At 42.3% G+C, this 57671-nt stretch carries 56 protein-coding genes; 33 read left to right on the forward strand and 23 right to left on the reverse strand.

Annotation, left to right across the window (positions count from 1 at the left end):
• The first annotated feature begins 142 nt into the window (after window positions 1–142).
• Both KEM09_RS14955 and KEM09_RS14960 read left to right on the forward strand, forming a co-directional pair.
• The gene (locus KEM09_RS14955; protein WP_212229510.1) at window positions 143–970 is read left to right on the forward strand and encodes a CPBP family intramembrane glutamic endopeptidase; all 828 of its coding nucleotides are present in this window, start codon (window positions 143–145) and stop codon (window positions 968–970) included.
• Window positions 971–1118: 148 nt separating this feature from the next.
• Entirely contained in the window at window positions 1119–1709 is a 591-nt protein-coding gene (locus tag KEM09_RS14960; protein WP_212229512.1) for a hypothetical protein, read from the forward strand.
• 95 nt (window positions 1710–1804) lie between these two features.
• Here KEM09_RS14960 and KEM09_RS14965 read toward each other — a convergent pair whose 3' ends face one another.
• A complete protein-coding gene (locus KEM09_RS14965) occupies window positions 1805–2413 on the reverse strand; it encodes a group II intron maturase-specific domain-containing protein (RefSeq protein ID WP_212229514.1) in 609 nt (202 codons plus the stop codon).
• On the opposite strand from KEM09_RS14965, the gene KEM09_RS14970 reads away from it, so the two are divergent.
• The 4 genes from KEM09_RS14970 to KEM09_RS14985 all read left to right on the forward strand — a co-directional run bounded on the left by KEM09_RS14970 (window position 2388) and on the right by KEM09_RS14985 (window position 4435).
• Entirely contained in the window at window positions 2388–2882 is a 495-nt protein-coding gene (locus KEM09_RS14970; protein WP_212229516.1) for a transposase, read from the forward strand. The two genes, KEM09_RS14965 and KEM09_RS14970, sit on opposite strands and share 26 nt — an antisense overlap.
• 130 nt (window positions 2883–3012) lie before the next feature.
• On the forward strand, window positions 3013–3261 hold the full coding sequence (locus KEM09_RS14975; protein ID WP_212229518.1) for a type II toxin-antitoxin system ParD family antitoxin: 249 nt from the start codon (window positions 3013–3015) through the stop codon (window positions 3259–3261).
• The gene (locus KEM09_RS14980) at window positions 3254–3553 is read left to right on the forward strand and encodes a type II toxin-antitoxin system RelE/ParE family toxin (RefSeq protein ID WP_212229519.1); all 300 of its coding nucleotides are present in this window, start codon (window positions 3254–3256) and stop codon (window positions 3551–3553) included. Before KEM09_RS14975 ends, KEM09_RS14980 begins: the two co-directional genes overlap by 8 nt.
• A 99-nt stretch (window positions 3554–3652) precedes the next feature.
• A complete protein-coding gene (locus KEM09_RS14985) occupies window positions 3653–4435 on the forward strand; it encodes a collagenase (protein ID WP_212229520.1) in 783 nt (260 codons plus the stop codon).
• 262 nt (window positions 4436–4697) lie between these two features.
• Here the strand turns inward: KEM09_RS14985 and KEM09_RS14990 are convergent, their stop codons facing one another.
• The 4 genes from KEM09_RS14990 to KEM09_RS15005 all read right to left on the reverse strand — a co-directional run bounded on the left by KEM09_RS14990 (window position 4698) and on the right by KEM09_RS15005 (window position 10777).
• Complete coding sequence (locus tag KEM09_RS14990; protein WP_212229521.1) at window positions 4698–6665, reverse strand: DUF3857 domain-containing protein; 1968 nt, start codon at window positions 6663–6665, stop codon at window positions 4698–4700.
• 19 nt (window positions 6666–6684) lie between these two features.
• The gene (locus tag KEM09_RS14995; protein ID WP_212229522.1) at window positions 6685–8529 is read right to left on the reverse strand and encodes a DUF3857 domain-containing transglutaminase family protein; all 1845 of its coding nucleotides are present in this window, start codon (window positions 8527–8529) and stop codon (window positions 6685–6687) included.
• Window positions 8530–8654: 125 nt separating this feature from the next.
• Window positions 8655–9344 (reverse strand): head GIN domain-containing protein, encoded by a 690-nt coding sequence (locus tag KEM09_RS15000; protein ID WP_212229523.1) that lies wholly within the window; start codon window positions 9342–9344, stop codon window positions 8655–8657.
• Window positions 9345–9406: 62 nt separating this feature from the next.
• A complete protein-coding gene (locus KEM09_RS15005) occupies window positions 9407–10777 on the reverse strand; it encodes an alanine/glycine:cation symporter family protein (protein WP_244825044.1) in 1371 nt (456 codons plus the stop codon).
• A 246-nt stretch (window positions 10778–11023) separates the two neighbouring features.
• Here KEM09_RS15005 and KEM09_RS15010 point away from each other — a divergent pair, with 246 nt between their 5' ends.
• The 6 genes from KEM09_RS15010 (at window position 11024) to KEM09_RS15035 (ending at window position 16979) form a co-directional block, all read left to right on the forward strand.
• Window positions 11024–12628 carry a fumarate hydratase gene (locus KEM09_RS15010; RefSeq protein WP_212229524.1) on the forward strand — a complete coding sequence of 535 codons (1605 nt, stop codon included), beginning with the start codon at window positions 11024–11026 and terminating at the stop codon, window positions 12626–12628.
• A 34-nt stretch (window positions 12629–12662) separates the two neighbouring features.
• Window positions 12663–13304, forward strand: a complete 642-nt coding sequence (locus tag KEM09_RS15015; protein ID WP_342344010.1) for a methylated-DNA--[protein]-cysteine S-methyltransferase — start codon at window positions 12663–12665, stop codon at window positions 13302–13304.
• Between the two features lie 439 nt (window positions 13305–13743).
• On the forward strand, window positions 13744–15369 hold the full coding sequence (gene pckA, locus KEM09_RS15020) for a phosphoenolpyruvate carboxykinase (ATP) (protein ID WP_212229525.1): 1626 nt from the start codon (window positions 13744–13746) through the stop codon (window positions 15367–15369).
• A gap of 248 nt (window positions 15370–15617) precedes the next feature.
• Window positions 15618–15845, forward strand: a complete 228-nt coding sequence (locus tag KEM09_RS15025) for a hypothetical protein (protein ID WP_212229526.1) — start codon at window positions 15618–15620, stop codon at window positions 15843–15845.
• Window positions 15846–15970: 125 nt separating this feature from the next.
• A complete protein-coding gene (locus KEM09_RS15030) occupies window positions 15971–16600 on the forward strand; it encodes a DEAD/DEAH box helicase (RefSeq protein ID WP_212229527.1) in 630 nt (209 codons plus the stop codon).
• Window positions 16590–16979, forward strand: coding sequence for a YchJ family protein (locus KEM09_RS15035; RefSeq protein ID WP_212229528.1), 390 nt, complete (start codon window positions 16590–16592; stop codon window positions 16977–16979). Before KEM09_RS15030 ends, KEM09_RS15035 begins: the two co-directional genes overlap by 11 nt.
• Here the strand turns inward: KEM09_RS15035 and KEM09_RS15040 are convergent.
• The gene (locus KEM09_RS15040; RefSeq protein ID WP_212229529.1) at window positions 16976–17431 is read right to left on the reverse strand and encodes a nuclear transport factor 2 family protein; all 456 of its coding nucleotides are present in this window, start codon (window positions 17429–17431) and stop codon (window positions 16976–16978) included. The genes KEM09_RS15035 and KEM09_RS15040 overlap by 4 nt on opposite strands.
• A gap of 107 nt (window positions 17432–17538) precedes the next feature.
• On the opposite strand from KEM09_RS15040, the gene KEM09_RS15045 reads away from it, so the two are divergent.
• The 7 genes from KEM09_RS15045 to KEM09_RS15075 all read left to right on the forward strand — a co-directional run bounded on the left by KEM09_RS15045 (window position 17539) and on the right by KEM09_RS15075 (window position 23077).
• Window positions 17539–17811 carry a DUF493 family protein gene (locus tag KEM09_RS15045; protein WP_212193061.1) on the forward strand — a complete coding sequence of 91 codons (273 nt, stop codon included), beginning with the start codon at window positions 17539–17541 and terminating at the stop codon, window positions 17809–17811.
• Window positions 17812–17975: 164 nt separating this feature from the next.
• The gene (locus tag KEM09_RS15050) at window positions 17976–18743 is read left to right on the forward strand and encodes an SCO family protein (protein ID WP_212229530.1); all 768 of its coding nucleotides are present in this window, start codon (window positions 17976–17978) and stop codon (window positions 18741–18743) included.
• Window positions 18744–18754: 11 nt separating this feature from the next.
• Window positions 18755–20365, forward strand: coding sequence for a cytochrome c oxidase subunit I (locus tag KEM09_RS15055; protein WP_212229532.1), 1611 nt, complete (start codon window positions 18755–18757; stop codon window positions 20363–20365).
• Window positions 20365–20970: a cytochrome c oxidase subunit 3 gene (locus KEM09_RS15060; RefSeq protein WP_212229533.1), complete on the forward strand. Its 606-nt coding sequence runs from the start codon at window positions 20365–20367 to the stop codon at window positions 20968–20970. The genes KEM09_RS15055 and KEM09_RS15060 overlap by 1 nt, the downstream gene beginning before the upstream one ends.
• A gap of 3 nt (window positions 20971–20973) precedes the next feature.
• Window positions 20974–21261, forward strand: coding sequence for a cytochrome C oxidase subunit IV family protein (locus KEM09_RS15065; RefSeq protein ID WP_212229534.1), 288 nt, complete (start codon window positions 20974–20976; stop codon window positions 21259–21261).
• A gap of 2 nt (window positions 21262–21263) precedes the next feature.
• Complete coding sequence (coxB, locus tag KEM09_RS15070; protein ID WP_212229535.1) at window positions 21264–22217, forward strand: cytochrome c oxidase subunit II; 954 nt, start codon at window positions 21264–21266, stop codon at window positions 22215–22217.
• Window positions 22214–23077 carry a protoheme IX farnesyltransferase gene (locus KEM09_RS15075; RefSeq protein WP_212229536.1) on the forward strand — a complete coding sequence of 288 codons (864 nt, stop codon included), beginning with the start codon at window positions 22214–22216 and terminating at the stop codon, window positions 23075–23077. Before coxB ends, KEM09_RS15075 begins: the two co-directional genes overlap by 4 nt.
• Before the next feature lie 75 nt (window positions 23078–23152).
• Here the strand turns inward: KEM09_RS15075 and KEM09_RS15080 are convergent, their stop codons facing one another.
• From KEM09_RS15080 to KEM09_RS15160, 17 genes are all read right to left on the reverse strand, one after another.
• Window positions 23153–23602, reverse strand: coding sequence for a GatB/YqeY domain-containing protein (locus KEM09_RS15080; protein WP_212229537.1), 450 nt, complete (start codon window positions 23600–23602; stop codon window positions 23153–23155).
• Window positions 23603–23637: 35 nt separating this feature from the next.
• Window positions 23638–25131, reverse strand: coding sequence for a cell division protein FtsZ (gene ftsZ / locus KEM09_RS15085; protein ID WP_212229538.1), 1494 nt, complete (start codon window positions 25129–25131; stop codon window positions 23638–23640).
• Between the two features lie 19 nt (window positions 25132–25150).
• A complete protein-coding gene (ftsA, locus tag KEM09_RS15090; protein ID WP_212229540.1) occupies window positions 25151–26488 on the reverse strand; it encodes a cell division protein FtsA in 1338 nt (445 codons plus the stop codon).
• A gap of 5 nt (window positions 26489–26493) precedes the next feature.
• Entirely contained in the window at window positions 26494–27222 is a 729-nt protein-coding gene (locus KEM09_RS15095; RefSeq protein ID WP_212229541.1) for a cell division protein FtsQ/DivIB, read from the reverse strand.
• Between the two features lie 96 nt (window positions 27223–27318).
• Window positions 27319–28707, reverse strand: a complete 1389-nt coding sequence (murC, locus tag KEM09_RS15100) for a UDP-N-acetylmuramate--L-alanine ligase (protein WP_212229543.1) — start codon at window positions 28705–28707, stop codon at window positions 27319–27321.
• Window position 28708: 1 nt separating this feature from the next.
• The gene (gene murG, locus KEM09_RS15105; RefSeq protein ID WP_212229545.1) at window positions 28709–29806 is read right to left on the reverse strand and encodes an undecaprenyldiphospho-muramoylpentapeptide beta-N-acetylglucosaminyltransferase; all 1098 of its coding nucleotides are present in this window, start codon (window positions 29804–29806) and stop codon (window positions 28709–28711) included.
• A gap of 3 nt (window positions 29807–29809) precedes the next feature.
• Window positions 29810–30997, reverse strand: a complete 1188-nt coding sequence (locus KEM09_RS15110; RefSeq protein WP_212229546.1) for an FtsW/RodA/SpoVE family cell cycle protein — start codon at window positions 30995–30997, stop codon at window positions 29810–29812.
• A 9-nt stretch (window positions 30998–31006) separates the two neighbouring features.
• Complete coding sequence (gene murD / locus KEM09_RS15115) at window positions 31007–32344, reverse strand: UDP-N-acetylmuramoyl-L-alanine--D-glutamate ligase (protein WP_212229547.1); 1338 nt, start codon at window positions 32342–32344, stop codon at window positions 31007–31009.
• A gap of 5 nt (window positions 32345–32349) precedes the next feature.
• Window positions 32350–33582, reverse strand: a complete 1233-nt coding sequence (mraY, locus tag KEM09_RS15120) for a phospho-N-acetylmuramoyl-pentapeptide-transferase (protein WP_212229548.1) — start codon at window positions 33580–33582, stop codon at window positions 32350–32352.
• Window positions 33583–33592: 10 nt separating this feature from the next.
• Window positions 33593–35053, reverse strand: a complete 1461-nt coding sequence (locus tag KEM09_RS15125; protein ID WP_212229549.1) for a UDP-N-acetylmuramoyl-L-alanyl-D-glutamate--2,6-diaminopimelate ligase — start codon at window positions 35051–35053, stop codon at window positions 33593–33595.
• Complete coding sequence (locus KEM09_RS15130) at window positions 35054–37156, reverse strand: penicillin-binding protein (protein ID WP_212229550.1); 2103 nt, start codon at window positions 37154–37156, stop codon at window positions 35054–35056. It lies immediately after the preceding gene.
• Window positions 37157–37525 carry an FtsL-like putative cell division protein gene (locus tag KEM09_RS15135; RefSeq protein ID WP_244825045.1) on the reverse strand — a complete coding sequence of 123 codons (369 nt, stop codon included), beginning with the start codon at window positions 37523–37525 and terminating at the stop codon, window positions 37157–37159.
• An 8-nt stretch (window positions 37526–37533) separates the two neighbouring features.
• A complete protein-coding gene (gene rsmH, locus KEM09_RS15140) occupies window positions 37534–38442 on the reverse strand; it encodes a 16S rRNA (cytosine(1402)-N(4))-methyltransferase RsmH (RefSeq protein WP_212229551.1) in 909 nt (302 codons plus the stop codon).
• 5 nt (window positions 38443–38447) lie between these two features.
• On the reverse strand, window positions 38448–38918 hold the full coding sequence (locus KEM09_RS15145) for a division/cell wall cluster transcriptional repressor MraZ (RefSeq protein WP_212229553.1): 471 nt from the start codon (window positions 38916–38918) through the stop codon (window positions 38448–38450).
• A 482-nt stretch (window positions 38919–39400) separates the two neighbouring features.
• Entirely contained in the window at window positions 39401–39802 is a 402-nt protein-coding gene (locus KEM09_RS15150) for a hypothetical protein (protein ID WP_212229555.1), read from the reverse strand.
• Between the two features lie 1009 nt (window positions 39803–40811).
• Window positions 40812–41138: a DUF3592 domain-containing protein gene (locus tag KEM09_RS15155; RefSeq protein WP_212229557.1), complete on the reverse strand. Its 327-nt coding sequence runs from the start codon at window positions 41136–41138 to the stop codon at window positions 40812–40814.
• A 160-nt stretch (window positions 41139–41298) separates the two neighbouring features.
• Window positions 41299–41667, reverse strand: a complete 369-nt coding sequence (locus KEM09_RS15160) for a FeoB-associated Cys-rich membrane protein (protein ID WP_212229559.1) — start codon at window positions 41665–41667, stop codon at window positions 41299–41301.
• Between the two features lie 245 nt (window positions 41668–41912).
• Between KEM09_RS15160 and KEM09_RS15165 the strand changes: the two genes are divergently transcribed.
• The 14 genes from KEM09_RS15165 (at window position 41913) to kamE (ending at window position 57510) form a co-directional block, all read left to right on the forward strand.
• Window positions 41913–42110 carry a hypothetical protein gene (locus KEM09_RS15165; RefSeq protein WP_212229560.1) on the forward strand — a complete coding sequence of 66 codons (198 nt, stop codon included), beginning with the start codon at window positions 41913–41915 and terminating at the stop codon, window positions 42108–42110.
• Window positions 42111–42477: 367 nt separating this feature from the next.
• Window positions 42478–43314 (forward strand): lyso-glycine lipid O-acyltransferase GlsA, encoded by an 837-nt coding sequence (glsA, locus tag KEM09_RS15170; protein WP_212229561.1) that lies wholly within the window; start codon window positions 42478–42480, stop codon window positions 43312–43314.
• A gap of 29 nt (window positions 43315–43343) precedes the next feature.
• Window positions 43344–44291: a glycine N(alpha)-acyltransferase GlsB gene (gene glsB, locus KEM09_RS15175; protein WP_212229562.1), complete on the forward strand. Its 948-nt coding sequence runs from the start codon at window positions 43344–43346 to the stop codon at window positions 44289–44291.
• Between the two features lie 88 nt (window positions 44292–44379).
• The gene (locus KEM09_RS15180; RefSeq protein WP_212229563.1) at window positions 44380–45870 is read left to right on the forward strand and encodes a dihydrolipoyl dehydrogenase family protein; all 1491 of its coding nucleotides are present in this window, start codon (window positions 44380–44382) and stop codon (window positions 45868–45870) included.
• 317 nt (window positions 45871–46187) lie between these two features.
• Window positions 46188–47435: an aspartate aminotransferase family protein gene (locus KEM09_RS15185; RefSeq protein ID WP_212229564.1), complete on the forward strand. Its 1248-nt coding sequence runs from the start codon at window positions 46188–46190 to the stop codon at window positions 47433–47435.
• A 122-nt stretch (window positions 47436–47557) separates the two neighbouring features.
• The gene (locus KEM09_RS15190) at window positions 47558–48541 is read left to right on the forward strand and encodes a CoA transferase subunit A (protein WP_212191966.1); all 984 of its coding nucleotides are present in this window, start codon (window positions 47558–47560) and stop codon (window positions 48539–48541) included.
• Window positions 48542–48561: 20 nt separating this feature from the next.
• Entirely contained in the window at window positions 48562–49338 is a 777-nt protein-coding gene (locus KEM09_RS15195) for a CoA-transferase subunit beta (protein WP_212229565.1), read from the forward strand.
• Between the two features lie 56 nt (window positions 49339–49394).
• Window positions 49395–50219 carry a 3-keto-5-aminohexanoate cleavage enzyme gene (gene kce / locus KEM09_RS15200; protein ID WP_212229566.1) on the forward strand — a complete coding sequence of 275 codons (825 nt, stop codon included), beginning with the start codon at window positions 49395–49397 and terminating at the stop codon, window positions 50217–50219.
• A gap of 91 nt (window positions 50220–50310) precedes the next feature.
• Complete coding sequence (gene kdd, locus KEM09_RS15205) at window positions 50311–51351, forward strand: L-erythro-3,5-diaminohexanoate dehydrogenase (protein ID WP_212229567.1); 1041 nt, start codon at window positions 50311–50313, stop codon at window positions 51349–51351.
• Between the two features lie 59 nt (window positions 51352–51410).
• The gene (gene kamA, locus KEM09_RS15210) at window positions 51411–52688 is read left to right on the forward strand and encodes a lysine 2,3-aminomutase (protein WP_212229568.1); all 1278 of its coding nucleotides are present in this window, start codon (window positions 51411–51413) and stop codon (window positions 52686–52688) included.
• A 97-nt stretch (window positions 52689–52785) separates the two neighbouring features.
• Window positions 52786–53649 (forward strand): hypothetical protein, encoded by an 864-nt coding sequence (locus KEM09_RS15215; protein WP_212229569.1) that lies wholly within the window; start codon window positions 52786–52788, stop codon window positions 53647–53649.
• The gene (gene kamC / locus KEM09_RS15220; RefSeq protein ID WP_212229570.1) at window positions 53636–55213 is read left to right on the forward strand and encodes a lysine 5,6-aminomutase reactivase ATPase KamC; all 1578 of its coding nucleotides are present in this window, start codon (window positions 53636–53638) and stop codon (window positions 55211–55213) included. The genes KEM09_RS15215 and kamC overlap by 14 nt, the downstream gene beginning before the upstream one ends.
• A 1-nt stretch (window position 55214) precedes the next feature.
• Window positions 55215–56777 (forward strand): lysine 5,6-aminomutase subunit alpha, encoded by a 1563-nt coding sequence (kamD, locus tag KEM09_RS15225; RefSeq protein WP_212229571.1) that lies wholly within the window; start codon window positions 55215–55217, stop codon window positions 56775–56777.
• A gap of 4 nt (window positions 56778–56781) precedes the next feature.
• Window positions 56782–57510 carry a lysine 5,6-aminomutase subunit beta gene (gene kamE, locus KEM09_RS15230; RefSeq protein WP_212229572.1) on the forward strand — a complete coding sequence of 243 codons (729 nt, stop codon included), beginning with the start codon at window positions 56782–56784 and terminating at the stop codon, window positions 57508–57510.
• Window positions 57511–57671: the final 161 nt, after the last annotated feature.

Raw genomic sequence — 57671 nt, forward strand, 5'->3', positions numbered from 1 at the left:
TTGGTCGTGCAGATTCCCGCATCGATAGTCTCGTCCTCTCGGACGGACAATCTCAACGCAGAATCTGCTACAGCGCCATGCGGCCAACCGTTGGCATTCATTAAAACATCGAACCAAGTAAATAAGAATTATATTAACCTATATGAGTAACGAATTAAGGATTAAACTACAAAACAAGTCAGATAAAGAAATCCAACAGTTATCCAATGAACTTAATTATTACTTTGGCGACGAAAAGCAGTTAATTATAGAAGAAATAAACCGGCGGAATTCATTAAAAATAAGCGAAGCGAAGAAAGAAAAATCTGTCTATACTTCTAAAATAGAACTATTGATAGTGCTAATAGTTGGTTTTGGTTTTTTTGCATTTAGTTCGACTTATAAACTGATTTTCGGACAAACAGCAAATGATATACAAGTATCAAATTATGGCACATATTTTAATACTCTTTATCAAATTATAGTATTGACTATAATTGGAACCTTCTTGAAATTCCGTGGTTGGAAATTATTGGACTTTAATTTGAGGTTTAAATTTAGAATGATATTCATTGCAATATTGCTTCTTTTAACTACAGCTCTCTTTATCAATATTATATTGGTAATCATAGATGTAATAGGTTTGGATATTATTAATACAGAAAATAAGCCAAACTTTACAATTGAGGCCAATTGGCTGAGTTTGGTAATGATTATTGTTATAAACTCAATTTACGAGGAATCACTTCTTATTGGTTATTTATTTAAACGCTTTGAGAAAATGAGCCCTATCATAGTAATTGTATTTAGTATGTTGATTAGGTTATCTTTTCATACTTATCAAGGCTGGTTTTCACTTATTAGCATTCCTATAATCTCTCTAGTATTTGGAATTTATTACATAAAGTATAGAAAGCTATGGCCGTTAATTATTGCTCATGGATTAAACAATTCACTGTTGTTTTTAAGTATATTTTTACGACCCAGCTGATTTGTTTAAATTTTCTCTGAATAAATAACGAAATGCCAACAATGGCTCATAAAGCATAGGCTTGCCGCAGGCGCAACACAAGCCAACGCTTCATAGCCTGACCGTTGGCACCCATTTATATACAGCTTAAAATTTAAATCAATAAATAATGATAACCTGGACTGAAATTTTTAAACTATTTACTGCAATGTTGGGCTCAATTGGAGGAGCAGCTGCATTGATTTTTGGTCTCTCTAAATATTTTGGGGGAATATTAACCAAGCGGTTGGAGCAAAAATTTCGAGCTGAATTTCAGAATGAAATCAATGAATATCAATCTAAATTGGATGTATTAAAGCAGACTACATTAAGATATTCAGATAGGCAATTTGAGCTTTATTCAGTACTATGGACTAGTCTTCATGATTTAAAAATTTCAGCAGACAATCTTTGGAGTCGTGCAAACTCAATGAACCTAAATAATTTCGCAAAACAAATTAAAAAGACGAAAATTGAAATCGAAAGAGCATCTCTATTTATTGAAGATGACCACTACAGACAACTTATGGAAATAATCAAATCTTTTAGTGAGTTCGAAATTGGAAAGGAAAGACTTATTGACCTAAGGCAAACAAGTAATTTGGAAGGACACCTCATTGAAAGGCAGATGATAGCAGGAAATCAACGAGTAAAACAGTGGTATGACGAACTTATTGTATTAATAAAGGCAGATTTAAAAAGACAATTAAAAGGAAAATAAAACGGGTGCCAATCGAGTAGGCTGCCGATAGGCCAATAGCCTATCGGAGAACCTCTCTCACCACCGTACGTACGGGTCTCGTATACGGCGGTTCGTTAAGTCATCAGGAAGAGCGAATCACGCTTATTGGGCGTGATTTGTTGATAGATTTCATTTAGAGGGACATAGCCCCTTTGCTTCAAGCGTTTTAGTGCAATGGTAGTTCCAAGTATCGGGCTCTGAGCTACTGCCCAACCACCCATACGTGTGCGGCTCCATGCATAGGCCATACCGGGCTCAATACCCAAGCGAATCAGGCTGCGCCTTTTCTTCTCAGGTTTCTTCCAATGATGCCAAATGCAATAGCGGAGACGGTTACGCAGCCAGCCATCGAGTTCTTCGAGCTTAATTTGTATGCTTGCCATGCGGTAAGCGTTCACCCATCCCCAGCTGACTTCATGCAGCTTTTGGAGGCGCTCATCGAAACTCATGGGTGTGGTTTTACGGGTAATCCTCTTGAGCTTTTGCTTCAGATTTTGCCAACTCTTGTCGCTTGCAACTAACTGGTATTTGCCCTTTTCGCCTTTACGGTAGGTAGGCACAAAACCAAAACCCAGACACGTAAAGTGAACAGGGCGACGAATCCCGCTTTTGGCTCGGTTGATGGGTAACTTGAGCTTGTCCTTTAAGAACCTATAAATGCGATTACCTACCCGACGAGCCATCCACTTTGATTTCAGATATATACTGAAATCATCAGCCTGTAAAGGATGTGCAAGCAGAGCCCGGTGCACCAGCGCCAAAGTCAATGGGCGTATTATTCGCCACCATGCTGAAAATATATATGTGACCGCCAATAAAGAACGAATTGAGGCTAACCCAAAGCTCTACAAATGCCAGCAGGCCATTGTGGAGCATCCCTATGGCACCATCAAACGCCAATGGGGTTTTGACCATATCATCACAAAACAGTCGCTAAATAGAGCCAGTGCCGATGTAGGACTAATGATGACTGCTTATAACCTCCGGCGCATTATCAATCCTCTGGGTATCGATGGCTTATTGAGCACATTAATGCTCTTTATTTCGTTTTTTAAAGGTAAAAATGATCTTGCATTCACCATCATTCCCTTGAATACACTGTGTGCTTATTTGACCAGAAACCTGAACTATTTTTCTGTTCACGGAAAATAAACCTAGCTTTAATAATGAACATGGTAGTCGTCTAGGTTTTTAGACAGACTGCCGTTGGGTGTACTTTGAGCAAAACCATTAGATTTGGCATTTTTACCAATTATTGGTAAATTTGATTAAAACTTTGAAAATGAAGAATACATCAATATCACTTGGTCATTATTTTGACCAGTTTGTTCAGACACAAGTTTCTGCCGGTCGATATAAAAATGTTAGCGAAGTTATTCGAGCAGGTTTAAGACTTCTGGAAAATGAAGAAAGTAAAGCGACTGCCCTAAGAAATGCAATACAAGAAGGGATTGATAGTGGAATTGCTCACGACTTTAACCCCAAAAGGAATCTTGAGGAATTGAAAGCCAAAAGAAAGCAGAATGGCTAGTTATGAGTTGACTAACAAAGCTGTTGAAGATTTAAATAGAATTTGGGAGTATACATATGATACTTGGTCTGAATACCAAGCTGATAAGTATTATGATTTGCTACTAAATAGCTGCCAGGACATTGCAAATAATCCAGATTTAGGAAAAAACTATGTTGGAATAAACATCAAGTTGTTCGGACTAAAAGTTAATAGACACATTATATTCTATCGCAAGTCAAATAATAATCCTATTGAGATAACAAGAATTCTTCATGAGCAGATGGACTTAAAAAATAGAATAGCAGAATAAAAACTACACCCAACAATCTGAAAATGACGCATGGCTCGGTCGGCTCGTCCAGCAAACGTTGGACGCAAGCGATAAGAGATTTGATAATTCAATAACTTAATGAAAAGAATACTTATTAAATTCATAGTTACTCTGATTTCCTTATTGGTAGTATTCTTTGCCACCTATGCCATACTGTTTTTTAATCCCAGTCTTTCCTATTCCAATAAAACCCAATTAGGTCAGGTGACTATATATCACAATCTCGAATTAGAGGAAAAAACAAGTGACATTATTAACGCTGCCATAGAATTAACAAAAAGCTCAGAATTATATGATGAGAGTATGCCTATTAAGTTGTGTTTTAATGACGATAATATCTACCCTCATCTTTATCCGATGGATTCAACACCAGCCTTTGCTTTATCCAACGCCGTTATTTTAAAGAAGGGTGATTACCAATTTAACAAAAACCTTGTGGTGGTGTATTATGAAGAAAATGATTTCTATCAACACCTGGATTTGACATGGTTACTTGCACATGAATTTACACATAGCTTGCAATTCAATGCCGACCTGGACTATATGAAGAAAACAACCCGGGGAAAGATTAACTGGAAAGTAGAAGGATATGCTGAGTACATTTCAAGAAATTATAAGGGTGATGGCCGGTTAAAAGAGAAAATTGACGATTATCTGGTAAAGAGCAAAAATGGACAAGACCCTGTGAAGATAATTGTAGATAATGACGGCACCAAACAAGTTCATTCCTATAACAAATACGGATTAATGGTACAATACCTTATGGAAGTAAAGGATATGGATTATTTTAAAATCTGTGAATTTGAAATAAGCCGTGACCAGGTATTTTTAGAAATGATGGAATGGAGGAATAAATATTAACGCCAGCGCCCAATAAACAGCAATAAAGCATATGGAGTTCGACTTATTTTGGAAGTTTTGTGGCTTCGGCAACCAGCGCCAAAACTGCCGATTGCCTATTTGGTTGGTGGCAAATTTGGCTACTTGGTTCAACGGACTGAAATCGCTCGTGTTTCGCTACTTTTTATTTACTAACCGTCAGACTGTCTAAAAACCTCCTGCACATAGAATCACGAAATCAAATATTTCCTATCTGCAAGTATGAAATACATCCAAGGCCAAGCTATAAATCAGCCAGGTTATTATCTACCTTTGTCAGTATAATTTTAGAGTTGATGGCCGACGTTACTGCGTTCATAAAGCGCTTTAATTCCTTGTAGGTATCTGCCGGATACGTCTGCTTCTTAAAATTATAACTGGCTATCATCTGCACCTGCTTAGCATTCGTTTGGGCTATAAAGGAGAATGACACATTTTCGGAGTTAATCTTTTGAGGGCTTGGCAAAGCTTCTACCTTGTAGCCTTCCGGTATCTGAATGGTGGTGATAAAACGATTACCGCGCAAATACACCAAGTCTACAGGCAGGCTCCTGTCTTCCTGCTTAAAGGGATTTTCCTTTTCCACCAGGTTGGCAAAAGGCGACAGTATTAACTGGTTATCGATGCGGTCAATCGCCTGCGAAAACTTGAAACTATACTTAAAGGGCTGCGAGCTATCGGACAAATTAACGGCTTCCATATTCTCAACCTTCAAGCCCTTGCTGCTTATTTTCTTCTCAAATTTCTCGCGGCTGTTATAATACGCTTTACGCTCCGACACAGCCGAGTAGCCTGTGCACTTTGCCAGGCACAAACCTTCCAGCGCCCCTTCTTCAACATTAACCGATATGGCCATGTTCAGCTCCTCCAGCGAAGTAGCTGCATTGGATATGGTCACCCATTTCTCACTATCCTCTTCTACTATAAAACCTTTACCATTGATGCAGCGCGATGGAATCAGGTGATTGGGGCACATATCCTGGGTGGCGTCCACCAGGCGCATGGTCTTATCCACCTCAACCAATATCAGCACATAGTTAAACAGGTTGGAGTATGGAAACGAATCGGTAACCTTACCATTATCCCTGGTACTGATAATAACCGGTGAAGCCTGCAGGCCAAGGGCGCGCATCACACCTATGGCACTCAGGTTGATATTACCAATATTACCCGATAGCTTTTCGTTAAACTCCTTGAAGCTATATTGAGCCCTTTTGCCGGTATAATGGTTCCAGGTAAAATGCTGCTTCATGTAGGTAAGAATCTTATCAAGTTGCTCTTCCTCGGGCATATTACTAAGATGTGTAAAGGTCTTGCTCCCCCACTTTTCGGCTTTCTTTATGTATTTTCCAAAATCAGGATGGTCCAGCAGCTCTTTGGCCATGGATGGCCAGGTGTTCATGTACTTACGGCTGTAGCCCGAGGTAGAATTGATTTCCGACAATTGAAAGTCTATCTTTTTAATGTAATCATTGCGCGAGGATATAAAGCTTTCATCCTTGAACGATGGTACATTTTCGAAGCCAAACTCATACACAACATCCTTAAACGGTATACCGGCATAGGTTCTCTCCAGGCCTTTTTTGTCGTATTTTTTATAATGGTCGAAGGTAGTAGCCCCCTGCAGCCGATAGCGATACGAGAAAAACGGAATCATATTCACCTTGTACTCACTGTACAAAACTGGTATATCCATTTGAAATTCCCAGTCTCTGAAATGCTCGAAATAGTGCGAATAAACAGTGTATTTCACATCAATAATTGAACCTTCTTTCACCTGTGGCATGGCAAACTTTTTCATGTACCAGTATTCATTAATGTCTTCACGGTACACATTTTTCTTATCCAGCTCTACCTTTACCATTCGCCCGCCTTCGATATTAAAGGTGATGCCTTCTATCTCCTTAACCTCTTCATTCCGTTCGCCTCCCTTATACAATGGTATCTCAAACTCCCCCTTATTAAAGGCTGCTTCATTAAATATTTTGATACGAACATGCCTGTCAAAGCGAAGGACAAATCCACCATCATCCTGCACAAACCACGAATCTCCCTTATCAAACAACACAACAGCCGGCGCATCTTTCTCATAGGCACAGGCCTGTATCTCGGCATCGCAAGGTCGCAAACTTCCAAACTCTATCTCCTGCGCCATGCCCTTGTTAAACATCCAGGAGGTAAACAGCAAAATGGTGAATAAAAGTGTTTTCATAGTGTGGTGTTGGATTTAGTTAGAAATATTCGACAATACCTTTCTGTAATTCGGCGTTGGTACACGCTTGCATAAACTCATAAAAGCCCTCGTACTCTTCAACCGGGTAGCTGCCGGCTTTAATGCTGATATGTCGGGTAATGATTAGCTGATATTCATTAAACTGCACGTCTTTTGTATAGTATCCAAAATCCGTATCTAGCTGCTGGTGTTGTAATCCGCTTACGCGCTTAATAGGTCGAGGCAGATTGTATATCAGCGTATCGCTCACATTAAAAGGATAGCTAAAACGCAGCTCCTGTGTTCGTTGCTCTGGCTCATCAAGCTTAAAATAGAAAGGACGGATGGGTTTTATTAAGGATCGCTCACCAATGGGCTCAATGGCATTATTAAGCTTCGAGTGCAGCGTCAGATTAATATAAGAGGAGTCGGCATGGGTTCTCTCCAACGAAAAATGGGCTATATCGGCGTGCTCTACTATTCCCAACTCCTCAATATAGTCCAGCTTATCTTGTTGCGGCAAGGCATCATTCAAGCTCTTTAGATAGTCAAAAGCTCTGCCTCGCAAGGTGGCTTGTGTTTCCATCTGCAAAGTGCCATCGGCCGCCATGTTAATCGTCGATACATAACTATCGGCCACCTCTTCATGATTTAATGCAGGCGTAAGGGTCAAACGGCTGTTTTCGCCATCCACCAATAACACCGTACGATTTTGAGTAAAAGTACCCAGATAGCCAAATGGAGCCGTTTTATCGGTACACTCCAGCCAAATGGTATCATTGGCTTGCGGCACGCATAAAATCACATGATTAAACTGTTGCGATGGATAAGTGGTATTTATCTTAACCGGATACTGCCCGGCGTGCACAATGGTATAAACAGAAGCAATACCAACCTCATTTAATAAAGCTTGCATGTAATTGGTCAGCGCTTTACAATCGCCATATCTATTGGCACAAACGTATTCAGCGGTCTCTGGCAGCAAGCCTCCAATATCCAGAGCCACATTTACGTAGCGGGTATTATTCTGGAGGTATTTATACAGTGTATTTATCTTCTCTAACTCACTGTTGCAATCCTTCGTTAACTGGCGCACCCGTTCTTTTTCACTTTCTGGCAGATTATGGCAGTTGGCCTTTAGCGCACTCAGCCATTCGCCAAAACTTTGCCAGCTGGCCGCATTACCTTTCACGCCATAGTTGAACAGTTCCGGCATAACCATCACCTGGGCTTGCAGCTCCTGGCTTTGCGGACCAAACTTCTGTCGTTCAACAAATTCTACATCGTCAATGGTCCAGCTATATGTTTTTTTACCGTTTAATGATACTTCCTGAGCCTCACCTACACCCCGTTGAAAGATACGTACAGCACATTGCTGAGGCACTTCTACTGACAGGCTTGCCTCTTTAACCGGCACATATTTGCTGCTGCGGGGCATCCACCAGGCCAGATACAGGTAATCAGTGGCATCTGTTTTATAACTGTACTTAATAATATACGGATAACGATTGTGTAATAGCTTAAAGGACATTGTCATGTTATCACTATGGAACGAATTATCAGAATAGGCATTGGCTCGCACAATGTCTTTTTTCTTCAGCATCCGTATTTGGTTACCTGACAAATCGTAAATACCCGCTTGCAAATCCTTAATGCTATTGCCTTTGGAGTAAGGTATTTCAATATCAGCATAACTTAAGCCTTTGGCAGTATTAATCTGTATCTCCAGTTCGGTATATTCAACTACCCTGGAGCCAGAGTAACTCACCACTTTATTGTAGCGATTGATCTGACAGTCGTTCAGCTGGGCAGAAACTGGTATACATATTAACAGACTAAAAAAGAAGATGAGGGGTAGGCGCATTCTTTTTTTTTCTAAAATAGTATTTTTAGTTAAGCAACTAAAATTTTGCTGCTTATATGCATCACATAATAAAAGCCACACCCTAACGGATGTGGCTTTCATGATTGTTATTTATTTCTTCTTTTTTAGCGCTGGCTAATATCACCGGCCCCCGATTCGTTCAGTTGCTTAATCTCAGGATTTCCGTAGAAAACGATATCACTGCCACCGCTGGCATTGGCAATAATTTCTTTATTGGCCCACACAATGGCATCCGAGCCACCTGATGAAGTGACTTTTACTGTTTCAGCTTTTAAGTCGCGTGCGTTAATATCCGAGCCGCCACTCGATGTGGCTATTAATTGTCCCACTACCCCTTTGATTTTTATATCTGAACCGCCTGATGTGGTTAATTTCAACTCATCTGATTTCACCTCAATATACACATCAGAGCCACCACTGCTGCTTAACTTCAATACTGACTGCTCCAATACGTTTTGACCGTATACATCAGAACCTCCGCTGGCCGAAAGTGCTTCTAACTGCTTAACAGACACATACACCTTAGGCGTTGTTTTTGTACTCCAGTTCCAACTAAAGTTGCCCTTCATATATATCTTAAGTGTATTCCCTTCCACTTCGGTAATCAGTCGGTGCAAATCATCTTTTTTACACTCTACTTCCACGCCATTGGCATCTGCCTGTGACAGATATAAATCAATACCCGATGAAACAGTGATGCGAGTAAAATCACCAACAGAACGTTTTTCTTTTTCCTGCGCAAAGACAACGGTTGCCATCAGCATCAACATTGTCAACATCATTATTTTTCTCATATGCTAAAGATTAAGTATTTAAAAAGTAGGACGCTCAAACCGACACTTAAGTTACAGACAAATCAAGTTTTCTTCCGTTCGGCCTTTAAACGTGAAAAATAGCTGACAGTTGCCCGCTTGACATGGGGAGCAAGAATAATGGCAGCAATCATATTAGGGAACGCCATTAATGCATAAGCCGAATCAATAAAAGCAATAACCACATCGATTGAAACAACCGCGGCAACTACCGCACTAATAACACTTAGTGTATTGTAGATATTCTTTGAACGGGTACCAAATAGGTACGACGCACATTTATTGCCATAATAAGGAAAAGTGAATAGCGTTGATAAGGCAAAAAACAACACACACAGAATTAAAATGTAAGGCCCATAAACCGGAATAGCCTTTTCAAATGCCAGTGCTGTTAGGGTAATGCCATCTGCATCGCTGGTTTGCCATACGCCTGTCACCAGTATAGCCAATGCTGTCATGGTACATACTATTAAAGTATCAACAATAGGCCCCAGCATAGCCACCAGACCTTCTCTAACAGGTTCATTTGTTTTAGCGGCACCATGCGCCAATGGGGCCGTTCCGATTCCGGCTTCATTGGAGAAAGCAGCCCGCTTTATACCGGTAATAATGATAATACCTACTGCCCCGCCCAACACAGCTTCTGCCTCAAAAGCATCGGTGAATATAAGAACAATGGCATCCCACAGCTGATCTGTATGAGAAAAGATAATATACAGCACAACCAGCACATACAGAAGTACCATAAACGGCACAATACCGGCTGTTACCTTACCAATACGCTTTATCCCTCCAAAAATAACGACTGACATACAGATGGCTATAACAATACCGGTTACTAAATCGCTGGTAAACCCGGTATGAATGCCATTGGGCGACAATACAATATCACGAAACACCTGCGTCAGCTGGTTACTCTGAAAAACAGGGAACACAGCAAACATAGCCGCCACAGCAAAAAATACCGCCATAGGCTTCCATCGCTTCCCTAAACCTTCGGTAATAATATACATCGGACCGCCCTGCACCTCTCCCCGGTCATCCTTACCTCTGAACATAACAGCCAGTGTACCGGTAAAGAACTTGGTGGAGACACCCAGTGCGGCACTCACCCACATCCAGAAGATGGCTCCCGGACCACCTGCCGTGATAGCCACAGCCACCCCACTGATATTACCCATACCAACCGTAGCTGCCAAAGCGGTTGACAAAGCTTGAAAATGGTTGATTTGTCCTGCTTCATCAGGATCATCGTATTTACCCCTTAAAATATCAACTGCATGCGCAATATACCTGAACGGCATGAGCCGGCTATACATCATAAAGAAAAATCCGCCACCTAAAAGTAGAATGAGAAGTGGCGTACCCCAAATAAAGTCACTAAATTCGATGATTAGGTTTTCAATTCTTTTCATCTTTGAAAGATAGAAAAACTGCCATGGCATTCAAAACATAAGGCTTATTGCTTTATATTTTTTTAACGGTAATTATTGCACAATTTCTTTAATTGATTTTGAATTAAGTTTTAGATTTGCACGTCAGCGGCATAAACCTGATATAATTTATAACTGATAATATAAAAACTGCTTAAGTCTGGAGTCTGCAGCCAAACAACAAATTGGAGAAGACCAAAGACTTCTGCCTAATAACCAATTTCTATTATGGCTGATTTTAAATATCAAAAACCGTTTCCGATACAAAAGGACGAAACCCCTTACAGGTTGATCACAAAAGATTATGTCTCTACCATTGAGGTAGATGGCCGAAAAATTTTAAAAGTAGATCCTAAAGGATTAGAGCTGCTTTCAAAAGAAGCTTTTTCGGATGTTTCATTCTACCTGCGTCCAACCCACCTGCAAAAGCTGGCCAACATACTGCAGGATGAAGAATCGTCAGACAACGATCGCTTTGTAGCTCACACCATGCTAATGAACCAGGTGGTAACTGCCGAAGGCGAATTACCAACTTGCCAGGATACCGGTACAGCCATTGTCATTGGTAAAAAAGGTGAAAACGTATTTACTGGTGCCAATGATGCTGAACACCTTTCGAAAGGCGTATTTGAGACCTATCGCGATCGCAACCTGCGCTATTCACAGGTAGTTCCTTTCTCAATGTTTGAAGAGAAAAACACAGGCACAAACCTGCCAGCGCAAATTGATATTTACGCAGAACAAGGTAATCAGTACGATTTCTTATTTATGACCAAAGGTGGCGGCTCAGGTAATAAAACCTTTTTGTATCAGCAGACCAAAGCATTACTAACTGAGGAAAATCTGACCAAATTTATCCAGGACAAAATTAAAGATCTGGGAACTTCGGCCTGTCCTCCTTATCACCTGGCATTAGTTATAGGTGGTACATCTGCCGAAGCAACCCTGGCTACCGTTAAAAAAGCATCCGCTGGCTACTTCGATCATTTACCAACTGAAGGTAATGAGGGTGGACAAGCATTCCGCGATTTAGAGTGGGAAGCAAAAGTGCAGAAGATATGCCAGGAAAGCACTGTTGGCGCCCAGTTTGGTGGTAAGTATTTTGTGCATGATGTACGTGTGATTCGTTTGCCACGTCATGCAGCTTCTTGTCCTGTTGGCCTGGGTGTAAGCTGTAGTGCCGACCGCAATATCAAAGCAAAAATAACTGAAGAAGGTATTTTTGTGGAAGAACTGGAGAAGAATCCGTCACGATTCGTTCCTAAAGAAGCTCCACACATGGCACCTGCTGTCGACATTGATTTGGATCAGCCAATGGAAGATGTATTGAAGGAGCTCACTAAGTACCCAATTAAAACACGCTTAAATTTATCAGGTACTTTAATTGTGGCACGTGATATTGCACACGCTCGTATCAAGCAGATGCTGGACGAAGGCCAGCCAATGCCTGAGTATTTTAAAAATCACCCCGTTTATTATGCGGGACCTGCCAAGACACCTAAAGGCATGGCTTCTGGTAGCTTTGGACCTACAACAGCGGGCCGTATGGACCCATACGTTGATTTTTTCCAGAAACATGGCGGGTCTATGATTATGGTAGCTAAAGGTAACCGTTCACAAGCAGTAACTGATGCTTGTAAGAACAATGGCGGTTTCTATCTTGGTTCTATTGGAGGGCCAGCTGCTATCCTCGCCAAAAATAGTATAAAATCAGTAGAAGTAGTTGATTTTGAAGAACTGGGTATGGAAGCAGTTCGCAAAATCAGAGTCGAAAATTTCCCGGCATTTATTATTGTAGATGATAAGGGGAATGACTTCTTTGCTAAACTATAGACAGCTATAATAGCATAAACAATAGCAAGCTGCGGTGGCCATTTGTCCATCGCAGTTTTTGTTTTATTATATTGCCAACTCAAACCGTCAGCCATCTGTTATGGACTTCATCGCTATTCAATACTTTAAAAGTGCTTTTGGAGAACTCATCATAGGCTCCTACGATAATAAACTTTGCCTGTGCGACTGGCGATACAGAAAAATGCGCACCAATATTGACAAACGCATCCAAAAAGCTTTAAACGCTGACTATAAAGAAGCAGCAACTCCTATAATCGAAGCTACCATTGCGCAACTAAAAGCCTATACTACTGGAGAGTTAGACAAATTTACACTACCCCTATTATTAGTTGGCACTGATTTTCAGAAAAGTGTATGGCAGGCCCTATTAGAAATACCCTACGGTGAAACAAGAAGTTACCTGGAACTCTCCATTCAATTGGGTGACAAAAATGCCATAAGAGCTGTTGCCTCTGCCAATGGTGCCAATGCCATTTCCATCATCGTCCCTTGTCATCGCATTATTGGTAAAAATGGCAAATTGATAGGTTATGCAGGTGGTTTAATGGCTAAAAAAAGACTTTTAGAGCTGGAAAGCCCACAAAAATGCACTCCACAGCTAAAGCTTTTTGAAAAGGAATATTTTGCTGTTGTAACACCTAAATACTTACAATAACATAAAAAATACCAAATTCAACACCTTACTTAACAGCAATAACTTACGCTAACTACTTTTGGCATTAAAAGAAATTATTCCTTATAAATAGGGCCACCAATTACGATTCATAAGCACTATTAGCTTTATTTTTCTTTAAATATTTTTTTAATCCTCTATATCAGTCCTTTACAGGCCTTTCAAAAACAAAGTTGCCAAATAATTTGTTTATTTTATAACAAATTACAAATCTTAGCATATCAATTCACAATCCATACTGATATACTTCTTAATTATCTGATAATAAAGAACTATTTCAGTATTTTTATTTGTATTAATTTGTACTTATTTGTTTATTTTAGTTAATTTTTTAAAGATAATCGCATATTAATATCACAATCAAATCACACTACAACCACTATTAATTACAATTTGTAAGAACCCAATTAACAACACCAAAATGGAAGCAGTAAAATCTACGGTAAACCTTAGTAAATATGGTATTTTAGATACATCATCTATCATTTACAATCCTTCGTATGAAGATTTATATCTCGATGAACTAAATCCCGAATTGGAAGGCTATGAGAAAGGACAGCTAACCGAAACAGGCGCTATCAATGTGATGACTGGAAAATTCACCGGCCGTTCACCTAAAGATAAATACATCGTTGAGGATGACATAACTAAAGACACCATTTGGTGGACTTCAGACTTTGCTAAAAACGATAACAAACCTGTATCTCCCGAAACATGGTCTGTTATTAAAAGTGATGCCTGCGCACAACTATCTGGAAAAAAACTATATGTAATTGATACTTTTTGTGGTGCCAATGCCAATAGCCGCCTAAAAGTACGATTCATTACAGAAGTTGCCTGGCAGGCTCATTTTGTAAAAAACATGTTCATCCGCCCAACAGAAGCAGAGTTAACCACCTATGGCGAACCCGATTTTGTTGTGCTTAACGCATCGAAAACAACCAATAAAAACTGGAAAGAACAGGGATTGAACTCAGAAGTATTTACGATTTTCAATTTAACCGAAAGGATGCAAATCATTGGCGGCACCTGGTATGGTGGCGAGATGAAAAAGGGCATGTTTGCCATGATGAACTATTACCTGCCATTGAACGGCATGGCCTCTATGCACTGCTCGGCCAATAAAGGAAAAAATGGTGATGTAGCTATTTTCTTTGGCCTTTCCGGCACTGGAAAAACAACGCTTTCTACCGATCCTAAACGTGAACTGATTGGAGATGATGAGCATGGCTGGGATGACGAAGGCGTATTTAACTTTGAAGGAGGTTGCTATGCTAAAACCATCAATCTGGACAAAGAAAGCGAACCAGATATCTTCAACGCCATCAGAAAAGATGCTTTACTTGAAAACGTAACCGTTGATGCCAATGGTAAAATTGATTTTAGTGACAATTCAGTTACAGAAAACACAAGGGTTTCTTACCCCATATATCACATCAACAACATTGTTAAGCCTGTTTCTAAAGCCGGCCATGCCAATAAAGTCATATTCCTGACGGCCGATGCCTTTGGCGTAATGCCGCCCGTTTCGAAACTTAGCCCAGAACAGACACAATACCACTTCCTTTCGGGCTTTACAGCTAAACTGGCTGGCACCGAACTTGGTGTAACCGAGCCACGCCCCACTTTTTCTGCCTGTTTTGGCGAAGCTTTCCTTTCGCTTCATCCAACAAAATACAGTGCCGAACTGGTGAAGAAAATGGAGCAACACGGAGCAAAAGCCTACCTGGTTAATACTGGCTGGAATGGCACAGGCAAACGGATTTCGATAAAAGACACACGCGCCATCATTGATGCCATATTAGATGGCTCTATTGAGGAAGCAGAAACAACCACCATCCCGGTCTTCAATCTGGAGATTCCAAAACAGCTGCACGATGTCGATCCGAACATTATGGATCCACGCAACACCTATAGTAATCCAAAAGATTGGGAAACTAAGGCAAATGATTTGGCCAGCAGGTTTATTACAAACTTCAGAAAGTACACTGATACACCACAAGGCCAAGAACTGGTAAAAGCCGGACCGACAACTACAAACTCCTAATATCTACTCAAAGAGGTGTTAACCAAAGGGTTAACACCTCTTAATTTTTAAGCCAAACAGCCAATTTGGCACTTACCCACTTTGGCATACATTTTGACGTATTACCTTTATGAATAGGTAGTCAACCGATTAAACAATTACAAACTTACAAGGTTTCACTTTTGAGGAACGTTATTAATTGTTAAAATCGGAACCTTCATCAATAAAGAGAGTATATAAATCAAAACATCAACTTAAAAATGTGTGCTATGAATCTTCGTATAACATCAAACGCCAAGAATAAGCAGATTTCATTTTTAATTGCCCTGGATAATTTCATTACCAGAAGGAATAACAACAAGGCATCCATTCTAATGCAACGCCTTAATCAATTCCTTGAAAAAAAGCATCCGGAATTTAGCCTTAACGTAAAAGAAGGAACAAACAACAGCATTGAAATGTATACAGGTAAAAACCTGATCGCTTATTACGCATAGATAAAACTCTTTTGCAGGGTACAATTACTTGCAATCAGAATAAATGAATGGCCTTTTCTAAAAAGAGGCCATTTTTGTTTTTAGTACTTTTCACCATCTTTGCACTTGCAAACCGGAAGATGTTTATGAAATTTAAAAAAATATTACCCCAACTTGTGACGGCCATTAAGGAAGCTGGTTTCGATACACATCCAAAAGAATTACAATCACTGAGTATTCCTAAAATAAAATCTGGCGCTGACCTGTTTTGCCTGGCACCTGAAAAAGAAGGCAAATCAACCACCATTATTATGGGTGTTATCCAGCAACTCAAGGAGGCTTTTGAAGAAGCACCACGCGCCATTATCATCACCTCAACAAAAGAAAAGGCGTTTGAGTTGGAGGAGCAATTCAATACGCTTGGTAAATATACTAACTTAAGAACATTTGTTGCTTTTGACCAAGGCATCTTGCAATACCAGAAAGATGAAATATACGATGGGCTGGATGTATTAATCTGCACGCCCAAACGCCTGATGGAGCTGGTGAATATTAATGGCGTTCCGATGACAAAGATAAAGATGTTGATTGTGGACAATGCCGAAACAGTTATCAGCAATACCCACCACGCCATTATTTACCGCATTGCTGATGGTATTAAAAATCCGCAAATACTGTTTTTTGCAAGCCGCTGGCACAAAAGCTTTGAAACAGTGGATGAGCGCATCATGAAAAATCCTTTAATATTCGAAATAGAAGCAAGCAATGAACTGTAACTGCGGCTCTAACAGAGCATACGGCACATGTTGCATGCCACTTATTGAAGGACACCATCAGGCTCAGACAGCAGAGAGCCTGATGCGTTCGAGGTACACCGCCTTTACATTAGCTAATATTGATTATCTGATGAAAACCCACCATGTAAGTACGAGGCCGATAAAAGACAAACTGGAAATACTTAATTGGGCAAAATCAGTACAATGGATGGAGCTTACCATCCTCAATACCCAAAAAGGAAAAGCTCACGACAAGGATGGCATTGTTGAATTCAAGGCTCTCTATCTTGAAAATGGCACATTACAGGCCATTCACGAAAAATCCCTTTTCCGAAACGAAAAAGGGATTTGGTACTATGTGTCTGGTCAGCATTATTAGTCCTCAAACTTGTAAAAGATTTTACTAACCAACTTCCAACCTTCCTCAAACTTATATAGCGATAAGTAATCAACATATTTCAGTTCCTTACCTACATAAAACTCAAATTTAGCAACAGCAGCAGTACCTGTCACATCAACAGATAAAAACTTTACGCTAATCAGATTATCCTTATCCCGGGGCAATTGTCCGTTCTTTTTTCTTTCAATCACTTTTTCTTTCCACTCTGCAATTGGCAACTTCCAGATGGTGCCATTCTCACCAATTCCAAGCAAGTTAAAATCCGGATGAATACCAGCATCTATTTTCTCAATATTACCTTCATTCTGAATACCGTCAACATAGGCCGACTGAATAACTTCTTTTATCGCTTTTACCTCAGCGTCATCCGATTGCGCTGAAGCACTAAGCACAAAACACATTAAGAGGGCTACAAACTGTAATTTTCTCATATTAATAAAATTGGGTTGTTAATAATCTCATTAAAGATACAACTATTCCGTTTTATCTTCATCTACTGATTATTTTAAGCTATTTTTGCACCACAAATCAAAACAGCATGTCACTAAAAGAATACGAAAAACTAAAAGAGTTACTGGCTCAAAACAAAAAGTGGCCATTACTATATATGTTTAAATTTATTGTACCCAATGCAGATGGCAAAGTACAAAGAGTAGTTGATCTATTGCCTAAACATGGAAAAGTCAGCTATAAACACACTAAAAATCTTAAGTACGTTTCAGTTACCTGTACGGCCAGCATGAAAAGTCCGGAAGCCATTATTGAAGTAACAAATAATATCTCATCCATCAATGGGGTGATGAGCCTGTAATAAAGGACCATACCAAACCTCAACACCCTCCCTTGCGCTGGCTGATTTCTCAGGCCAATAACCATTACCAGAATACGATTTTTCTGAAAAATCTTTTATAGAGCTCATTGCCTTTTATCAGATAATGAGGTATTTTTATACTTTATCACACCAATATCGCCATTATGAAGTATTTAATACCCTTTATCTGTTGGGCATTGATAACAGCATCATGCCTGGCTGATGACACACAAAAAATTGGTATCAATGAACACCTTAACGAATATCTCCCCAAACAAATTGAGGTCATCAATATTAATGGAGATACGGTAAATCTGTCATCCGTTATTAACAACAAACCAACTGTTCTGAATTTTGTATACTATCGGTGCCCTGGCATTTGCACACCACTGATGGATGGTCTGGCCGAGGTTATTAATCTTTCAGACATGCAACTTGGACAAGATTACCAGGTGGTGACCATCAGTTTTGACTACACTGAATCAACAGAACTGGCCGCCAAGAAACGCAACAATTATTCACTCGTTGTGAAAAAAGATGGCATGGAAAAAGGCTGGTTGTTCTTTACGGCTGATAGCAGTAATGTGGCTCAACTCACCCAAGCTACCGGATTCAGCTACAAAAAAACAGGTAATGACTATATCCATACGGCCGGACTAATACTCCTTAGTCCGGATGGTAAAATCACACGCTACCTGAATGGCACATATTTTCTGCCCTTTGAATTTAAATTGGCCGTTATCGAAGCATCAAAAGGCATTCCGGGACCAACAGTCAATAAGATATTGCAATTCTGCTACAGCTACGATCCTGTTGGGCAAGCCTATGTACTTAATATTACCAAAGTAGCTGGCATCCTTATCATCATTATCGCCGGCCTTGTTTGGCTGGTTTTAACCATTAAACCAAAAAGACGAAGTATTAAATCCTAAACCGCCATTATATGTCAAATCTAAACGCTGTTAGTTTTAGAGAAGAACAGGGTCGATACAAAGGTATCTTCGCATGGATATTCTCTACAGATCACAAACGCATCGGACTCCTTTACCTGTATTCCATTGTCAGTTTCTTTTTAATCGGTGTTCTGCTGGGCGCTGCTATGAAATTGGAGCTGCTGGCTCCAGGCAAAACAGTAATGGATCCGGCCACCTACAATGCTATTTTCACGCTCCACGGGGTTATCATGATATTCCTTGTGGTCGTACCTGGTTTACCAGCCGTCTTTGGCAATTTTATGCTACCCATTATGATTGGTGCTAAAGACGTAGCCTTTCCCAAACTCAACCTCCTATCCTGGTGGATTTATGTTTTTGGAGCAATCATCGCCCTGTCATCGCTATTTATGGGCGGCGGACCACCTGACACTGGATGGACTTTTTATGCGCCTTATGCCTTTAAGACGAATACCAACATGCTGCCGGCTGTGCTTGGTGCCTTTATCCTGGGATTTTCATCGATTCTGACCGGCATCAACTTTATTGTGACCATTCACCGCCTGCGGGCGCCGGGTATGACCTGGTTTAAGATGCCCCTGTTTCCCTGGACTTTATATGGAACTGGCTGGATACAGATTCTGGCCACACCAATCGTGGGCATCACCTTATTAATGATAGTTGGTGAACGGGTGCTTAATATCGGCTTTTTTGATCCGGCACTGGGGGGCGATCCCATTTTATACCAGCACCTGTTCTGGATATATTCCCACCCGGCCGTTTACATCATGATACTACCAGCCATGGGCGCTATCTCAGAAATCATCCCAACATTTGCCAATAAATCCATCTTTGGCTACAAGGCCATTGTTATCTCCACGTTAGCCATTGCCTTTGTAGGTTATTTTGTGTGGGGCCACCATATGTTTACTTCGGGCATGAGCGGAACAGCCTTATATACATTCTCGCTACTCACTTTTATTGTAGCTATTCCAAGTGCCATCAAAGTATTTAACTGGGTTGGCACCCTTCATAAAGCGTCCATTCAGTTGGAAACACCTTTCTTTTGGGCCGCTTCCTTTCTATTTGTTTTTATGATTGGAGGCCTTTCCGGATTGGCATTAGGAGCGTTAGCCACCAATGTTCATTTGCATGACACAGCTTTTGTTGTGGCGCATTTTCATTTTATTGTATTTGGAGGTGTGGGCTTTGCATTTATGGGGGCTATTCATTACTGGTTTCCTAAAATATGGGGGCGCATGTATAATACACGCATCGCCACAAGTGGATGGATTATCTTTTTCATCGGCTTCTGTACACTATACCTGCCCATGTTCTTTTTAGGCGTAACAGGTATGCCCCGGCGCTACTACGATTATGTAGAGAATTTTCATGGACCTAATATCGTATCAACCATTGGCTCCTGGGTGCTAATCCTCGGACTAGTTATTATCCTTACGAATCTTATCCGTTCGGCCTATAAGGGCGAGAAAGCAAGTAAGAACCCATGGGGCGGAAGAACACTGGAATGGACTGTTGACTCACCTCCGACCCTTGAAAATTTTGAAGAAATACCAGTCATTGACCGAGGACCATATGATTACCGTAAAAATCCTGAATAATGAGTACAATGCATTTACATCGCGATGACGAGGCCTCTAAACTAGGCATGTGGCTGTTCATATTTACCGAACTCCTGTTGTTTGCAGGTTTGTTTATAGTATATGGAGTATACCGCTATCTCAATCCGGTAGCATTTCATCTCGCAGCAGAAGAGCTTAGCGTGACAGTTGGCACAGTAAATACTATTATTTTGCTGGTAAGCAGTGCTACTATAGCTATGGCCACTACAGCCATCCGACTAAAAAACAAACAACTAACAATTCTACTACTACTTGCTACACTCTTTTTGGCATTTATGTTTATGACCAATAAATACTTTGAGTGGAAAGGTAAGTTTGAACATGGCATTTTTCCAGGCAGTGAAGACTTGTTGAGACTTGGACATGGAGACACCCTCTTTTTCAGTCTTTACTTCTTTATGACAGGCTTACATGCCCTGCACATAATTGTAGGATTTGTATTAATCAGTATTGTTTGTTACCGGGTCAATAATAATTCGCTCACAGCCAATAATCCGGTTTTATTGGATAACTCAGGGCTTTACTGGCACTTAGTGGATTTAATCTGGATCTTCCTTTTCCCTTTGTTTTATTTAATCACATAAATCATGAATAAGCATTCTGACAATCATATCGTCCCATACAGGCTATACATACAAGTATTGGCCGGATTAATTGTAATGACTATCCTCTCTGTGGCTATTACCAAAATCAACCTGGACACGCTCACTGTATTTGCAGCTATTCTATTGGCTTCCATAAAGTCTGCTCTGGTATTGACATTTTTCATGCATCTGAAATTTGACAATAAACTACTTCAAATTCTGGTCATATCAGTATTTGTATTGGTTGCACTGGTTCTGTTTATCACTTTTCTTGACTATAACTTCCGATAGCTATGAATGAAGATACTACTCAAAATGCTTCCAGTTTTGTTTCGCAAGTAGACTCGGCCTTCGTGTTTATTTTTGGCATTTCATTGTTTTTCCTGGTCGGCATAACAGCATTTTTGGTTTATTACATAATCAAATACCGCAAAAGCAAAAATGCTGAAGCCACACATATAGAAGGAAGCAATACATTGGAAATCATCTGGACTATCATTCCCACCATCTTGGTTTTGTCCATGTTTTACTATGGATGGTCGGGCTGGAAATTTCAACGCGACATACCAGAAGATGCCATTCCCATAAAAACCATTGCCCGCATGTGGAGCTTTACGTTTCAGTATGAAAACGGGTTGATAACAGACACACTTTATGTGCCCAAGGGCAAGGCTGTCAACCTCGACCTGGTAGCGCTGGACGTACTGCACAGCTTTTACATTCCGGCCTTTAGAGTAAAGCAGGACATGGTACCTGGCAAACAAACCAACATATGGTTTGAATCTGAAAAAGAAGGTGAATACGAGATATACTGTGCCGAATACTGTGGACTCCGGCACTCTTACATGCGTTCCCTGGTAAAAGTGATACCTGCCAATGAGTTTGAAGCCATGACCAAAATAGACTCCAGCGCCTTGGCCATAAATAATGAGGTGGTAGATTCAAGGCAGGCCGGCATCAGCATCACTAGAAAGTATGGATGCAATGCGTGCCACACAGCCGATGGCACCAAATTAGTCGGACCATCCTATAAGAATATAATGGGTCGTACAAGAGTGGTACTAATAGATGGTAAAGAACACGAGGTAGAGGCCGATGAAGCCTACATACGACGCTCTATCTATGAACCTAACGCGGAAATTGTAAAGGGCTTCGAAAAAGGACTCATGCTTTCTTATAAAGATCAGGTGACAGAAGAAGAGTTCAAGCAGCTTTTAGAGTACTTTTATTATTTGTCAGAACAATGAAACCAGCCATAAAGAACATAGCCACACTCGGAAAATTCACTATCTCCCTACCTGTGGCCTTTACTGCCTACATAGGCTATACTTTATTTAACGAGCAACTGAGCACCGAGGGTCTCTTAGCCGGATTAGGCATATTCTTTATGTCAGCAGGGGCATCTGGCATTAATCAGATGCAGGAAGTATCGCGCGACAGGCTTATGTCCCGCACAAGTCATCGTCCCTTACCTAAAGAGCACTTCACCTTTGGTACTGCCGCCGCCATCATCGGCCTATTTTTGATAATAGGCACCATTCTGCTGTCATTATTTAATATTCAGGCGGTGTTTTGGGGATGGATGGGTTTGTTATGGTACAACCTTGTTTACACACCTCTCAAGACCAGAACAGCCTTCTCTGTTTTTCCTGGTGCTATTGTCGGTGCCATACCGCCTATAGCAGGATGGGTAGCGGCCGGAGGCTCAATCATTGACGTCAGAATCCATTTTTTGGCTTTTTTCTTTTTCCTGGGACAAATGCCTCATTTTTGGCTATTGGTATTGAAGTACAAGCAACAATATAAGAAGGCCGGTTTCCCGGTTATCACCGATCACTTGAATAACAGACAACTGTTTCGCATTAACATGATTTGGTCGATAGCTACCCTCGTATCTGTTTTATTCCTGCCCATACTTAATATCATCACATCACAGCTGATTGAGATTATCATATCTCTATCGGTGATTACCATGAGTATCTGGGTGATTGCCAGCACGTATTCGCTTCATCAGGTTCAAATGAAATCCCTCCTGAAAAAGCAATTCATCTTTTTTAATTCATTTTACTTATGGATCATGATACTATTACTGATTGAACAGATATAATCAAGAGTACATAAAACAAGAAAGCCAGCACCTAATAATCAAGTGCTGGCTTTCTATATCTTATTCGAGTTATGCTTATCCTAGTAATTGTTTTACAACTGCTGAGATATCTTTTCCATCAGCTTTACCAGCCAGTTCTTTTGAGGCAACGCCCATCACTTTGCCCATCTCTTTCATAGATGTGGCACCCACTTTTTCAATGATAGTTTTCACCACAGGCACCAACTCTTCTTGTGTTAACTGAGCAGGCAAATAAACAGAGATAGCCTCTACTTCGGCCAATTCCTTTTCAGCCAGGTCTTCGCGATTTTGAGAAGCAAACAACTCAGCTGCATCCTTACGCTGCTTCACCATCTTTTGAACAATCTTCATCACATCAGCATCTGAAATCTCTTCAGCAGCACCTTTGGCTGTCTTAGCTTCCAACACTTCTTTTTTTACTCCCCTCAAAGCCTCCAGACGAATCCGATCTTTCGCCTTCATGGCCTCCTTAATATCGTTGTTAATTTGTAGTTCTAAGCTCATAATTCTATCTATTCAATTCATTTTGTACATTCACATCAATCAACATTATCATGCAGATAAGGATTGTCTTTACTGATTTGTGGCCCATTTTTAGGATCATCAGACAAAGAGAAACGGCTCACTTTGCGCTCCTGACTAATGCGCTTATTTGGCTGATTATCCAATGCCATTTTACGCCGCTTATAGGCTGGTATATTTTCTATTTGTTCAATAAAGCGCTCATCCTCCATCTCCTCCTGACTCAATTGCGCCTTGTAATAACTGGCTCCGGCAGTACTGAATCCTTCATCTATGAAATTATCATTGGCCGGATTGTAGTGCTCTACTTCAGACTTCCTGTTTTGAGGAACAACCGGCTGATAAAACGAATCGATACGCTCCTGTTTCTTGCGCTCTTCGACCTCAAAATCTATAATTCGTCCCTTTTCTTCGCCCCCTTCTAAATTAATCTCCATTGACTGATCGGCTTCAGAAACAGGCATCACCTGCCCTTCTTCATCCAGCGAGAAACGGGTGACTTTATCTTCAATCTTTTTAACACGATGTTCAATTAACTGCTCCGAAACAAAACCCGTGGCAATAATAGTGACACAAACTTGCTTACCCAGCGACACATCACTTCCTGTCCCCCAGATAATGGATGCATCTTCTCCCACAACATCCTGCACATAATCAGTGATCTCACCCACTTCATCCATAGTAATTTCTTCGGTGCCAGATGTAATATTTAATAGGATGTTGCGGGCTCCTCGTATCTCATTATTATTGAGCAATGGCGATTCCAATGAAGCTTGTATAGCATCAATTGCTCGGTTATCACCATCTGCATAGGCTGAGCCCATGATGGCAACACCGCTATCCTTCATCACTGTCTCAACATCGGCAAAGTCCACGTTAATATAGCCATGAACAGTAATAATTTCAGCTATTCCCTTCGCTGCAGTTGCCAATACATCATCGGCCTTGGAGAAGGCATTGGACAATTTAAGATCGCCAAACATCTCGCGCAGTCGTTCATTATTAATGATTAATAACGAATCAACATTTTTCTCCATTTCAGCAATCCCGTCGAGGGCCTGATTAATACGTAACTTACCTTCGAAGCGAAATGGAATAGTTACAATACCAACCGTCAGAATCCCCATTTCCTTGGCAGTTTTGGCAATGATTGGGGCGGCACCCGTTCCTGTTCCACCACCCATACCTGCTGTTACAAACACCATTTTGGTATTTTGCTTGAGCACGCTTACCACGTCCTCCAGGTTCTCAATAGCCGACTCACGGCCTTTATCCGGACGGTTACCTGCGCCTCGTCCTTCGGTGAGAGACTCACCTAATTGTATTTTAACCGGGACCGGACTGCTTGCCAGTGCCTGAGCATCAGTATTACAAACAACAAAGTTCACATCCTTGATGCCTAAGCCATACATGTAGTTGACGGCATTACTTCCACCTCCTCCTACTCCAATCACTTTAATAATTGACGATTCGGATTGTGGTATTTCGAAACTCATCAAATCTTCACTCATTTCCGTCCTGTTTTACCTTCTACATTTCAACATCCTTCTCATCGAAGATGTTAACTAACCCATTTTTTATACCACTGAACAGATTGCCTGTTTTATAAATGGATTTTTCTTTCTTGGTTTTCTCGCGTTTAACAGAATTCCTACGCTGATCTTCCCATTTAGGCTCAACCTCGCCAAATAATTCAGGCTCTACAATAGCACGCTTAGGTCGCTCCATAGCGCTAAGCACCAAACCTATACTTGTTGAATAGTTTGGTAAGTGTGCTTCTGCAGGCACGTCACCAACCAGACACATATCCGGCAGACCAATACGCACATCCAAACCTGTGCGATATTTAATAAGCTGAGGAAGGTTTTTCAATAACGCACCACCTCCTGTCAATACAATGCCAGCCCCTACCTTATCGTAACAACCAGAATTCTCAATTTGATACATGACGTAATCAATAATCTCTTCCATACGGGCCTGAATAATATAGGCCAAACTTTTGAAAGATATCTCTTTGGGCTCCCATCCTGACATACCAGGAATGGTGACAACCATATCCTCACGGGCCATATCGCCCATTGCAGAACCAAACTGCACCTTCAACGATTCGGCCTGCTTATATAGCACTGAGCATCCTTCTTTTATATCTGAAGTCACCACGTTTCCTCCAAAAGGAATAACAGCTGTATGACGAATAATCCCATCGTAGAAAACAGCTACATCAGTGGTTCCACCACCAATATCCACCAAAACAACACCGGCTTCTTTCTCCTCCTCTGTTAGTACACTCTTTGAAGATGCCAGTGGTTCAAGGATCAAATCATTTAACTGCAATGCCACGCGCCTGATACATTTCTCAATGTTTTTTACAGAAGCTATTCGCCCTAACACAATATGAAAGTTACCTTCCAGGCGACGACCTGACATGCCAACAGGGTTTTTAACCCCCATCTCATTGTCAACAATATAATCCTGCGGTATAACGTGCATGATTTTCTCGCCAGCCTCAACAGGTATCTTATAATTGTCGTCAAATAGGTTATCAACATCTTCCTGGGTGATTTCCAAACCACTCTCAATGAAACGATATCCTCTGTTACGTAAGCTCTTGATGTGCTGACCGGCAATACCAACATACACATCTGTTAACCGGATATCAAGCTTATCCTCGATACGGGAAATAGCCTGCTTAATAGAAGCAACTGTTTCATCAATATTTAATACAACACCTCTCTTCACACCTATTGAAGGCACCTGCTCCATGCCCAGCAGCTGCAGTTTACCATTGTCCATTTTACGACCTACAATGGCAACTATTTTTGTAGTTCCAATATCAATGGCGGCAATTAGATTGGGTTCGTTGTTCATAACACTTATCCTTTTGTGCAAACGACTTGTCCTTTATACTTTAAACTTACTTTTTTATACAAATTCCATTCCCGGGCATCCCACCCGTTCTTGTAAAGTGCCTTTAAATTGCGGAATTTCGATTCCACATCGTCCACTTTACCAAATTCAATAAGATGGTCACCCACCCGCGGCACCATCGTAATTTCACCATCCTGGTCAACATACACCTGCTCAATCTGCGCCTGCCAGAATGCATCGTTGCGAATAACACTTGCCAACTTCACCAAATCATCCGGCGATTTAAGCCGCTTTATAAATCCTCCGGCCACTAATACATGAGCCGAATGATTCTTGAATAATGGCATTTGTCGCCCATTCAAATCCAGATAGTAAGATGCATCACCATCAAACACGCGAACCAAAGGCTCTCGCTGAGTGATATCAATATGCAAAGCACCACCGTATGTTAAGTACACCTCACAACTCTCAATGGCGGGATGCCTCCTGAAAAAAGCCTCCATTTCATCGCAATTCAATTCATTAATTTGACGTCCTAAAATACCCGTGTATTTTTCCAGTACAATATCTCTTATCTCACCTGATGAAATAAATTTATTATCAACGCTATCACAGATAGTCGGCAGTATTTCACCACAAACAACCTTATCTTTATTAACAGCTACAAATGAGAAAATTACAGGAAAATAAACACCTACAACTAACCCGAACACTATGTTTTTCCACCGTTTCATTTGTAACAATTAACCTTTTAATCTGCTTAAATATAACTTTTTCAATCTACTAACTAATGTGTATTTATCATTATTTATTAACAATTTGCTAAACGTTTAATAATTGCTGATAAACTCCCTTAATTTGGCCTCTAAAAGTGGCACTTCCTTATCTATATCGCCGGCCCCAAGTGTTAATATCACTTCATTTTGTTCGCTTGTTAGTACACTAAACAACTCGTCTCTCCCTACCAACTGCACATGCTTATTATGCATTAGTAGCCTAATCATGTCAGCATTCACGCCCTCTATTGGCAACTCGCGCGCCGGATAAATATCCATTAACAAAACACGATCGCACTTATCCAGTGCTTCGGCAAAACCACTGGCAAAATCGCGGGTACGCGTGTAGAGATGTGGCTGAAATATCGTCGTAATATGCTTATCAGGATATAAAGCCCTTACTGATTTAACAGTAGCATTAATCTCTTGTGGATGGTGCGCATAATCATCAATAAAGACGAGCTTATCCTCTTTGATGCGGTATTGAAAACGACGACGTATCCCCTCAAATAATGGTAAGGCCGCTTTTATTTCTTCAGGCTCAACACCACCCAACAGGGCTAAACCAATGGCTCCAACAGCATTTTCAACATTAACCAAACCAGGTACCCCCATTTCAAGGCCTTTTACAACTCCAAACGGCGACCTCATATCAAATTGATACATGCCATTCACAAGCCTTATATTCATAGCTGAAAAATCCGCCTTCTCCTCAATCGAATAGGTGAACACCTCTATTTCATCGTTAACATCATCAATCATCAGACCTGCCTTATGCAGCAGCACGCCCCCTGGCTCAATCTTTTCAACGAAGGCATGAAAGGCATCACTCACACTTTCTTCATCCCCATATATATCCAGATGATCGGCATCTACGGCAGAAATAAGTGCAAAATGAGGATGCAAATGCAAAAAGGAACGGTCAAATTCGTCAGCCTCAAGCACAACATAAGGCGATTGTCCATCATGTAGAAAATTCGTCTTGTAATTGTTAATAATACCACCTAAGAAGGCATTACAACCAACAGAAGACTGCTTGTAAAGGTGAGCTGTCATGGATGAAATGGTGGTTTTCCCGTGTGTACCGGCTACACAAACACTATTCATCCCTGAAGAAATCAATCCAAGCACTGCAGCCCGTTTTCTGACATCAAACCCTTTGCTGTTGAAATAGCATAACTCTGAGTGGTCGGCCGGAATTGCAGGCGTATAAACAACTAAGGTTGAACTCTTATCATGATAATTTAAAGCAACTTGTTTAATATCATCCTCATAATGTATATCAATCCCTTCTGCTTCCAGTTCTTTGGTAAGCACGGTTGACACACGGTCGTAACCAGCCACATGCAAACCCTCATACTTAAAGAAGCGCGCAATAGCACTCATACCAATACCACCTACACCAATGAAGTAAACACTTTTTATATCTTTCAACTGCAACATACTATTTATTTTGTGCGAGCTTTAACACTTCCTGAGCAATATCACGAGCTGCGTCAGGCTTGGCAAATTTTCGAATATTAGCTGCCAACAATTCAAGTTTTTGAACATCAGCCAGCAGCTTTACCGCTTCATCTATAAGACAATTAACCTGGGCATCTCCCACTAACATCGCCGCATCTTTATCAACCAAGGCCATCGCATTTTTAGTCTGATGATCTTCAGATACATTTGGCGACGGCACAAAAACAGTGGGCTTACCTAAAATGGCCAGCTCGGATATGGAGCTAGCTCCAGCCCTGGAAACCACTAAATCAGCTGCCGCAAAGGCCATGTCCATCCGACTGATAAAATCCGTTACTATCACGCAGCTGCTTACCTCCTCAGGTAATCGCTCTTTCATCTCCTGATAATAGAGCTTACCCGTTTGCCAGATCACCTGTATATCAGCCGGCAAATTAGCGATGGTTTCAATAATACCATTGTTAATCGAGCGAGCTCCGAGACTTCCGCCAATTATCAGGATGGTTTTCTTATTCTTATCAAGTCCCCAAAATTCAAGGGCCGAATGCTTGTCAATATCATTTAAAAGATCGTTACGAACCGGATTACCAGTCAGCAGTATTTTTTCTTTGGCAAAAAAACGTTCCATGCCTTCATAAGCCACACAGATTCTCTCTGCCTTCTTTGCCAGAATACGATTGGTGACTCCCGGAAAAGAATTCTGCTCCTGCAACAAGCTTGGCACGCCAGATTGTGAAGCAACTCGCAGCACAGGCCCACTGGCATAACCTCCAACACCAACTGCTACATCAGGTTTAAACTGCCTGATAACTTTTCGCGCCTTAAGCATACTGCTCATCAACTTGAAAGGAAAGGCCAGATTTCGCAACGTCAGTTTGCGATGAAAACCTGCCACTGGCAAACCTACAATTTTGTAGCCGGCAGCCGGCACCTTTTCCATCTCCATCTTACCTAAAGCTCCAACAAACAGTATTTCAGCTTCAGGCTCAAGTTTTTTCACCGTATTGGCTATTGATATAGCCGGAAAAATATGTCCGCCCGTACCTCCACCACTTATTATTACCTTTATTGCGCTCATATTCTATTCATTTTCTTCCTGTGTAGCTAGTTCCTTTTCTTCCATGTTATTGCGGCTAACACTCAATATTGCCCCAAAGGCTAAACAAGTAAATAAAGTAGATGTACCACCCATACTTACCAATGGCAAGGGCTGGCCCGTCACTGGCATTACACCCACAGCAACACCCATATTAATAAAAGCCTGCACCACCAATAACGTAGATAAGCCAATAACCAGAAATGCCGGAAATGTGCGACTACTGGCACGAACAATCACACCGGCACGAAATAACAAAATGAGGTAGGCAAACATAATAAGAAAGCCTCCTATCAATATACCCCATTCTTCAATGATAATGGCATACACAAAATCACTATAAGGGTGAGGTAAGAAATACCGCTGCTGACTATTACCAGGTCCACGCCCCATGAAAACTCCACCTGTAGCAATGGCTATCTGCGATCGCTCCGATTGATAATCGGCACTTGAACCACTTGCCTCCATCGTTTCCGGCTCATCATCAACAAACCGCTCGATACGAGCCTTCCAGGTGCTGGCACGATGCAGTATTGGCACATAATCAGATAGCCACAGAACAATCATCACAAACAACAGCACGGCAGCCACCGTACTGAATAAATATTTTAACGAAACACGACCAATCATCATTACCAACCAACTGGTAAAACCAATTAGGGCGGCTGTTGAAAAGTCATCTTTAAAAATCAGACCGCAAACAATGGCCACATGTATCATGATGGGTTTAAATGCTTCATCAGCCGTACGATCATTGGCCTGATACTGCGCCAACACCTTGGCAATAAATATCATCAAAGCCAGCTTTGCCAATTCTGAAGGCTGAAAGGAAATACCCACCACAGGCACAGTAAGCCAGCGACTGGCCTGGTTCAGACTCACACCGGAGACAGCCGTTATAACAAGCAAAACAATTGAAAAATAAAGAAATACGGTAGCAAACCTGGCAAACCACTTATAGTCGATATGATGCACCGCAATAATTATCCCTATACCCAACAACAAAAACTTGGCATGCCTGAACAGGTAATATACCGAATTACCATCCTGATGCTTATAAGCCAGGTTACCCGTTGCACTGTATACCACCAGGCACGAAAACACCGACAACAGCAGTATGACATACCAGATAATCCGATCGCCCTTAATATATTTTTTCAACAACTCATTCATGCCCGTTCTCTATAAATTACGCACACTCTCTTTAAATAAATCCCCACGCTGTATATAATTATCAAACAAATCGAAGCTGGCACAGGCCGGCGATAGCAATACTACATCATTCTTACTGGCAGAACGATAAGCCAGTTTAACCGCCTCATCCATCGATTGTGTTTCTTTAATGACAGGCACCTTACCCTTGAAAGCGTCCAAAAGCTTGCCATTATCAGTCCCAAGACAAATCAACACCTTCACCTTCTTCTCCACCAGCTCCATTAACTCATTGTAGTCATTACCCTTATCAACACCACCGGCAATCCATATCACGGGATTGTTCATGCACTCCAGCGCATACCAGGTGGAGTTAATATTAGTTGCTTTTGAATCATTGATGAACTCAATACCCCTCACAGCCGCAACACGTTCGAGCCGATGAGCTGCACCCTTAAAACTAGAAAGACTTTCGCGAATCAGCTTCTTTCTGATTTTTAACACCTTGGCCACAATACCGGCCGCCATAGAATTATACAAATTATGACGCCCTTGCAACGACAGTTCTTGAGAGATAATGCGCATGGTTTCATCGTTATAATTAATAATTAACTCATCAAAGGTAGAATACGCCCCTTGCTTCAGGATGCCTTTTTGTGTAAACGGCAGCAACTCGGACTTTAAGAGTCGATTTTGCAGTTCCCTGGCAATAATCTCATCATCCTGACAGTATACAAAAACATCTTTTTCTGTTTGATTCTGCACAATACGAAACTTACTATCGATGTATTTCTGCATGCTGTAATCATACCGATCAAGATGATCAGGCGTAATATTTAACAGGATGGCTATATCGGCCTTAAACTGATACATCCCATCCAGCTGAAAGCTACTTAACTCAAGCACAAACCACTCCGGCCTTTTTCCTTCGGCTATTTGACGCGCCAGGCTGGTACCCACATTGCCGGCCATCTCTACTTTTACCCCCGCCTGTTTCAGCAGATGATGAATAAGCATAGTCGTCGTTGTCTTGCCGTTGCTACCAGTTATACAGATGGTTTTTGCTTCGGTATAGCGACCCGCAAATTCAATTTCCGATATCACTGGTATCTCACGTGCATGCAACTGCTGTATCATTGGAATAGTATCTGGAATACCAGGACTTTTGACCACCTCATTGGCAGCAAAAATAACATCGAGTGAATGCGCTCCTTCCTCCCAGTCAATGCCGGCATCATCAAGCTCCTGCTGATAGCGCTCAGCTATCTTACCACTGTCAGACACAAACACATCCCAGCCTTGCTGCTTTGCCAATAAAGCTGCACCAACTCCACTCTCGCCTGCTCCTAATACAACCAGTTTTTGCATGCTGTCTATCGTACTTTAAGGGTTACTATTGTTAATACGGCCAGAATAATGCCGATAATCCAAAATCGCGTTACAATCTTCGACTCAGTATAGCCGATTTTCTGATAATGATGATGCAAAGGCGCCATTTTAAAGACACGACGTCCTTCTCCGTATTTCTTTTTCGTGTATTTAAACCACGACACCTGTATCATTACAGACAGGTTTTCCACGAGGAAAACTCCGCATAGTATAGGTATTAACAATTCGATGCGTAAAAGAATCGCAAATACAGCAATAATACCTCCAAGTGTCAGACTCCCGGTGTCGCCCATAAATACCTGCGCCGGGAAAGAATTATACCACAGGAACCCCACTGTAGCACCAATAAAAGCAGCCATAAATACCACCAGTTCCTCAGAGTGTGGGATATACATGATATTCAGGTAATCGGCATAGATAACGTTACTGGACAGATAGGCAAAAATGCCCAAAGTAACTCCAATGATGGCCGAGGTACCGGTTGCCAGCCCATCGAGTCCATCGGTGATATTGGCCCCATTAGATACCGCCGTAATGATAAAAATAACAGCCGCCGCAAATATTAACCAGCCCCATTTTTTGGCCTGGTCGCCTAAAAACCAGAGCACTGATGAATAATCAAACTGGTGGTTCTTGAGGAAAGGTACATTCGTTACCGTAGACTTAACCTCTTGTGTAGCCGGGCGCTCAACCTGTTCGCCATTATCCAGTTGCACAATAACGGTTTCCCCGGCAATTTTCTCACGCACCACCACATCACCACTCGAAAACAGCGTGATAGCCACAATTAATCCAATACCAATCTGACCAGCTATCTTAAAACGACCGGCCAAACCCTCCTTATCTTTTTTAAATACCTTTATATAATCATCAATAAAACCAATAGCTCCCAACCAAAGCGTTGAGACAATCATTAAGATGATATAAATATTATCAAGTTTGGTAAACAACAAAACCGGAATCAGGATGGAACCAATAATAATAACACCCCCCATGGTAGGTGTACCTTTTTTGGCGTACTGACCTTCCAGCCCCAAATCGCGCACTACCTCCCCAATCTGCTGTCGCTGAAGCATCCCGATGGCCAATTTACCAAAGATAGTTCCGGTAAGCAAAGCGACAATCACCGCCATACCAGCTCTAAAGGTAATGTACTGAAACACGCCGGCTCCAGGCACATTCATTTTTTCCAAATACTCGAAAAGATAATACAACATGCTTTTGGTTTTATTCTTCGTTAAATACTTCTCTTACAATTTCTCTGTCATCAAAATGACTACGCACTCCTTTAATCTCCTGGTAGGTTTCATGCCCCTTACCGGCTATCAGAATAATATCTCCCGGTCCGGCCACCATACAGGCCGTGCGAATCGCTTCACGCCTATTCACAATAGATAGTACCTTGATACGCTCCTTAAAACTCACCCCTTCCATCATCTGCTCAATAATCGATTCGGGCTCTTCACTTCTTGGATTATCAGAAGTCAAAATCACCTTGGAGCTACCTCCAACCGCCTCTTTAGCCATCTCAGGGCGTTTCATTGGGTCGCGATCACCGCCGGCTCCTACCACAGTTACCAGCTGCTGACTGGGCTGACGCACCAGGTTAATGGTTTCAATTACATTCTTCAGAGCATCAGGCGTATGGGCATAATCCACAATAGCCGTTTTGCCAGACTTGGAACGCATGGTTTCAAAACGACCGTCCACAGGCTTGAGCTGACTGATAGCCACTTGCACATCTTCCTTATCAAAACCTAACAAACAAGCAGCACCATACACCAACAGCAGGTTTTGCGCATTAAAATGCCCCACAAACTGCGTCCATATTTCCTGCCCGTCAATTTCCAGCTGCATGCCTTCAAACATACTCTCAATGATGCGTCCTTTGTATGTACCCATGCCCTTCAGTGAATAAGTATAGGTTTGAGCCGCTGTATTTTGCAACATTACCTGCCCATTTTTATCATCGGCATTAGTTAAGGCAAAGGCCCGCTTACTCAAGCCATCAAAAAATGACTTTTTAGCAGCTATATACTCCTTGAAGGTTCCATGATAATCCAGGTGATCATGAGTGATATTGGTAAACAAACCACCGGCAAACTTCAAGCCGGCAACACGATTCTGCACCAGTGCATGTGAGCTAACCTCCATAAAACAATATTCGCAGCCCGCATCCACCATTTCAGCCATGGTTTTATTCAGCGTTACTGCATCAGGCGTGGTATGCGTGGCATCTAAGCGGGCTTTACCAATAAAATTGGCCACAGTAGAAAACAAACCGGCTTTATAACCCATGTTCATCACCAGGTGATACAAGAGCGTAGCTGTGGTTGTTTTACCATTGGTACCTGTTACCCCCACCAGCTTTAACTTATCAGAAGGATTATCATAGAAGTTAGCCGCCATTTGCCCCAGGGCCATAGAGCTATCGTCCACCTTTACAATCATTGCGTCTTCAGGATACTCCACAGGAATTACCTCACACACAATACATTTACAACCCGCCTCCAATACCTGTGGTATAAACTGATGCCCATCAACCACTGTGCCTTTCATGGCGACAAACAAGGCATTGGCATTCGCCTTTCGGGAGTCAAACACAATCTGCTCCACTTCACAATCTGTGGCGTTAATTTGTTCGATAACGCCAACCCCTTTTAATATATCCGACAGTTTCTGTTTCATTTATCCTAATCGTAAATAGATGGTTGCTCCTTTTCTAAAATTCTGACCCGCCGTCATCGACTGATCCCGAACAGCCCCTACTCCTTTAATAATTACTTTCAATCCCATATTTTCGAGCAGCATGACCGCATCCTTAGCACCCATGCCTCTCACATTTGGCACAATGCCATCAGGAAAACTTTTAGCCTTCACATTCACTTCGTGTTCCCTGGCGGATGCCGAAATCCATTGGGAATTAACCTCCTGGCCATTCACCATCACACCCAGCTCATTAAAAACCGTCAGCAACTCTTCCTTTTTACCGCCTTTGGAATATGGCTGATGCTGAGCCAGCTGCACCTGATGCTCCGTTTCAATATCGGCATGATGATAACTTTGTGCATATACCCGATCGGCAATCTCCTTAAACACTGAACCAGCTACCACATTGGCATAATACACATTGTTAGAGGGCGCATTAACCACCACAATACAAGTATACAAAGGCTTATCAGCCGGGAAATAGCCTACAAACGAGGCCTGATGCTTTTTATCACTATATGAAGTGGTTTCGTTCGATATCTGTGCGGTTCCCGTTTTGCCGGCAATCTGATAGCGGTCACTTCTGATGTTACGTGCCGTTCCTCGCTCAACTACACCCACCAGCATTTCATGCACCTTATCAATGGTTTCAAGGGAGCAAATGGATGGATTGAGTACCACCGGCTTCATTTCTTTAATCACCTCGCCATGGTGCTGAATGGACTCCACAAACATGGGCTTCACCATCTTACCATTATTGGCCACCGCATTATAAAACGTCAACACCTGCAGAGGCGTTTGCTGAATTTCATAACCTATGGACATCCAGGGAAGTGTTACACCCGACCAGGTTTTCTCGCCGGGATACTTAATCATTGGCAGTCCTTCTCCCTTAACCTCAATACCCAATGGCTCCTTCAAATTCATTGAATACAAACGATCGACATATCGACGCGGGTTATCGCGATAGTTATCAAATATGATTTTGGAAATACCCACGTTGGACGATTTCTCAAACACCTCTTTTACCGAAAGTGTGCCGTAACCACCATGATGACTGTCGGTCATTTTACGATCGTAAAAGTAACAATAGCCTTTACCAGTCTTTATACTATCTGTCAGTTTCACCACACCATCTTCCAAGGCCACAATCATTGACGCCAGCTTGAATGTTGAGCCAGGCTCCGTCGCTTCGCCAATAGCGTAGTTATAATCTTCTATGTATTTACCTGTTGATGTTTGTCCCAGATTGGCAATGGCCCGAATTTTACCCGTTGCTACTTCCATGAGCACTGCGCAGCCATGGTCGGCCTGGTGCGCCTGCAACTGCTGCAGCAAAGCACTCTCGGCCACGTCCTGCAAACCGATATCAATGGTCGTCACCACATCATGTCCATCCACCGGCTCCACCTGCTCTTCGACCACCCAGTTACCGCTTACACGCGTGCGCGTACTCACACCGGCCACACCGCGCAGAATACTGTTATAGGCCATTTCCAGACCAAAGCGTCCGCCCAGGTCCTTTTCGGCATATAAACTTCCAACGGTACGAGCTGCCAGTTCACCAAATGGCAATTTGCGGTTTTCATACTTTCGCGGAATAAAACCACCTTTATTTGATCCCAATCGGAAAATTGGAAATTCCTTCAGCCTTTTCAGCTCGGTAAAAGAGATACGACGAGGATGCACCATGTAGTAGCGCTTGCCTTCGGCCCGGGCTTTTTTAAGCGCCGATTTAAAAGATGCCTTGGAACGATCGCCATAAAAACGCGACAATAATAAGGAGAGACTATCAATATTGGCATTAAACACCTCATCGGTAAGGCCGTGCGCCCGCATATCCATATGTATGCGATAGGTTGGCACCGAGCAGGCCAGCTTTCGATAATCCGAAGCCAGAATATCGCCCCGGTTCGCGTCAATCACAATATCCTTATTGGTATGCTCCTCCACCAGATCTTCATACTTATCCCCCTCCACAATGCGCAAATACAGCGCCTTGCCTAATATCACCACAGCCAAAGCAGCTATGCCAATATACAGCAAACCAAAACGCAATATGATACTTTTCTTTATCTGCATTTACTTCTTCACCTTTAGGCGCCTTGGAGGCTCAGTTAATTCTTCCAGTTCCAGGTTTTTCGCTCTTATCTTTTTTAATACCTCACTCTGCTTACTCATAAACATCAGCTCCGAAGAGGTGGTAATGGCCTCGTAGCGCAGTGATTTCAGCTCACCATTGAGTCTGGCCACTTCGCGCATCTGCTCCTCCATGCGGTAATGATTACCGATATAGAGAAAAGCAAAAAAAGCCAGGAACAAAGCAAAAGGCAATTGCTTGGCCACCAGTGAGCGCGTAAATAACCGGCCGTTAATCACATCACGTACCGAGATGTTTTTTAACTCATCCACCTCCTCTTTGGAAAGCATGAACTCCGGTATCTTATTCATTCGCCACTTCATACCCGCTCTGCAATTCTCAGTTTGGCACTACGTGCCCGGTTATTACGTTCAATTTCTTCGTCCGATGGCAGTATCAGCTTGCGGTTAACCGCTTTAAACGGCACATCGGCATGTCCATATATATCTTTGTCGGGCTGGTTTTTATCGCAATCACCCGAACGAATAAAGTTCTTCACCAAACGGTCTTCCAAACTATGATAAGAGATAACCGACAAACGGCCACCCTGCTTAATGGCATCGGTTGACTGCATCAGCACCGACTTCAGCACGTCCATCTCCTTATTTACCTCAATGCGCAAAGCCTGAAACACCTGCGCCAGAAATTTCGACTGCTCCTTTTTTGGCCCTACCTTTTCGGCCAGCTCTTTTAAGTCAGTAGTGGTTTCGAACGGACGTGAAGCCCTGGCTTTGATGATCTCTGATGCCAGTTTGTACGATGATTTGATTTCGCCATACTGCCAGAAGATGCGTTTCAGATCATCCAGCTCATAGGTATTGACCAAATCGGCTGCCGTCATCTGCAAGCCCTGGCCCATACGCATATCCAGCTTGCCCTCGAAGCGAAAGGAGAATCCCCGCTCGGCCGCATCAAAATGGTGCGACGACACACCTAAATCACCCAATATACCGTCCACTTTATCGATATTGAGGTAACGCAAAAAATGCGAAAGATACTGGAAGTTATGACGTACAAACAGTAAACGCTCATCATCGGGCCGGTTGTTGTAGGCATCTTCATCCTGATCAAACACCACCAAGCGACCATTATCACCTAAACGCGAGAGTATTTCGCGCGAATGACCACCGCCGCCAAATGTCAGATCGACGTAAACACCATCGGGCCGGATGTTTAAGCCATCCACCGATTCCTTGAGTAAAACTGGTATATGATACCCCTGCTCCATAACAATTACTTTTCTTCTTCGGCCGCAAAGTTACCACCTAGTAACTCTTCTGCCAACTCTCCTAACTCATCTCCACTCAATCCATCCTCATCAAGCTGCTGTCGGCTCCATAATTCGATGGTACTTCCAACACCCAACAACACCACCTCGCCATTCACACCCACCATCTCCATCAGGCGCTTAGGCACCAGAAAACGACCATTGCCATCGAGATTAACTTCAGCTGTGGAGCGATACAAAGCCCGCTTCAGCCTTTTATCTTTTTGTCGAAAACTGTTTAATTTGCTTTCCAGAAGCTGCACTTCTTTCTGCCATTCGTCCTGAGGGATTAGAACAAGGCAGTTATCAAAGAGGTCTTTCCTGACCACAAACGACGATTGATTGGCTTCACTCATCACTTTCTTGAAGAGCGAAGGCAATACAACGCGCCCTTTAGCATCGGGCTTACAAACAAAATCGCCTATAAATGTGATCATTACTAAATACGTATTTCACTGGTAAAAGTATAAAACTTTAATACCACATGCAACCACTTTAAACCACTTTATGACACCTGTTGATAACTTTTTCGAGAAAAAATTCACACAAATCAGCTGCAGGCCGCAGCTGGCAAGAAACGCAAATCAAAATGAAAATTCCGACAATACATATCGGGACTTAGCATACTCGTTTTAATACTTTTAATTTGTTCGCTGTTAGCACGCCATGGAGAAGATTGATACTAATTTGTAAAAGAAGAAAAAGGCTAAAGAAGAACTATCGCATTAAACCAGTCAGGATTTAAAATCCTGACTGATTTGCCTAATATACCCTATTAATTCATAACAAAAGCCACGCTATTAACAACGCGGCTTTTGTGTTACTACACAGGCCTGAGGCCTTATTGATTATGACGTAGCGAGACGCTACGCCAAACGTTTTACATTATTTAGTTCCTACGTGGAACGGGGCGGAGGAGCTAGCGAAATTTTATTTTAAACGGCAATTTCTCACCGTTACTTTTATATAAATAGAGTGTATCACTATAAGGTGCTCTTGCTATTAAATCATTAATTTCAACAAAGTTAAATAATGTCAGATGATAATAACCAGGATTCGGATTGAACTCTCTTGAGAAAACACTAAACTTATTTCCCTTTGTATCCGTTATCAGTGTATAGCCCTTAAATACTTTAACAACTTGAACTCTGGAAGCTATCTGTTGTTTATCCTGAACTTCAGGATAAACAACTAAAGCATTGAACATATCAAATTCTTTTTCAGCATTAATAGGATCAAAATCGGATTTTAAATAGACAATGCCAATTATAGTTCCTACAACTAAGTATACTATCCAAAATATGTTTCTTATATTTTTCATTGTCATTATTAATAATAAAACCTTCCCCCTCGCTGGCGAGGATTTACAATCCGTGCCAGTGTTTTATAAGCAAAACATCCAGGAAGCCTTTTTATTCCATAGCACAGATTACAAATCTGCGCTAGCTAAGGGATTATGACGTAGCGACGCTACACCAAACGTATTTACATTATTTTGTTCCTAAGAGGAACGGAGGTTTTAAAATATAATTTCCATATCTATTGATGAAATCATTACTATTACAAATAAAAATAAACTAATTACCAATAATATGGGGCCACATATTCTCATCCAATAAATATTTCGTTTACTTAATAAGAACCTACAAAATCTTGAATTCTCCTTCATTTTTGATAGAGAAATAATTTTGGACAATGTTTTTTTAGTATTAAAAGAAAAACCATATCCATAAATTAAAAAAACAATAGCGTACAATAATAATATTACAATTTCAGCCATATTTATTTTCTAAAAAAGATAAATGATTCTGGTGTATAATTATAACCACCTCCAATTTGATGAGTATGTACCCCTCGCTAGCGCGGAGTTACAAACTAAACCATTAGTTCAAACGAAGTCACAGACTTCGCTCGGTTGAGGAACTAATTTTCAATATCCTCATAATTTATTGATGACTTTAAATACGTTAATTATAAAAATGCCAAATGCAATTAAATATAAACTCAATATTAGGACATAAGATATCCTCCGTAAGATAGATAATTTAGTAAAAACTAATTTTAAAATATTAATTGAGTCTTTATGGTGATCATTAAATAAACTAATCTGATAACCATGCTTCTTTAGTGCCAATTTCATTAAATAATTACTAATGATAATTGCAGGAATTGGCATTAAAAATAATAGTTCATTCATATCTTAATAATTTGCCCCCTCGCTGGCACTAATTTGCCATCCACACCTTTGTTTTATAGACAAAACACCCAAGAAGCCTGTTTATTCCATAGCACAGATTACAAAACCAGCACTACGAAGAATTAAATAAACACTAGCTCAAAATAAAATCTTCTGGATCATTCTCATTGTAAACTACATCTACACGTTGACCAATCCGATATTTTTTGACATTCATCTTTTCTACAACAATAAGATTTCCATTCTTAGTTTCAAATTCTATTATGGCAATCGTAATTTCAGCATTGGTTGAACCTCGGTACACTGATTCAAACTTTCTCACCAAACCAGTAGTTTTAACCCCTTCTTTGAGTAACCTTCTTTTTTGATTCCTTCTAGATATTAAGACTATCATTCCAATAACCAAAACAACACCTAGCACTAAAAACTCAATCATATAATTTATAAAATAGTTGTTCATTCTTGAAAAACAGACTTTTTGTTCGCTTTAACCCACCATTAATATTACACAACGCTGGCACTAATTTGCCATCCGCGCCTTTGTTTTATAAGCAAAACATCCTGGAAGCCTTTTTATTCCATAGCACAGATTACAAATCAGCACTAGCTATGGATTTCACTCAATGAGGGATTTGTTTCCACCCTTCTGATGGACTATTCCAAAACTTAGATAAAGCAGGTTTTTCTAGCATTATGAAATTATGCCTAGGATACTCAGGATTATACTTAACAAAGAATCGGTGTTTAATTACGTTGTCATATTCAGTAGAAACATGCATTCTTTGCTCATACAAAATACCTGAAACAGTAAACTCATAATAAACCGTATAACCGTTCCTAAAATTCGCTTTAAAATCTGTGACAGTTCCTACAGTATAACGTCCATCCTTTTTGATCTTATTATGTGCAATCTGAGAATAAAACATATATCCTACATAACCAAGGATTATTATTAAAACAATTACAACTTTTTTTGGCTTGTTATTCATAAGCTACATATTTTCCATTCATAACCGTCACTTCCAACAATCCTTTCTCTCCCCTTGCTGGCACTAATTTGCAATCCGTGCCTTTGTTTTATAAGCAAAACATCCTGGAAGCCTTTTATTTCCATAGCACAGATTACAAATCTGCGCTAGCTAAAGGCTTTCAATTAGGCTAAACGAATCTAAAAATAATACACTACTCCCCAAAATTTTAATCATATCATATTAAACACAATTCGCATGCTATAATGACATATTCATTTATCAATAATGCTGCTGAAAGCATTGCGCACTGCTTTGGAGCCATTGGGAAGCGCTTTTGCCTGCCATATTGTCACTTTGAGCCACTGTATACCCGGCTGGAACCACCGGGAAGGCGGCTGGTGCCATTGCGCAGCGGTTGTAAGGCGTTGGGAAGTGGTCGCGAGGCTTTGGGAAGCGGATGAGCGCAGCAAGTAGCCCGTTGGTTGACCCGAACCAGCTACCATTAACCACCAAATAACACTCCGCAACCCACGTCTCATCACTCTCTAAAATAACTCCGTGTCTTTGCGACTCTGCGTTTATAAACAGTAGGTGCAAGACGAAACACCACACCCCTATCTCCCGTCATCCAGCTCATTCAACTTTCAACTCCTCAACTTTCAACTCTTCAGCCCTAAACCCTAACCCCTAAAATCCAAACCCTATACTCCCAACTACTGACCACTGACTATTGACTACTGACTAACCACTATTCTCCCAGAAAAACCCGTTAATTACCACATCTTTCTAAAATATTTCCTAAAATTGAACTCGATTAGTTATTGAAGCATGGAAAAGAGACAAGGAGACGACAAGTTTATTGATATCGATAAGGTATTTCACGATAAGAACCCGCGGCTTAAAAAATTCATTCCTAAATTCCTGGTTAACTATCTGAAGCGCATCACTCACCAGGATGAGATCAACGAATTTATCGCCGATAACCGCGATGTATATGGTATCGAATATGCTGAAGCCATTATTGCCAATTTCCAATCGCGCTACGAGATTAAAGGTGCAGAAAACATTCCCAAAGAAGGGCGTTATGTGTTTGTAGCCAATCATCCGCTGGGAGGATTAGATGGCATGGTGTTCGTAGCAGCTGTGGGACGTTATTTTAGAAACCTAAAGTTTCCGGTCAACGACATACTGATGAACCTCACCAACCTGCGCGACATCTTTTTGCCCATCAACAAACACGGTGGTCACAGTCGCGATGCAGCTAAAGTGATTGACGAAGCCTATGCCAGCGACAACCAGATGTTGATGTTTCCGGCCGGACTGGTATCACGCAAAGGTAAAAACGGCATCATCAAAGACCTGGACTGGAAACCTAATTTCATTAAAAAGGCCAAAACGCACAAGCGCGATATCGTACCGGTTCATATATCAGGTGAAAACACCAAACGCTTCTACAACCTGGCCAACTGGCGTAAGAAACTGGGCATTAAAGCCAACATTGAGATGCTTTACCTGGTGGATGAACTTTATTTACAACGCAATAAAACAATCACCATCACATTTGGGCAACCAATTAACATTTCAGACGTAGAAGTGGGCAAAGCCAGTAAAGACTGGGCTCAAAAAATTAAAGACGAAGTCTACGCCTTAGCGAAAATAAATTAATTTTGTAGTCTACTGTAAGAAATCACCGAATGAGAGTAAAAGAAATAATACCTCCTGTGCCGCGAGAAGAGCTGGAAGCTGAATTGAATCAGGAGACATTTGTTCGTAACACCAACAAAGGCGATAACAAGATATACGACTTTACAGCCCATCAGGCACCTGCGTTGATGCGCGAGGTAGGTCGTTTGCGCGAAATCACTTTTCGAATGGCTGGTGGCGGAACCGGTAAAGAAACCGACATTGACGACTACGATACAGCCGAGGTACCCTATCGCCAGCTTATAGTTTGGGATCCTCAGCAAAAAGAGGTATTAGGCGGCTACCGTTACCTCTTGGGCAGCGACATACCCGTTGATAAAGACGGCAATGTGAAGCTGGCCACCTCAAGGCTTTTTCACTTTTCTGAGCAATTTGTAAAAGATTATCTGCCTTATATGATTGAGTTGGGACGCTCGTTTGTGCAGCCCACCTATCAATCGTCCAAAGCAGGCACCAAAAGCCTGTTTGCGCTGGATAACCTGTGGGACGGCTTAGGTTCATTAATTGTGAGCCACCCCGAAATGAAATATTTCTTTGGTAAGGTAACCATGTACACGCATTTTAACCGGTTTGCACGCGACCTGATTCTGGGCTTCATGCAGAAGTATTTTGGTGATCCGGATAAGCTGCTGTATCCACACAAACCGGTGGAAATCGATCTGACATCTCAGGATTTGAAAGAGATTTTCTGTGGCCAGAACTACCAGGAGGATTACAAGATATTGACCAAACGCGTGCGAGAGTTTGGCGAAAATATACCACCACTCATCAACGCCTATATGAACCTGTCGCCATCGATGAAAACATTTGGCACCGCCATCAACGACCGCTTTGGCGATGTAGAGGAAACAGGTATTATACTAACGATAAACGAATTATACAGGCAAAAAATCAATCGCCATGTTGATACGTTTACGCCTAATGAGCCGCACGAATAACAAAATATTGACGGAGATATAAATAAAGAAGAGTTGCCAATAAACAATTGCGACTCTTTTTTTTTATATGGATATAAGTTTTTATACGATGACAAACACTTACGACCTGGTAGTTATTGGCAGTGGTCCTGCCGGATTCTCTTCCGCCATTCGCGCTTTAGATTACGGATTAAATGTATGTATTATTGAAGGCAAACACCTGGGTGGAGCCGGCATCATGAATGGAGCCCTCACCTCTAAAACCATGTATGAGCTTTCAATGGATTATGCCATTGCAGCACGCATCGACCGTGGCTACCGCGTCAGCTCACTAAGTGTTAATTTCGAAAAGGTGAAGAAAACGGTTATACAGGCCGCCAAGGAAAAACAGTACCAGATGCTGAGCCAGATAGAAACCTTTTCACCAGCCCAAAACAAAAAAGGAGCACTGACCATCGAATATGGCTGGGCCAGCTTTGTAGATGCCGATCACATTGAAGTAAGAGGCAAGGAAGGTACGAAGCTAATCAAAGGCACCAACTTTGTTATTGCTACCGGTTCGCGACCGCGCCTGTATGATGGCCTGCAGATTGATGGCGAGCGCATCATTACCTCCGACGGCATTCTGCATTTGAAAGAGTTTCCTGAACGCATGCTCATCATTGGTTCGGGTATTATTGGATGTGAGTTTGCCACCATCTTCTCCAACTTTGGTCAAACCGAAGTACACCTGCTCGACCGTTCCAACAGGGTGCTACCCTACGAAGATGATGATGTGAGCAGCTTTGTGTCGCGCAACCTCGAAAACAACGGCGTAAACATACACCACACGGCTACGCTTCGCCATATACGTAAGCATCCTGAGCATCTGGAAGTAGTGCTTGATTATCATGATGGACACAGTAAAGTAATTGAAGTAGATGTTGCCCTGGTGGCCATTGGGCGCGTCCCTAATACCGAAGGCCTTAACCTCGAAAAAATAGGTATTGAATTACACAAGAACGGCACCATTCCCATCCAGGACGATTGCCTGCTGAGAGATGGCAAAGGTACTTGCCATGTATATGCCGCCGGTGATGTAACAGGTCATAGCCAGTTGTATAGTGTCGCCGAGTTTCAGGGGCGTCTGGCAGCTGAGAAAATCGGGGATATCCCACAGTATCCATTAGACTACTCACACATGAGTACGCTCATGTTCTTCAAACCCGAAGTGGCTGCTGTAGGTGCCAATGAAAAGATGCTGCAACAAAGACAGATACCTTATAAAGCTGCCTATTACTCAAACAAACTGGTAAACCGGGCCATTGCCATGCGCAACACCAACGGTTTTGTGAAGATCCTGGTCAGCAACGATGATGAGCAACGCATTTTAGGGATGCGTGCTGCCGGTCCACAGGCATCGGCCTTTATTGTATCAGTAGCCCACCTCATTAACCAGGGCAATAGCCTGCACGAAGTATTAAAAATCTTCTACCCCCACCCTAGCATTCCAGAAGGTATTCAGGAATGCCTGCGCACACTGAGTGGCAAATCTATTTATAAACCCGAAGCTTTCCCCGATTTAATCAATATAAGGGAATGGACACCCGATAAAGAGTAATCACTACTTGTATTTAGATTAAATTCAAATTACACCAAAGCGCATGTTTTGATAAAATTCATGCGCTTTATCATGTTGTATTTTTAACATTCATCTTACTTTTGTGTATATTTTAACACTAAAAACAACTAGCGTTACTATACAACAATGATTTGGGTGCATAAATTGATACAAGACGCAATAGAAAGAATAGAAGTAACAGACTTCTAGAGCACCTCCTGTGGCAATATTTCTCCTGCCACCAACTGATACTATCCTTAACCATACTGGTTCACCGAATAGTTACATCTCGCATTAGTCCAAAAAAACATATAGCTATGGAAGCAAAAAAGCTACACTTAGAAAATTCATTAAATGAATTAGAGAAAGGTAAATCCTTAATTCCTGGCGGAGTACTTGGTATTCGTCGCCCATATAACTTTGTGGAGGGTGAATTCCCTGTATATTTCGATCATGGTAAAGGTGGCCGTGTGACCGATATCGATGGCAATGAATACATCGACTACCTATGCGCCTATGGGCCTATGATATTAGGCAATCGCGAAAAAGAAGTAGATGATGCAGTGATTGATCAAATCCAGAATAAAGGCTTCTGCTTCTCGCTGACTCAGAAATACCAGAACATGCTGGCTGAGAAGATGAATGAACTGATTCCATGTGCTGAAATGAGCCTCTTCGTTTGTACCGGTTCTGATGCCACTTCCACAGCTATCCGCCTGGCTCGCTCTTATACCAAGCGCACAAAAGTAATGCGCTGCGGCTACCATGGCTGGCACGACTGGTGTGTGGAAGTAAAAGGTGGTATCCCTGAAAAGCTGTACGAAGATGTATTTGAGTTCAGATATAACAACCTTGAGTCTTTAGAAAATTTACTGAAAGAGCACGGTGATGACACAGCAGCAGTTATTATTACACCACTGGGCCACCCATTGGCAGCTCCTATCACAGAACCTAAAGAAGGCTTCCTGGAAGGCGTAAAAGAATTGTGTAAAAAATATGGTGTAGTACTTATCTTCGATGAAATTCGTACCGGCTTCAGAGCAAGCATTGGTGGTGCTCAAAAACTATATAAAGTAACACCTGATTTAGCTGTATTTGGTAAAGCCATGGCCAACGGTTACCCTATTGGGGCTGTAACCGGTAAAGCTGAAATCATGAAAGAAGGCGAATCAAACGTATTTATATCTTCTACCTTCTTCCCCAACAGCCTGAGTTATGTGGCCGCTCTAAAAACAATTGAAATCCTGGAGCGCGACAAAGTGCTGGATAAAATCTGGGAAAAAGGCGAAGAGTTCAATAATAAGATTGACGCCCTCTTGAAGAAATATCCGGTTGGCGCACGCATCAGTGGTATTGCACCGATGATGTTCATCACCTTCGATAAAAATGAAGATGGCAGCTATAAAAAGAAACGTAACGACTTTTACACGCAGCTGATTCGCCGAGGCGTCTTCCTGCAGCCATACCACCACGGCTACATCTGCCACCGTCATACACAGGAGGACCTGGATTACACCGTGAAATCCATCGAAGAAGCATTGCAATACCTAACTGAAAAGTATTAATACTTGATTTTCGCCTGCAGATGGCGCAGAATGACGCTGAAAAAACCTGTGAAAATCAGCGAAATCTGCGGGAAACATTAATAAGCACCATGCATAATGCTAACAGCTTAAAAAGAAAAACAATGAACGATACAAAATTAAATACAGGTATTGGCGAGCTGTTTATGTCGCCCAATGCCGATGAAATGAGAGGCTTTCTTCGCAACAAGAAAAAACAGATGAAGAATAAGCTTACCACTGTTGCAGAGGCCATTGACACCTATGTAAATGATGGTGACTACCTGGCCATCGGCGGCTTTGGTGGGGTACGTATTCCAACAGCTCTCATCCATGAAATTATCCGTAAAGAGAAGAAAAACCTGGGCTTTGCAGGACACGTATCTACACACGATTGTCAGCTGCTGAGTGCCGGTAAGTCCTTTAACCGTTGTGACGCTGCTTACATAGTCGGACTGGAGGCTCGAGGCTTATCCAAGAACTCACGACGCATGTTTGAGTCGGGCAACGTAAAAGTAACCGAATGGTCGAACGGAGCACTCTCGTGGCGCTTTAAAGCGGCTGCAATGGGTTTACCTTACCTACCATCGCGCGTAATGCTGGGCACCGACACATTTAAGCACTCTGCTGCCAAAGAGGTAGAATGTCCGTTTACCGGTCAGAAACTGGCGGCTTTACCAGCGCTTTACCCTGATGTAGCCATCTTACACGTGCACCGCGCTGATGTATACGGCAACTGCCAGATTGATGGCATCCTGGTGGCTGATGACGACATCGCCAAAGCATCTAAGCGGGTAATTGTAACCACCGAGAAAATCATTTCTAACGAAGAAATCAGGCGTGAACCAGGTAAAACAGTGATTCCATACTGGTGCGTGGATGCCGTGATTGAAATGCCATTTGGTTCTTACCCAGGTAATATGCCGGGCGAATACTTCTCCGATGAAGAACACCTGAAAGACTGGTTAGTAGCTGAAAAAGATGAAATGCAATTGGAAGAGTTCGTTGGCCATCACATCCTATCGTCAAAAGATTTCTATGAGTATCTGGAGAAAAACGGTGGCATGAACAAGATGAAGCAACTGATGCAAGCCGAACATTTGTACTAACCCTGAAAAATCAAGACAAAATGGAAACAACATATAATCCAATGGAGTTAATGATAACCGTTGCAGCCCGCAACCTTGAAGACGGTGCAATGGTAGTGGTAGGCACCGGTGTTCCTGTGGCGGCAGCTATGTTGGCACAGATGACCCAATCACCCAACCTGACCATCATGTTTGAAGCAGGTGGTATTGCTCCTCTTTTACCAACCATGCCCATCTCGGTAGGCGACTCACGCACCACTCACAAAGGGCTTAAGGCCACTTCAATGGCTGAGATCATGGAACTTTGTCAGGCCGGCGTAGTGGATTACTGCTTCTTAGGCGGTGCCCAGATTGACAAATACGGTAACCTGAACTCCACAATGATTGGAGACGATTACAATAAACCAAAAACACGATTCCCGGGAAGTGGTGGCGCCAATGACCTCGCTTCTCTCTGCTGGAGAACCATGGTGGTAACTCCGCAAAACCAAAAACGATTTGCCAATAAAGTGGATTTTATCACCACTCCGGGATTCATAGAAGGTGGCACCTCGCGCGTAGAAGCAGGTTTACCAGCCAATACCGGACCTTACAAGGTGATTACCGACATTGGCGTTTATGGCTATCAAGAGGAGTCGAAGGCTATGATGCTGCTATCACTCCACCCGGGCAAAACACTAGAAGATGTGAAAGCCAATGCTGAATTCGACATCATCATCCCTGAAAACTATGAAACAACTGTTGAGCCGAGTGCCGAGGAGCTGCGCATACTGCGTGAGAAAGTCGATCCATCAGGCGTTATCATTGGCCGCGGATAAACCCTTCTTCAACAATTAAACCTTAAGCAATCAGTAACTACCAAAAAGAAAGAAAAATGAAAAAAATGATAATAACCTGTGCAGTTTGTGGAGCTGAAACCACTCGCGAGCACAATCCCAATTTACCATTAACACCGCTTGAAATAGCTGATGCTACCTATGACGCCTATAAAGCGGGTGCTTCAATTGTTCACCTGCATGTACGTGACGAAAATGGCGGTCCTACGCAAGACCCTGAAGTATTTAAAGAAGCCATCCGCCTGATCCGTGAACGTTGCGACATCGTGATTGAAATTACTACAGGTGGTGCTGTAGGCATGACAGACGATGAGCGTGTAGCCGTTATTGAAGAGTTACAGCCGGAAATGGCTTCGCTTGACTGTGGAACAGTTAATTTCGGTGACGATTACATCGTGAATACCTTGCCAACCATGCGTCGCTTTGCAAAAGAAATGATTAAGTATAATGTTCGTCCAACATTAGAATGCTTTGACATTTCACATGTGGCAGCAGCCGACATCCTTATTAAGGAAGGATTGCTTAAACCACCTTACCACTATGGATTTGTGATGAACGTGCCGGCTGCCATTCCTTACGACATAGAGCTGTTAAATCTGCTAGTGAGCCGTATTCCTGAAGGTGCACACTGGACAGTTATGGGCGTAGGGCGTGCCTGTGTTCCTGCTCACTACGGTGCATTTGCCATAGGCAATGGCTTTATTCGCGTTGGATTTGAAGACAATGTATATTACTCAAAAGGAGTATTGGCCGACAGTAATGCACAGCTGGTAGAGCGCACTGCCAAGCTATCGCGTGATGCCGGCTATGAAATAGCCACACCAGCCGATGTGCGTGAGATGTTGCAACTGAAAGGCATATAAAGAGAGGTAAGAATCAAGACTTTTAATGACAAAAGAACAAAGGCTAATAGCTGTTAGCTGATGGCTATTAGCTTATTTATCTACGACCAAAATGAAGACGGGAAATAAATACGGTACACACAGGGTAATAGAACCTAAAGGAGTTTTGCCACAACCAGCTACTGTTGTTGATAACAACATGAGTGAGATATATGACAACGAGATACTCATCGATGTTGATGTATTAAATATCGACTCGGCCAGTTTCACACAGATTAAAGATCAGGCAAAGGGAAATATTGAAGAAATTAAATCAATCATTCTGGATATTGTTGCCAAACAAGGCAAGATGAAGAATCCGGTGACTGGTTCGGGAGGCATGCTGATTGGTTCCATTGAGAAGGTTGGCAGCGCACTGGAAGGGAAGATTAATCTGCAAAAAGGTGATCGCATTGCAACGCTGGTATCGTTATCGTTGACACCATTATATATTGAGGAAATACTGGACATCAAACCAGAAATTGACCAGGTGAAAATCAAAGGAAAAGCCATCTTGTTTGAAAGTGGCATCTATGCCAAGCTGCCCACTGACCTATCTGAAACACTCGCTTTGGCTGTTTTGGATGTTTGTGGTGCGCCGGCTCAGACTGAACGCCTGGTAAAAGAAGGTGACACGGTGGTAGTGCTGGGAGCAGGTGGCAAGTCAGGCATCCTGTGTTGCGCTGTTGCCAAAGAACTGGTTGGAGAGAATGGAATGGTCATTGGAGCTGATTACAGCGATGAGAACATCGAACGCCTGAAACAGGTAGAAGTTTGTCATCACGCCATTAAACTGAATGCGACCGATGCGCTTCAGTGCTACGAAACCATTGACAAGCTAACAAATGGGCAACTGGCCGATGTGGTTATCAACAACGTCAACATCACCAACACCGAAATGGGCTCTATCCTCATGTGTAAAGATCGTGGAACAGTCTATTTCTTCAGCATGGCAACCTCCTTTACTAAAGCAGCTTTGGGAGCCGAAGGAGTTGGCAAAGATGTGGATATGCTGATTGGCAACGGTTATGCTATGGGACATGCTGATATGTCTATTGATATCCTGCGGAAGAGTGAGAAAATCAGAAAATTATACGAAGAGTTGTATACATAAATAGTGCACAGTGCACAGTGCACTAAGCACTAAGCACCGACAACAAAAAATCTACATAAATGAAACGACAATATTCAAACGTTGACTATAAGAGTATCCCTCTTTTTAAAGATGTGAAGGAGGAGGACTGGAACAATTGGAAGTGGCAAATGCGTAACGCAATCCGCGACATCCCCAGTCTGGAGAAGGTATTGCCATTGAGCGATGAAGAGCATGAACACCTGGCCAAAACCCTTAAGAAGTTTAAAATGGCCATCACGCCATACTATGCGGCTCTGATGAGCAAAGATGATGTGAATTGCCCGGTGCGAAAGATGGCGGTGCCAATTTTACAAGAATTACACATTGATGAGTCAGACTTAAGCGACCCGTTGCACGAAGATGTGGATTCACCGGTTCCGGGTTTAACACACCGCTACCCCGACAGAGCCCTTCTGCTGGTGACACATGAGTGTTCGATGTATTGCCGCCATTGTACACGCCGTCGTATAGTTGGCGAAACGGATGAAGACATGGCACGTGGCCATCTGGAAAAAGCATTTGAATACATTGCTAAAACACCAGAAATAAGAGATATTGTCATTTCTGGTGGCGACCCGCTTATTCTGAGTGATAGCCGCATTGATTATATCCTTACCGAACTGCGCAAGATTGACCATGTGGAAATTATTCGCATAGGCAGCCGCATGCCAGTGGTATTGCCACAGCGCATTACCGATGATTTGTGCGATATCATTAAAAAACACCATCCGGTATATGTGAATACGCACTTTAATCATCCTAAAGAAATTACAGAAGAGGCACGTCAGGCATGCGAAAAATTGGCTAATGCCGGTGTGCAGATGGGCAACCAGTCGGTATTACTGAAAGGGATTAACGACTGCTCTAACATTATGAAAGCTATGATGCATGACTTGCTGCGCATCCGTGTTAAGCCTTACTATATCTATCAGTGCGACTTGTCTGAGGGTATTTCTCACTTCAGAACCACCATTTCAAAAGGTATCGAAATCATTGAGAACCTGAGAGGACATACAACAGGAATGGCAGTGCCCACCTTTGTTGTGGATGCACCAGGTGGCGGTGGTAAGATTCCGGTGATGCCTGATTACCTGATTTCGCAAACTGAAAAACGTGTGGTACTGCGTAACTATGAAGGTATGATAACCAGTTATACGCAACCATCGGACTACCAGGGGCACAAAACATCAGACTGTTCATTCTGTAGTGACGAATCCTTAGTGGCCAAAGACGGTGTGGCAAAACTGCTGAACGAAGGTGGTACCATCATTCCTCAATCGTTACGTCGCGAATCGCGCACCAATGGAAAGCATTAATGAAGGCAGAAGTTTTCCAGGCAGTAGGCAGTGGTAAACAAACAATAATGATTGAAGCTTAGCATTAGGGAGATTGAATAAGTTCCTGAACAACAAAATGAACACAACTAACGCAACATATCGCTTTATTAACAACACCAGCTTTGTGATGGGTAATCGCAAAAACGCGGGTAAAACCACATTTATGAATTGGGCACTTAACCAAATCAGGAAAGTGGAAGCACCCGCCTTTGCGACCATTGGCATCGATGGCGAGAGTCATGACCAGATTGATGGCCGTGACAAGCCATCGATCAAAACAGAGCCTGGTGACGTGTTCATTACCAGCTACCCCATGTTGCGTAAAAGTTCAGGATTGTTTAAAGTTGAGAAGGCTTTTCAGATTAAAACACCTCTGGGCCAATTGGTGGTTGCCAAAACTTTGCGAAGCGGCACCGTCGAACTGGTTGGACCGGAATACAATGAGCAGCTAAAACACCTGATTGATTTTATCAGACAAGAACTTAACTATCGCTCTATTATCATTGACGGAGCAGCCAGCCGCCTGACACCAGTGAGCGCAATTGCCAATAGTGGTTTCTATTATGTGGTTAATATCGACCGTCGTAATATGAAAAAAGCACTGGAACAAATGCAGCTACTATCTGTGTCAGCTGGTTTTGAAATGGCCTCGCAGGATGATAATGCTTTTGTTATTGAAGGAGCCCTGACTCCTGGTAAGCTCAGCAGCATACCGCGCAATTGCCAGACAGTGGTCATTAATGACCTGACGGCCATATTTCTGAATTATGAGCAGCTTCAACATTTGCAAAAGCGTGTCATCATTAAGGTAATCAATCGTCCCATATTAAAAGGCTATGTGGCAGTACTAAAAGATATTGCCCAGGAAGCATTTTCGCAATTATACATGAGTAAAGGCATTCGAACAGAATTAATTCTTAACCCTTATGTGCATCAGTAAAGTCATAGTTTTCACTGCGTTTGACAGCTTTTACGAAAAGTACAGGCCCTTGACTCCCTATGGCAAAGCGCATAAGGAAGCTCTGCATTTTTACACGGAAAGCCGTGAGCTGGATGCCATTCACCTCATCACCGATGCGCTGATAGCTTATCTAAACGAGCAAGATCATCAGGCACTCAAGGTTGAAAACCATCTGAGTCGTATCGATCGCCTTAACACCCTAGATAAAAACGAGTACGATGCCGTTGACATCCAGCTCATCAAAAAGTTCCTGCTCCAGTTAAGAGCTATTGACAACGAACTCAATGATACAACTAAGCAGTTGTTGAATTTTGAGTACGAACTGAATGAACTGCTGGAGAAACTGATGCCAGACAATGATCAGAGCGAATCTTTTTACCTGTCTTCGGCCTTTGACGATGCATTAAAAACTGTCAGAGATACCATCCGCCTGCGGGATGATGAGCTTGCAGCCATACGCATTGATAAATGCTGTGAGATTAAGGAAAAATACCTGATAGATATGGATGGGCGTGAGTTTGTGCTGATTGACAAACAACGCGCCGAGTTATTGGAAGTGAGTGATCTTAATTGCGAGTTTTACGATTCGAACCTGATTAAGGTAAAGCCCTATTTTGGCAAAAGCTATCTGGAAGCACTGCAGGTAAAGGAAAACTTGCTGACAAAAGAGTCGGAGTTAGAGAAGAAAGTACTGATTGATTTGTCTGAGGCCATCAAACAAAACAAAGAGAAGCTTAAGAGAGCAATTGACACCGTCTGTCTTCTGGATATCAGTCTGGCACGGGCACGTTTTAGTTTACAACTTAAGCTGAACAAGCCCGATTACAACGCAAAATTAATTGAGGTATGCGAGGGCGTTTTTTACCCGCTTTGGGAAAAACACCAGCGAAAACAACTTGAATACACGCCTTTAAATGCAGATTTTGACAGCAATGCCATTCTGCTTTCGGGTTCCAATATGGGTGGTAAGACAGTTTTGTTTAAAACGCTGGCCTTTTTACAACTGCTGACACAGTTGGGTTTCAGAGTACCAGCCAGACGTTTCTCAACACGCCTTTTCGACAGCATTCATGTGCTGGGCAACGGGCAATCGGGCAATGTGGAAGGCCTCAGTTCCTTTGGTCAGGAGATACACCAGCTAACCGAAGCCATTGAAGCAAGTGATGAGCGCCTGATTTTTGTTGACGAACTGGCACGCACCACCAATGCCAAGGAGGCCAAAGCCATACTATTTGCCGTTCTGAAATTTGTAACGCAGCATGTTAATATTACCGGCTTCTTCTCAACGCATTTTATCAATATGCCCGCCATTAAGCTTGTTGCCAAATACAGGATGAAAGGACTCAACCGGCAAGCTTATGAGCAACACTGCCATAAGCAACCTGATGACATCAACGAAAAAATAAGGCTTATCAATGCCTTTATGCAATATGAGGTAGTGACCGATGATGGTCAACAATCAAAAGATGCCCTATCCATAGCAGGCATGCTTGGCCTGCCAACAGAAATAATCAATTATGCTAACGACTATTTAGACCAATAAAATGACGCAATCGAAACTAAATCTGGATAGAAAAAAAATAGACAGGGCCAGGGAGCTGTCAAAGCAAATCACCCGGCCGGTAAACGACTACATTGAGCAACACACCACCGTTGCCATTGAGCGCGCCACACTCCGCATGCTGGGTGCCGACGGCGTAACGGCCGATGATGTGCCGGTACCCAATGCCATTGTGAATGCACTGGGCGATAACATTCAGTACGGTGCTTCTACTTACTACGTGAATGCACTGTTGCGAAAAAACATGACTGTAGAACAGCTGAATGGGGCCATTGCTGATGGCTTGGACATCTCGCAACTGGGGCTGACAGACATGGAACTGATTCGCCAAAAGGCTGAAGAGCTGGTAGCTGCTTTCTCGCATCGTGTCAAAGGCAATGTGGCTTACCGGACTTCTAAAGTTACCGAATACAAAGAGAAAGAAAACGCGCCTCTCCTCTACCTGATTGTGGCCACCGGTAACATTTTTGAAGATGTGAAGCAGGCACAGGCGGCTGCTCGCCAGGGAGCTGATATTATCGCGGTGATTCGTACCACCGGCCAAAGCCTGCTGGACTTTGTACCTTACGGAGCCACCACAGAAGGGTTTGGCGGCACCTATGCCACGCAGGAGAACTTCAAAATCATGCGTAAGGCACTGGATGAAGTAGGTAACGAGATTGGTAAGTACATCCGCCTGGTAAACTACTGCTCGGGTTTGTGTATGCCGGAGATAGCGGCTATGGGTGCCATTGAGCGGCTGGATATGATGCTGAATGACTCCATGTATGGGGTGCTGTTCCGCGACATTAACATGTACCGCACCTTTGTGGACCAGAAGTTTTCGCGCATGATTAATGCCTTTGCCGAGATTGTGATTAACTCGGGCGAAGATAACTACCTGACTACCTCGGATGCCTACGAAAAGGCCTACACCGTAACAGCTTCCCAGTTTATCAATGAGCAATTTGCTTATGACTCGGGCCTGCCTGCCAAGTTGATGGGATTGGGTCATGCCTTTGAGATGAATCCGCAGATTGAAAACGGATTCCTGTATGAGATGGCACAGGCGCAGATGGCTCGCGAAATCTTCCCCGAGGCACCATTGAAATACATGCCACCCACTAAGTACATGACCGGTGATGTGTTCAAAGGCTACATCATGAATGCCATGTTCAACTTCATTGCCAAGTCAACCAACCAGGGCATCCTGCTGCTGGGTATGCTTACCGAGGCCATTCACACGCCATTTATGCAAGACCGTTTCCTGGCAGTTGAAAATGCCCGTTACATCCTGAACAATACCAAGGATTTTGCCAACGACATTGAGTTTAAGAAAGATGGTATTATGCAAACGCGCGCGCAAAACGTGTTGGATGAAACCATTGAGTTCCTGGAACAGATTAACGAAAAAGGACTGTTTGATTCAATTGAACAGAAACTGTTTGCCGAAGTAAGTCGCCCTAAGCATGGCGGTAAAGGCTTCGACGGGGTGAAGGAAAAAGCAGACAACTACTTTAACCCGGTTTACGATTATTTGGAAGTTGAACTTGGATTAAAAAAGTAAGGAAATGGATAACATGATACGTCCCTATGGAGATACAATGAACGACGGCGCCGTGCAGTTGTCGTTTACCCTGCCTGTGCCCCACTCAGCCAAAGCTGACGAAGCGGCCAAACAATATGCCCACAAACTAGGCTTTGAAGAAGTGGAAGTGGTTCACTCCAACCCGCTGTCGGAAGACTTCTCCTTTTTTGTGGTGTATGGCAAATCGCAGCTGCAACTCGATTACGACAAGATTGAGGTGGAAGCTGTTGAAAAGTCGATGGACTTTTACGAGGTCAATAACTTCATCAAAGAAAACATCAAACGAAAAGTAGTGGTGGTGGGTGCCTGCACCGGTACTGATGCTCACACGGTGGGTATCGATGCCATTATGAACATGAAAGGCTTCGACCAGCACTACGGCCTGGAGCGCTATCCAATGATGGAAGCTTATAACCTGGGCGCACAAGTACCCAACGAAGAACTGATTCGCAAAGCCGTGGAGCTCAATGCCGATGCCATACTGGTATCGCAGGTAGTGACCCAAAAGGAAGTGCACATCCAGAATATGACCGATCTGATTGAACTGCTGGAAGCCGAAGGCTTGCGCTCAAAGCTGATTGTGTGTGCCGGCGGTCCGCGCATCAGCAACAAACTGGCGCTGGAACTGGGCTACGATGTGGGCTTTGGTCGAGGCACCTATCCTGAGAACGTTGCTTCTTTTATTGTTGAAAAGATGGTGGAACGAAAGTAGCTGATAGCCATTTCCATGATGGCTAAAAACCTAAAGAAGAAATCCTCAAGCTCTTACAACATCTTCCCCTTGGGGAAGTGCCTGAAAGGCGAAGGGGGGAATAATAAAGTAAAGATGACATCAAGCTATTAAGCAGTTCACCCTAGCGCTGATGTATAATC

The sequence above is a fragment of the Carboxylicivirga mesophila genome (assembly GCF_018271975.1).
In the GTDB taxonomy this organism is placed as follows: Bacteria; Bacteroidota; Bacteroidia; order Bacteroidales; family Marinilabiliaceae; genus Carboxylicivirga; species Carboxylicivirga mesophila.

Excerpts from the sequence above, each read along its gene's own strand:
- KEM09_RS14955 (WP_212229510.1), top strand. The coding sequence starts at position 143 with ATGAGTAACGAATTAAGGATTAAACTACAAAACAAGTCAGATAAAGAA.
- KEM09_RS14960 (WP_212229512.1), top strand. The coding sequence starts at position 1,119 with ATGATAACCTGGACTGAAATTTTTAAACTATTTACTGCAATGTTGGGC.
- KEM09_RS14970 (WP_212229516.1), top strand. The coding sequence starts at position 2,388 with ATGCGATTACCTACCCGACGAGCCATCCACTTTGATTTCAGATATATA.
- KEM09_RS14965 (WP_212229514.1), bottom strand. The coding sequence starts at position 2,413 with ATGGCTCGTCGGGTAGGTAATCGCATTTATAGGTTCTTAAAGGACAAG.
- KEM09_RS14975 (WP_212229518.1), top strand. The coding sequence starts at position 3,013 with ATGAAGAATACATCAATATCACTTGGTCATTATTTTGACCAGTTTGTT.
- KEM09_RS14980 (WP_212229519.1), top strand. The coding sequence starts at position 3,254 with ATGGCTAGTTATGAGTTGACTAACAAAGCTGTTGAAGATTTAAATAGA.
- KEM09_RS14985 (WP_212229520.1), top strand. The coding sequence starts at position 3,653 with ATGAAAAGAATACTTATTAAATTCATAGTTACTCTGATTTCCTTATTG.
- KEM09_RS14990 (WP_212229521.1), bottom strand. The coding sequence starts at position 6,665 with ATGAAAACACTTTTATTCACCATTTTGCTGTTTACCTCCTGGATGTTT.
- KEM09_RS14995 (WP_212229522.1), bottom strand. The coding sequence starts at position 8,529 with ATGCGCCTACCCCTCATCTTCTTTTTTAGTCTGTTAATATGTATACCA.
- KEM09_RS15000 (WP_212229523.1), bottom strand. The coding sequence starts at position 9,344 with ATGAGAAAAATAATGATGTTGACAATGTTGATGCTGATGGCAACCGTT.
- KEM09_RS15005 (WP_244825044.1), bottom strand. The coding sequence starts at position 10,777 with ATGAAAAGAATTGAAAACCTAATCATCGAATTTAGTGACTTTATTTGG.
- KEM09_RS15010 (WP_212229524.1), top strand. The coding sequence starts at position 11,024 with ATGGCTGATTTTAAATATCAAAAACCGTTTCCGATACAAAAGGACGAA.
- pckA (WP_212229525.1), top strand. The coding sequence starts at position 13,744 with ATGGAAGCAGTAAAATCTACGGTAAACCTTAGTAAATATGGTATTTTA.
- KEM09_RS15025 (WP_212229526.1), top strand. The coding sequence starts at position 15,618 with ATGAATCTTCGTATAACATCAAACGCCAAGAATAAGCAGATTTCATTT.
- KEM09_RS15030 (WP_212229527.1), top strand. The coding sequence starts at position 15,971 with ATGAAATTTAAAAAAATATTACCCCAACTTGTGACGGCCATTAAGGAA.
- KEM09_RS15035 (WP_212229528.1), top strand. The coding sequence starts at position 16,590 with ATGAACTGTAACTGCGGCTCTAACAGAGCATACGGCACATGTTGCATG.
- KEM09_RS15040 (WP_212229529.1), bottom strand. The coding sequence starts at position 17,431 with ATGAGAAAATTACAGTTTGTAGCCCTCTTAATGTGTTTTGTGCTTAGT.
- KEM09_RS15045 (WP_212193061.1), top strand. The coding sequence starts at position 17,539 with ATGTCACTAAAAGAATACGAAAAACTAAAAGAGTTACTGGCTCAAAAC.
- KEM09_RS15050 (WP_212229530.1), top strand. The coding sequence starts at position 17,976 with ATGAAGTATTTAATACCCTTTATCTGTTGGGCATTGATAACAGCATCA.
- KEM09_RS15055 (WP_212229532.1), top strand. The coding sequence starts at position 18,755 with ATGTCAAATCTAAACGCTGTTAGTTTTAGAGAAGAACAGGGTCGATAC.
- KEM09_RS15060 (WP_212229533.1), top strand. The coding sequence starts at position 20,365 with ATGAGTACAATGCATTTACATCGCGATGACGAGGCCTCTAAACTAGGC.
- KEM09_RS15065 (WP_212229534.1), top strand. The coding sequence starts at position 20,974 with ATGAATAAGCATTCTGACAATCATATCGTCCCATACAGGCTATACATA.
- coxB (WP_212229535.1), top strand. The coding sequence starts at position 21,264 with ATGAATGAAGATACTACTCAAAATGCTTCCAGTTTTGTTTCGCAAGTA.
- KEM09_RS15075 (WP_212229536.1), top strand. The coding sequence starts at position 22,214 with ATGAAACCAGCCATAAAGAACATAGCCACACTCGGAAAATTCACTATC.
- KEM09_RS15080 (WP_212229537.1), bottom strand. The coding sequence starts at position 23,602 with ATGAGCTTAGAACTACAAATTAACAACGATATTAAGGAGGCCATGAAG.
- ftsZ (WP_212229538.1), bottom strand. The coding sequence starts at position 25,131 with ATGAGTGAAGATTTGATGAGTTTCGAAATACCACAATCCGAATCGTCA.
- ftsA (WP_212229540.1), bottom strand. The coding sequence starts at position 26,488 with ATGAACAACGAACCCAATCTAATTGCCGCCATTGATATTGGAACTACA.
- KEM09_RS15095 (WP_212229541.1), bottom strand. The coding sequence starts at position 27,222 with ATGAAACGGTGGAAAAACATAGTGTTCGGGTTAGTTGTAGGTGTTTAT.
- murC (WP_212229543.1), bottom strand. The coding sequence starts at position 28,707 with ATGTTGCAGTTGAAAGATATAAAAAGTGTTTACTTCATTGGTGTAGGT.
- murG (WP_212229545.1), bottom strand. The coding sequence starts at position 29,806 with ATGAGCGCAATAAAGGTAATAATAAGTGGTGGAGGTACGGGCGGACAT.
- KEM09_RS15110 (WP_212229546.1), bottom strand. The coding sequence starts at position 30,997 with ATGAATGAGTTGTTGAAAAAATATATTAAGGGCGATCGGATTATCTGG.
- murD (WP_212229547.1), bottom strand. The coding sequence starts at position 32,344 with ATGCAAAAACTGGTTGTATTAGGAGCAGGCGAGAGTGGAGTTGGTGCA.
- mraY (WP_212229548.1), bottom strand. The coding sequence starts at position 33,582 with ATGTTGTATTATCTTTTCGAGTATTTGGAAAAAATGAATGTGCCTGGA.
- KEM09_RS15125 (WP_212229549.1), bottom strand. The coding sequence starts at position 35,053 with ATGAAACAGAAACTGTCGGATATATTAAAAGGGGTTGGCGTTATCGAA.
- KEM09_RS15130 (WP_212229550.1), bottom strand. The coding sequence starts at position 37,156 with ATGCAGATAAAGAAAAGTATCATATTGCGTTTTGGTTTGCTGTATATT.
- KEM09_RS15135 (WP_244825045.1), bottom strand. The coding sequence starts at position 37,525 with ATGAATAAGATACCGGAGTTCATGCTTTCCAAAGAGGAGGTGGATGAG.
- rsmH (WP_212229551.1), bottom strand. The coding sequence starts at position 38,442 with ATGGAGCAGGGGTATCATATACCAGTTTTACTCAAGGAATCGGTGGAT.
- KEM09_RS15145 (WP_212229553.1), bottom strand. The coding sequence starts at position 38,918 with ATGATCACATTTATAGGCGATTTTGTTTGTAAGCCCGATGCTAAAGGG.
- KEM09_RS15150 (WP_212229555.1), bottom strand. The coding sequence starts at position 39,802 with ATGAAAAATATAAGAAACATATTTTGGATAGTATACTTAGTTGTAGGA.
- KEM09_RS15155 (WP_212229557.1), bottom strand. The coding sequence starts at position 41,138 with ATGAACAACTATTTTATAAATTATATGATTGAGTTTTTAGTGCTAGGT.
- KEM09_RS15160 (WP_212229559.1), bottom strand. The coding sequence starts at position 41,667 with ATGAATAACAAGCCAAAAAAAGTTGTAATTGTTTTAATAATAATCCTT.
- KEM09_RS15165 (WP_212229560.1), top strand. The coding sequence starts at position 41,913 with ATGACATATTCATTTATCAATAATGCTGCTGAAAGCATTGCGCACTGC.
- glsA (WP_212229561.1), top strand. The coding sequence starts at position 42,478 with ATGGAAAAGAGACAAGGAGACGACAAGTTTATTGATATCGATAAGGTA.
- glsB (WP_212229562.1), top strand. The coding sequence starts at position 43,344 with ATGAGAGTAAAAGAAATAATACCTCCTGTGCCGCGAGAAGAGCTGGAA.
- KEM09_RS15180 (WP_212229563.1), top strand. The coding sequence starts at position 44,380 with ATGACAAACACTTACGACCTGGTAGTTATTGGCAGTGGTCCTGCCGGA.
- KEM09_RS15185 (WP_212229564.1), top strand. The coding sequence starts at position 46,188 with ATGGAAGCAAAAAAGCTACACTTAGAAAATTCATTAAATGAATTAGAG.
- KEM09_RS15190 (WP_212191966.1), top strand. The coding sequence starts at position 47,558 with ATGAACGATACAAAATTAAATACAGGTATTGGCGAGCTGTTTATGTCG.
- KEM09_RS15195 (WP_212229565.1), top strand. The coding sequence starts at position 48,562 with ATGGAAACAACATATAATCCAATGGAGTTAATGATAACCGTTGCAGCC.
- kce (WP_212229566.1), top strand. The coding sequence starts at position 49,395 with ATGAAAAAAATGATAATAACCTGTGCAGTTTGTGGAGCTGAAACCACT.
- kdd (WP_212229567.1), top strand. The coding sequence starts at position 50,311 with ATGAAGACGGGAAATAAATACGGTACACACAGGGTAATAGAACCTAAA.
- kamA (WP_212229568.1), top strand. The coding sequence starts at position 51,411 with ATGAAACGACAATATTCAAACGTTGACTATAAGAGTATCCCTCTTTTT.
- KEM09_RS15215 (WP_212229569.1), top strand. The coding sequence starts at position 52,786 with ATGAACACAACTAACGCAACATATCGCTTTATTAACAACACCAGCTTT.
- kamC (WP_212229570.1), top strand. The coding sequence starts at position 53,636 with ATGTGCATCAGTAAAGTCATAGTTTTCACTGCGTTTGACAGCTTTTAC.
- kamD (WP_212229571.1), top strand. The coding sequence starts at position 55,215 with ATGACGCAATCGAAACTAAATCTGGATAGAAAAAAAATAGACAGGGCC.
- kamE (WP_212229572.1), top strand. The coding sequence starts at position 56,782 with ATGGATAACATGATACGTCCCTATGGAGATACAATGAACGACGGCGCC.